Annotated in this window: 53 protein-coding genes and 1 riboswitch (2 of these 54 only partly in view); of the genes, 29 read left to right on the forward strand and 24 right to left on the reverse strand. The window is 69.7% G+C overall.

Annotation, left to right across the window (positions count from 1 at the left end):
* Both ACFV9C_RS28740 and ACFV9C_RS28745 read left to right on the forward strand, forming a co-directional pair.
* Positions 1–1,092: the 3' portion of a hypothetical protein gene (locus ACFV9C_RS28740; protein WP_380198533.1), read on the forward strand. Its footprint begins 372 nt before the window's first position; 1,092 of the gene's 1,464 nt are visible here — the last part of the coding sequence; the start codon falls outside the window, past its left edge; its stop codon occupies positions 1,090–1,092.
* Between the two features lie 21 nt (positions 1,093–1,113).
* On the forward strand, positions 1,114–2,097 hold the full coding sequence (locus ACFV9C_RS28745) for a hypothetical protein (protein WP_380198536.1): 984 nt from the start codon (positions 1,114–1,116) through the stop codon (positions 2,095–2,097).
* 36 nt (positions 2,098–2,133) lie between these two features.
* On the opposite strand, the gene ACFV9C_RS28750 is transcribed toward ACFV9C_RS28745, so the two are convergent.
* From ACFV9C_RS28750 to ACFV9C_RS28765, 4 genes are read right to left on the reverse strand one after another with little or no spacing between them, the layout of a single operon-like run.
* The gene (locus ACFV9C_RS28750) at positions 2,134–3,303 is read right to left on the reverse strand and encodes a glycosyltransferase family 4 protein (protein WP_380198538.1); all 1,170 of its coding nucleotides are present in this window, start codon (positions 3,301–3,303) and stop codon (positions 2,134–2,136) included.
* Between the two features lie 4 nt (positions 3,304–3,307).
* Positions 3,308–4,705: a hypothetical protein gene (locus tag ACFV9C_RS28755; protein ID WP_380198540.1), complete on the reverse strand. Its 1,398-nt coding sequence runs from the start codon at positions 4,703–4,705 to the stop codon at positions 3,308–3,310.
* 3 nt (positions 4,706–4,708) lie between these two features.
* On the reverse strand, positions 4,709–5,902 hold the full coding sequence (locus ACFV9C_RS28760) for an ATP-grasp domain-containing protein (RefSeq protein WP_380198542.1): 1,194 nt from the start codon (positions 5,900–5,902) through the stop codon (positions 4,709–4,711).
* Complete coding sequence (locus ACFV9C_RS28765) at positions 5,899–7,116, reverse strand: NAD(P)-binding domain-containing protein (RefSeq protein ID WP_380198544.1); 1,218 nt, start codon at positions 7,114–7,116, stop codon at positions 5,899–5,901. Before ACFV9C_RS28765 ends, ACFV9C_RS28760 begins: the two co-directional genes overlap by 4 nt.
* A 293-nt stretch (positions 7,117–7,409) precedes the next feature.
* Between ACFV9C_RS28765 and ACFV9C_RS28770 the strand changes: the two genes are divergently transcribed.
* On the forward strand, positions 7,410–8,039 hold the full coding sequence (locus ACFV9C_RS28770) for a phosphatase PAP2 family protein (protein WP_380198546.1): 630 nt from the start codon (positions 7,410–7,412) through the stop codon (positions 8,037–8,039).
* 97 nt (positions 8,040–8,136) lie between these two features.
* Complete coding sequence (locus ACFV9C_RS28775) at positions 8,137–9,678, forward strand: GMC oxidoreductase (protein ID WP_380198548.1); 1,542 nt, start codon at positions 8,137–8,139, stop codon at positions 9,676–9,678.
* Here the strand turns inward: ACFV9C_RS28775 and ACFV9C_RS28780 are convergent.
* The 14 genes from ACFV9C_RS28780 to ACFV9C_RS28845 all read right to left on the reverse strand — a co-directional run bounded on the left by ACFV9C_RS28780 (position 9,667) and on the right by ACFV9C_RS28845 (position 22,929).
* Complete coding sequence (locus ACFV9C_RS28780; RefSeq protein WP_380198550.1) at positions 9,667–10,926, reverse strand: hypothetical protein; 1,260 nt, start codon at positions 10,924–10,926, stop codon at positions 9,667–9,669. The two genes, ACFV9C_RS28775 and ACFV9C_RS28780, sit on opposite strands and share 12 nt — an antisense overlap.
* An 8-nt stretch (positions 10,927–10,934) precedes the next feature.
* The gene (locus ACFV9C_RS28785; RefSeq protein ID WP_380198552.1) at positions 10,935–12,248 is read right to left on the reverse strand and encodes a glutamate-1-semialdehyde 2,1-aminomutase; all 1,314 of its coding nucleotides are present in this window, start codon (positions 12,246–12,248) and stop codon (positions 10,935–10,937) included.
* The gene (locus ACFV9C_RS28790; protein ID WP_380198554.1) at positions 12,245–12,793 is read right to left on the reverse strand and encodes a dTDP-4-dehydrorhamnose 3,5-epimerase family protein; all 549 of its coding nucleotides are present in this window, start codon (positions 12,791–12,793) and stop codon (positions 12,245–12,247) included. The genes ACFV9C_RS28785 and ACFV9C_RS28790 overlap by 4 nt, the downstream gene beginning before the upstream one ends.
* Positions 12,794–12,795: 2 nt before the next feature.
* Positions 12,796–14,049 (reverse strand): polysaccharide pyruvyl transferase family protein, encoded by a 1,254-nt coding sequence (locus ACFV9C_RS28795; RefSeq protein ID WP_380198556.1) that lies wholly within the window; start codon positions 14,047–14,049, stop codon positions 12,796–12,798.
* Positions 14,050–14,051: 2 nt separating this feature from the next.
* Positions 14,052–14,993 carry a glycosyltransferase family 2 protein gene (locus tag ACFV9C_RS28800; RefSeq protein WP_380198558.1) on the reverse strand — a complete coding sequence of 314 codons (942 nt, stop codon included), beginning with the start codon at positions 14,991–14,993 and terminating at the stop codon, positions 14,052–14,054.
* Positions 14,990–16,270, reverse strand: a complete 1,281-nt coding sequence (locus ACFV9C_RS28805; RefSeq protein WP_380198560.1) for a hypothetical protein — start codon at positions 16,268–16,270, stop codon at positions 14,990–14,992. Before ACFV9C_RS28805 ends, ACFV9C_RS28800 begins: the two co-directional genes overlap by 4 nt.
* A 3-nt stretch (positions 16,271–16,273) precedes the next feature.
* A complete protein-coding gene (locus ACFV9C_RS28810; protein WP_380198562.1) occupies positions 16,274–16,927 on the reverse strand; it encodes a class I SAM-dependent methyltransferase in 654 nt (217 codons plus the stop codon).
* 53 nt (positions 16,928–16,980) lie between these two features.
* A complete protein-coding gene (locus ACFV9C_RS28815; protein WP_380198564.1) occupies positions 16,981–18,096 on the reverse strand; it encodes a class I SAM-dependent methyltransferase in 1,116 nt (371 codons plus the stop codon).
* Positions 18,093–18,779: a PIG-L deacetylase family protein gene (locus tag ACFV9C_RS28820; RefSeq protein WP_380198566.1), complete on the reverse strand. Its 687-nt coding sequence runs from the start codon at positions 18,777–18,779 to the stop codon at positions 18,093–18,095. Before ACFV9C_RS28820 ends, ACFV9C_RS28815 begins: the two co-directional genes overlap by 4 nt.
* Positions 18,743–19,543, reverse strand: coding sequence for a glucose-1-phosphate cytidylyltransferase (locus tag ACFV9C_RS28825; RefSeq protein ID WP_380198568.1), 801 nt, complete (start codon positions 19,541–19,543; stop codon positions 18,743–18,745). Before ACFV9C_RS28825 ends, ACFV9C_RS28820 begins: the two co-directional genes overlap by 37 nt.
* Before the next feature lie 16 nt (positions 19,544–19,559).
* Positions 19,560–20,780 carry a class I SAM-dependent methyltransferase gene (locus ACFV9C_RS28830; protein WP_380198570.1) on the reverse strand — a complete coding sequence of 407 codons (1,221 nt, stop codon included), beginning with the start codon at positions 20,778–20,780 and terminating at the stop codon, positions 19,560–19,562.
* Positions 20,777–21,841, reverse strand: a complete 1,065-nt coding sequence (locus ACFV9C_RS28835; protein WP_380198572.1) for an NAD-dependent epimerase/dehydratase family protein — start codon at positions 21,839–21,841, stop codon at positions 20,777–20,779. The genes ACFV9C_RS28830 and ACFV9C_RS28835 overlap by 4 nt, the downstream gene beginning before the upstream one ends.
* A 93-nt stretch (positions 21,842–21,934) precedes the next feature.
* Positions 21,935–22,594 carry a hypothetical protein gene (locus tag ACFV9C_RS28840; RefSeq protein ID WP_380198573.1) on the reverse strand — a complete coding sequence of 220 codons (660 nt, stop codon included), beginning with the start codon at positions 22,592–22,594 and terminating at the stop codon, positions 21,935–21,937.
* Complete coding sequence (locus ACFV9C_RS28845) at positions 22,591–22,929, reverse strand: hypothetical protein (RefSeq protein ID WP_380198574.1); 339 nt, start codon at positions 22,927–22,929, stop codon at positions 22,591–22,593. The genes ACFV9C_RS28840 and ACFV9C_RS28845 overlap by 4 nt, the downstream gene beginning before the upstream one ends.
* A gap of 165 nt (positions 22,930–23,094) precedes the next feature.
* Between ACFV9C_RS28845 and ACFV9C_RS28850 the strand changes: the two genes are divergently transcribed.
* From ACFV9C_RS28850 to ACFV9C_RS28900, 11 genes are all read left to right on the forward strand, one after another.
* The gene (locus ACFV9C_RS28850; RefSeq protein ID WP_380198576.1) at positions 23,095–24,417 is read left to right on the forward strand and encodes a UDP-glucose dehydrogenase family protein; all 1,323 of its coding nucleotides are present in this window, start codon (positions 23,095–23,097) and stop codon (positions 24,415–24,417) included.
* The gene (locus ACFV9C_RS28855) at positions 24,414–25,646 is read left to right on the forward strand and encodes a glycosyltransferase family 4 protein (RefSeq protein WP_380198578.1); all 1,233 of its coding nucleotides are present in this window, start codon (positions 24,414–24,416) and stop codon (positions 25,644–25,646) included. Before ACFV9C_RS28850 ends, ACFV9C_RS28855 begins: the two co-directional genes overlap by 4 nt.
* 1 nt (position 25,647) lies before the next feature.
* Positions 25,648–27,567, forward strand: coding sequence for an asparagine synthase (glutamine-hydrolyzing) (gene asnB / locus ACFV9C_RS28860; protein ID WP_380198580.1), 1,920 nt, complete (start codon positions 25,648–25,650; stop codon positions 27,565–27,567).
* A gap of 8 nt (positions 27,568–27,575) precedes the next feature.
* On the forward strand, positions 27,576–29,729 hold the full coding sequence (locus ACFV9C_RS28865; RefSeq protein ID WP_380198582.1) for a bi-domain-containing oxidoreductase: 2,154 nt from the start codon (positions 27,576–27,578) through the stop codon (positions 29,727–29,729).
* Positions 29,726–31,639, forward strand: a complete 1,914-nt coding sequence (locus ACFV9C_RS28870) for an alginate lyase family protein (RefSeq protein ID WP_380198585.1) — start codon at positions 29,726–29,728, stop codon at positions 31,637–31,639. The genes ACFV9C_RS28865 and ACFV9C_RS28870 overlap by 4 nt, the downstream gene beginning before the upstream one ends.
* Before the next feature lie 75 nt (positions 31,640–31,714).
* Entirely contained in the window at positions 31,715–32,938 is a 1,224-nt protein-coding gene (locus tag ACFV9C_RS28875) for a Wzz/FepE/Etk N-terminal domain-containing protein (RefSeq protein WP_380198587.1), read from the forward strand.
* Entirely contained in the window at positions 32,935–34,566 is a 1,632-nt protein-coding gene (locus ACFV9C_RS28880; RefSeq protein WP_380198589.1) for a hypothetical protein, read from the forward strand. Before ACFV9C_RS28875 ends, ACFV9C_RS28880 begins: the two co-directional genes overlap by 4 nt.
* Positions 34,563–35,798: an O-antigen ligase family protein gene (locus tag ACFV9C_RS28885; RefSeq protein WP_380198591.1), complete on the forward strand. Its 1,236-nt coding sequence runs from the start codon at positions 34,563–34,565 to the stop codon at positions 35,796–35,798. Before ACFV9C_RS28880 ends, ACFV9C_RS28885 begins: the two co-directional genes overlap by 4 nt.
* Positions 35,795–36,997 carry a glycosyltransferase gene (locus tag ACFV9C_RS28890; RefSeq protein WP_380198593.1) on the forward strand — a complete coding sequence of 401 codons (1,203 nt, stop codon included), beginning with the start codon at positions 35,795–35,797 and terminating at the stop codon, positions 36,995–36,997. Before ACFV9C_RS28885 ends, ACFV9C_RS28890 begins: the two co-directional genes overlap by 4 nt.
* 12 nt (positions 36,998–37,009) lie before the next feature.
* Complete coding sequence (locus ACFV9C_RS28895) at positions 37,010–38,632, forward strand: right-handed parallel beta-helix repeat-containing protein (RefSeq protein ID WP_380198595.1); 1,623 nt, start codon at positions 37,010–37,012, stop codon at positions 38,630–38,632.
* Positions 38,629–38,973 carry a hypothetical protein gene (locus ACFV9C_RS28900; RefSeq protein ID WP_380198597.1) on the forward strand — a complete coding sequence of 115 codons (345 nt, stop codon included), beginning with the start codon at positions 38,629–38,631 and terminating at the stop codon, positions 38,971–38,973. The genes ACFV9C_RS28895 and ACFV9C_RS28900 overlap by 4 nt, the downstream gene beginning before the upstream one ends.
* 31 nt (positions 38,974–39,004) lie before the next feature.
* Here the strand turns inward: ACFV9C_RS28900 and ACFV9C_RS28905 are convergent, their stop codons facing one another.
* From ACFV9C_RS28905 to ACFV9C_RS28920, 4 genes are all read right to left on the reverse strand, one after another.
* Positions 39,005–39,550, reverse strand: coding sequence for an RNA polymerase sigma factor (locus tag ACFV9C_RS28905; RefSeq protein WP_380198599.1), 546 nt, complete (start codon positions 39,548–39,550; stop codon positions 39,005–39,007).
* Positions 39,540–41,066, reverse strand: a complete 1,527-nt coding sequence (locus ACFV9C_RS28910; RefSeq protein ID WP_380198601.1) for a sugar transferase — start codon at positions 41,064–41,066, stop codon at positions 39,540–39,542. The genes ACFV9C_RS28905 and ACFV9C_RS28910 overlap by 11 nt, the downstream gene beginning before the upstream one ends.
* Positions 41,067–41,346: 280 nt before the next feature.
* Positions 41,347–41,622, reverse strand: coding sequence for a hypothetical protein (locus ACFV9C_RS28915; RefSeq protein ID WP_344201623.1), 276 nt, complete (start codon positions 41,620–41,622; stop codon positions 41,347–41,349).
* Entirely contained in the window at positions 41,619–42,422 is an 804-nt protein-coding gene (locus ACFV9C_RS28920) for a PspA/IM30 family protein (protein ID WP_380198603.1), read from the reverse strand. The genes ACFV9C_RS28915 and ACFV9C_RS28920 overlap by 4 nt, the downstream gene beginning before the upstream one ends.
* A gap of 166 nt (positions 42,423–42,588) precedes the next feature.
* Here ACFV9C_RS28920 and ACFV9C_RS28925 point away from each other — a divergent pair, with 166 nt between their 5' ends.
* The 14 genes from ACFV9C_RS28925 to ACFV9C_RS28990 all read left to right on the forward strand — a co-directional run bounded on the left by ACFV9C_RS28925 (position 42,589) and on the right by ACFV9C_RS28990 (position 55,584).
* Positions 42,589–43,176, forward strand: coding sequence for a DUF3043 domain-containing protein (locus tag ACFV9C_RS28925; RefSeq protein WP_380198605.1), 588 nt, complete (start codon positions 42,589–42,591; stop codon positions 43,174–43,176).
* A gap of 23 nt (positions 43,177–43,199) precedes the next feature.
* Positions 43,200–44,210 carry an aldo/keto reductase family protein gene (locus ACFV9C_RS28930; protein ID WP_380198607.1) on the forward strand — a complete coding sequence of 337 codons (1,011 nt, stop codon included), beginning with the start codon at positions 43,200–43,202 and terminating at the stop codon, positions 44,208–44,210.
* Complete coding sequence (locus tag ACFV9C_RS28935; protein WP_380198609.1) at positions 44,207–44,416, forward strand: hypothetical protein; 210 nt, start codon at positions 44,207–44,209, stop codon at positions 44,414–44,416. Before ACFV9C_RS28930 ends, ACFV9C_RS28935 begins: the two co-directional genes overlap by 4 nt.
* A 42-nt stretch (positions 44,417–44,458) precedes the next feature.
* A riboswitch (cobalamin riboswitch) is annotated at positions 44,459–44,527 on the forward strand.
* Between the two features lie 114 nt (positions 44,528–44,641).
* Positions 44,642–45,346 (forward strand): SCO2322 family protein, encoded by a 705-nt coding sequence (locus ACFV9C_RS28940; RefSeq protein ID WP_380198611.1) that lies wholly within the window; start codon positions 44,642–44,644, stop codon positions 45,344–45,346.
* Positions 45,347–46,432, forward strand: coding sequence for an energy-coupling factor transporter transmembrane component T (locus ACFV9C_RS28945; protein WP_380198612.1), 1,086 nt, complete (start codon positions 45,347–45,349; stop codon positions 46,430–46,432).
* A complete protein-coding gene (locus ACFV9C_RS28950) occupies positions 46,429–48,036 on the forward strand; it encodes an ABC transporter ATP-binding protein (protein WP_380198613.1) in 1,608 nt (535 codons plus the stop codon). The genes ACFV9C_RS28945 and ACFV9C_RS28950 overlap by 4 nt, the downstream gene beginning before the upstream one ends.
* Positions 48,033–48,842 (forward strand): ECF transporter S component, encoded by an 810-nt coding sequence (locus tag ACFV9C_RS28955; RefSeq protein ID WP_380198615.1) that lies wholly within the window; start codon positions 48,033–48,035, stop codon positions 48,840–48,842. Before ACFV9C_RS28950 ends, ACFV9C_RS28955 begins: the two co-directional genes overlap by 4 nt.
* Entirely contained in the window at positions 48,835–49,362 is a 528-nt protein-coding gene (locus ACFV9C_RS28960; RefSeq protein ID WP_380198617.1) for a bifunctional adenosylcobinamide kinase/adenosylcobinamide-phosphate guanylyltransferase, read from the forward strand. The genes ACFV9C_RS28955 and ACFV9C_RS28960 overlap by 8 nt, the downstream gene beginning before the upstream one ends.
* Entirely contained in the window at positions 49,359–50,144 is a 786-nt protein-coding gene (locus ACFV9C_RS28965) for an adenosylcobinamide-GDP ribazoletransferase (RefSeq protein ID WP_380198618.1), read from the forward strand. The genes ACFV9C_RS28960 and ACFV9C_RS28965 overlap by 4 nt, the downstream gene beginning before the upstream one ends.
* 150 nt (positions 50,145–50,294) lie before the next feature.
* Complete coding sequence (locus ACFV9C_RS28970; RefSeq protein ID WP_380198620.1) at positions 50,295–51,470, forward strand: ROK family protein; 1,176 nt, start codon at positions 50,295–50,297, stop codon at positions 51,468–51,470.
* 81 nt (positions 51,471–51,551) lie between these two features.
* Positions 51,552–52,622: a sugar ABC transporter substrate-binding protein gene (locus ACFV9C_RS28975; RefSeq protein ID WP_380198622.1), complete on the forward strand. Its 1,071-nt coding sequence runs from the start codon at positions 51,552–51,554 to the stop codon at positions 52,620–52,622.
* A gap of 137 nt (positions 52,623–52,759) precedes the next feature.
* Positions 52,760–53,575: an ATP-binding cassette domain-containing protein gene (locus ACFV9C_RS28980; RefSeq protein WP_380198624.1), complete on the forward strand. Its 816-nt coding sequence runs from the start codon at positions 52,760–52,762 to the stop codon at positions 53,573–53,575.
* Positions 53,572–54,900, forward strand: a complete 1,329-nt coding sequence (locus ACFV9C_RS28985; RefSeq protein WP_380198626.1) for a sugar ABC transporter permease — start codon at positions 53,572–53,574, stop codon at positions 54,898–54,900. Before ACFV9C_RS28980 ends, ACFV9C_RS28985 begins: the two co-directional genes overlap by 4 nt.
* 114 nt (positions 54,901–55,014) lie before the next feature.
* Positions 55,015–55,584, forward strand: a complete 570-nt coding sequence (locus ACFV9C_RS28990; protein ID WP_380198628.1) for a hypothetical protein — start codon at positions 55,015–55,017, stop codon at positions 55,582–55,584.
* A gap of 50 nt (positions 55,585–55,634) precedes the next feature.
* Here the strand turns inward: ACFV9C_RS28990 and ACFV9C_RS28995 are convergent, their stop codons facing one another.
* A complete protein-coding gene (locus tag ACFV9C_RS28995) occupies positions 55,635–56,699 on the reverse strand; it encodes an ABC transporter ATP-binding protein (protein ID WP_380198631.1) in 1,065 nt (354 codons plus the stop codon).
* 20 nt (positions 56,700–56,719) lie between these two features.
* Positions 56,720–56,927: the final stretch of an ABC transporter ATP-binding protein gene (locus ACFV9C_RS29000; protein WP_380198781.1), read on the reverse strand. Its footprint extends 929 nt past the window's final position; 208 of the gene's 1,137 nt are visible here — the last part of the coding sequence; its start codon lies off the right edge, out of view; the stop codon is at positions 56,720–56,722.

Below are 56,927 nucleotides of genomic sequence, written 5' to 3' on the forward strand. Positions count from 1 at the left end.
GTCGCGGCCTTCACCCGGGCGTACATCAACTACCGCAACCAGAACCGCAAGATCAAGCTCGCGGACGTGATCACGCAGCCGGTGCTGCCGGACCGGCCGACCCAGCCGAACCTGCCGCTCGTGATCGGCCTCGGTCTGGTGCTCGGCGCGATGATCGGAGCCGGTTTCGCGTTCGTGTGGGACAGGGCACGGGGACGGATGCGCGACCACGGCGACGTCACCCGGACCACCGGCCTGCCGGTACTGGCCGACGTACCGACGATCCTGCAGCGGCTGCCGCTGCGACCCGAGGCAGGTCCGCCTGGGCCGCTCGGCGAGGTGTTCGGGTACCTGGCGGCACAGCTCACCACGCTGCCCGCGCGCGGGCGCGGCGCCTGCTTCGTGGTCACCAGCCCGGCCCGCCGCGCGGGCACCACCACGGTCGCGTCCCAGCTGGCGATCGCGCTCGCGAACACCGGCAAGGAGGTCGTGCTGATCGGCGGCGACCTGCGCCGGCCGGCCCTGCACACAGTGTTCGGGGCGGACGAGTCGCCCGGCCTCACCGACGTGCTGGCCGACTCCAGGTCGCTGGACCGGGCCCTGGTGCCGACGGCGTTCGACGGCCTGCGGCTGCTGCCGGGCGGCCGTCCGCCGGCCGGTGCGGCGCCGTGGTTCAACGTCGAGGACCTCGAGTTGCTGATCGACAACCTGTCCACCCGGGCGCTGGTCGTGATCGATACGCCGGCGGTGACCACAGCGGCCGAGGCGGCGCTGCTCGCTGGGCGCTCGAACTTCGTGCTGGTCGTGCTCGACGCGCGGAAGGGCCGGCGCTCGCCGGCCGCGGCCGCCGTGACGGCCCTGAAGAGCGCGGGCGGCAATCCGATCGGATGCGTCATGAACGCGCCGCCGAGGAGATCGGTGCTTTTGCGTCCGCTGGTGCGGCTGCGCAGCGGGTCCGAGGTCAACGAGGCGCCGCGGATCGCGCCGATCGCGAACCCGGCGAAGCCGTCCAGGCCGTCCGAGCGCGCCGGAGACGCCGAGCGGACCGACCAGGAAGACGCTGAGCCGGGCGGCTCGGAACCTTTGGCGGGCACTGAACGCGCCAACACCTGAGCGGGGAATTGGGGGGATCTGATGAGACCGCAGCGCCGCAGGCTGGTCCGGCCGGCCATGGTAGGCGTGGCGGCCGCAGTGGTTGTGGTGGCCGTCGCCCTGCCCTTACCGGCGCCGGCCGACGGGCGCCCGCCGGAGTCCGGGTACTTCGAGACCCTGCCGGCCGGGTCCTGGCAATCGCTTCCGGACGACGCCACCTGTGCCGGCCGGGTGCGCCCCTCGACCTGGGAACCACGCCCGGAGAACACCGCAGCCAACCGGCGGATGCCCGACCGGGAGGCCGTCCGCCTCTCGCTGAGCAGCCGTCCACGCGCGAGCCAGCAGACGTACGACCAGCGTTGGGACACCTGGCTGCTCGCCCGGGTCTCCGGCCGGCACACAGGAACCACCGACGAGAACATCCAGTGGGCCGCCTGCAAGTGGGGCCTCTCGGACAATCTGTTGCGCGCCGTCGCCATCACCGAGTCCAGTTGGTACCAGTACCTGACCGACGCCGCGGGCAGATGCGTCGACAAGCGCGGTTGCGGCGACGAGTTCGACCGGGCGACCGAGGCGTCGGGGGTCTACTGCCGCGGAATCGGGCAGTTCGGGTACGACTATCAGCGCGACTACGGTCCGGGTAAGTGCCCGAAGACGTTCTCGATCATCGGCGTGATGTCCTGGCAGGACCCGGCCTGGACGGACATGTCCGGCAACCAGAACGGCACCTTCCCGTTCAACCGGGACTCGACGGCGTTCGCCCTGGACTACTACGGCGCCTTCATCCGCGGCTGCATGGAGGGCTGGATGTGGTGGCTCACCGGCTCGCCGCCGTCCACACAACCGCGGGACCTGTTGTGGGGCTGCGTCGGCACCTGGTACGCCGGCGCCTGGATGACCGCGGGTGCACAGGACTACGTCAAGCGGGTGCGCAAGACCTTGGACTCCCACTCCTGGCTGACACTGGCACCCGGTATGCACGTACCGCAGCGCGGCTCCAGGCCCAAGCCGACCGCATCCCGATAGCTGCTCGCGCACCGTCCCGGTCATCGGGCCGAGGTCTCAGCGGTCGGCGGGAAGGCGGGTGCCGGTCACGGCGCTCAGGTAGGCGGGGACCTGGCGTTCCCACGCGAGTTCCTCGGTGATCCGGCGTCGGCCGGCCTCACCGAGCTGCTTACTCATGGCCGGGTCGTCGAGCAACTCCACCACGGCGTCGGTCAGCTGGGCGACGTCGCCTGGCGCGGCGAACCGGCCCGCGCCCTCGATGATGGCCCGGCTCTCCTGCAGGTCGAAGCACACCACCGGTAGGCCGAGGGCCATGTACTCCATCGCCTTCACCGGCGACACTTCGACCTGCAAACTGGTGTCGATGCCGACGTCGGCGGTCGCCAGGTACCCGAAGACGGATGCCTCCGGCAACCACCCGGGGAAGCTCACCCAGCGCTCGAGGTCCAGCTCCCGGGTGAGCTCTCGCAGTTCCTCGAGACACTCGCCGTCACCGAGCACCACGAACCCGCAGTCGGTGCGGCCCAGCTCGCGGACCATCCGCTCGGCGGTGCGGACCACGAGATCGACCCGGTCCTGGCGACCCATCTTGCCGATCCAGCACACCAGGTGCCGGTGCTCGCCCCGCAACGCCGGGTCTGGCTCGGCCTGCCGCACGCGGGCCAGGACAGGGCCGTTGCGCACGACCGTGACCAGGTCCGGCTCGGCGCCGGCCTTGACCATCCGGTCCTTCAGGTAGCCGTTCACGGTGATCGCGTGCTGCGCGACCTTCTGGGACCGGCGTTCCAGCCAGCGCAGAATGCGGAGCAGCTGCCCCGGTGGGTCTCCGTCGTACCGGCCGCGCAGCAGCTCCGGCATCAGATCGCGCTGGTCGATCACGATCCGGGTGCCGGTCAGGCGCAGCATCCACGCCAGCGGAAAGTAGATGTCCGGAGGCTGGCACAAGTGCAGTACGTCGATCCGGCCGCGGAGCCGGGTCCGCAGGACGTGCCAGGCCGCCCAGCCGAAGGCCTGTGCGTACTCGATCGCGTACCCGACCGGCCCCGGGCGCTCGACCGGGGGCGGATACTCCAGCAGCCGCAGCCGGTCGCGGTACGGCGTGTTGTCGGGATGACGCATGCTGATCACCGTCAGCCGGCAGCCGGCGTCCAGCAGGTCCTCGACCTGCTTGCGCAGCCGGGTATCGACACCGAGTGGGACGTTCTCGACCACGATCACGACGTGCATGGCGTCACGCCCTCACCAGCAGGCCGTGCCGGACCCGGCCGCGGCCCGCGACCGGGCCGTCGAGTACCCAGCCGTCGGCGGTGTGCACCAGACGGCTGCCGGCCCGGTCCCGCCACCAGGTGGCAACCTCGCGCGGCAGCGCCTGCCAGACCGTCTCGTCGTGTGCGAACTCGTCGAGCAGCTTGCTCCACGCGGTCAGCAGCCGCTCGTCGCGCGCGTAGTCCGGATGCACGAGCACGAGTACCATGCCGCGCCGCTCGCGGATCGCGTGCGCCTTGGACACCCAGACCGAACCGTCGTGCTGCAGGATCTCGAACACGGTGTGGTCCTGTGGCAGCGTGATCGGCAGCTCCACCAACTCCTCGTTGAAGAACGGGAGGTAGGTGCAGCATCCGCCGGGCTGCGGCTCGTACGGGTCGGAGTCGGTGTACGACGAGTCGTAGTCGAAGCCCATCGTCGGCATCAGGTCCCACCGGCGTTGCGTCGCCGGCGACCGGAATCCGGCTGCGCCCCAGCGGTCCGCGGACGACCGCATCGCGGGCAGCCGCTGTTCCAGGAGCCGTCTCGACGCGATGTCGCGGCCGTCATGTCGCAACCCGTGGACTCCGACCTCGCAGCCGTCGGCCTTGAGCTCTGCGACCAGGTCGTCGGAGGTGACGTACCGCTCGGGCACGAAATTCCACGAGGACCGGTAGCCGCGCTCCCGCTCCGGACCGCGCAGCAGCTCGATGTCGTCGCGGCCTCCTGCCTGCTCGACGTCGTGCGTGAGCACCATCGTCCAGGTCTTGCCCTCGGGCCACAGGTCGATCCACGGCACCGGCTCCCCCGCCACCGTGCCGGCCAGCTCGAGCAGCCAGTCGTACAGGTCCTGCAGGCCGTGCTCGACCGGCCACGCCGGGAACTCCGGCGGCGCCTGGTGCTTGGCGAACGTCCGCCGCATCCGCAGCTGCAACGGCCTCGGCAGCAGCGGCCGAACCGCGTAGTACGTCTTGACCATTGCCTTGCGCAACTTCCGCGTCACGCGCGCGCTGCCCATCGTGGTGTACGACTCCGACCACAGGAAACCCATCACCTGCCCGGGGTCGAACGGCAGGAAGACGTTGCCGTCAGCATCTTCCTGGACAGCTGCGACGGGCCGCCCGTCGGCGCCGAGGACTTCCTCGGTACGCCGCCAGCTCGTCCCCGCGACGGGCACGGGACCGGTGTGGATCCGCCCGGCGACGTTGACCGCCCCGATCCGGAACCGCCCTGTCCGGGTGTTCTTGCCGCGGTACCAGAACAGCTTGCGGCCCGAGTTCTGTGCGGTCAGCGTGCCGATCTCACGGTCGGCGTCAGCGGGCACCACGTCGTACGGGACCCTGAAGTAGTCGAAGAACGCGAACGGATGGGTGGCCTCGAACATCGGTCACAGGCCTCGTTTCACGGCCAGGTACGGCAGCATCGCGATCTCGTACAACGCCGGCATCGGATCCCGCAGGCTGAACACGGCTTCGGCGTCGATGCCACGCAGGGTCTTCAGGTACTCGCCCAGCCGCAACCGTCGTGCGCGGAGATCCTTGGCCGCGTTCGGCAGGTCGGTGGCCAGCCGGATCCACCGCACCCCGGCCCGCGCCTGAACCGGCTCCACCGGCAACCCGAGCTGGTCACGGTAGACCAGGTACGGAAAGTCCACGCCGGCCGAGTACCCGAGGGTGTGGTAACCCCAGGTCCGGGCGTTCACGTCCAGCAGCTTGAACTGCCCGTCCGCCGGGTCCTGCTTGTACTCGAGCTCGACCAGGCCGTAGTAGTCCACGTCCTGCAAGAACTTCCACGAGTGCTTGGCAAGTTCCGGCTCGTCGATCGTCTCCACGTACGTCGAGGCGCGGCCGAAGTCCGACGGATGCTGACGCAACCGCCGGGCCGTCATCTCCGCGACCGCCACACCGTCCTTGAAGAACGCGCCGTACCCGAACTGCCGGTCGCCGCCGCCCTCGATCAGCTGCTGGACGATCATCTCGCCCTCGCCGACGATCGCGGTCGCCCGGTCGAACGCCTGCTCGAGCTCGGCGCGGGTGTCGGCCCGCCAGGCCTTGGCCCTGGTCTCGTAGAAGAAGTGCTCCTTGATCGCCGGCTTGAGGATCACCGGGCGGCTGACGTCGACCTCGGCCAGGTCCTGGCGCGTCGACGGGAACCAGCATCGCGGGATCGGGATGCCCAGCCGCTCGGCCCGCTGGTACGTCTCCCGCTTGTCCCAGGCCGGCCGGACCGCCTCCCAACCGGGCGTGACCAGCCGGAACGATCCGAGCAGGTCATCACGGTTCGCCGCGATCGCCGCGACCGTCTCCTCGCGGGTCGGGTACACCACCCAGCCGTCCAGGCCCAGCCGGCGTCCGGCGTCCAGGAGGGTGCGCACTGTGTACCCCGCGTCCCGCAGGTCGCCCACCCGCTCGTACTTCGAGACGTACCGGGACATCCTGCCGATCGAGTGCTCGTCGTCGAGAACCACGACCGGTACGCCGTACCGGCCGAGACTGCGGGCGATGCCGAGCCCCTGGTAGTCGCCTCCGATGACGACAGCCCCGACCGTAGCGCTCGGGCTCCGGCCGGACCGCCTTGTCATGCCCCATCGCCCATCGGTTCCAGCGTCGGCTTCCGTACGACGTCCGCACCGGAACGGCCCCGCACTGCCCGGGTGAGCGTCTCGGCTCCGAACCACCCGCCGGCCACGAACCGCATGATCGGACCGAAGCTGTACGCTCCGGGCGCTCCGAGGAAGTGCAGTCCGGGCACGGACGACTCCATCCCGGGCCGCAGCACCGGGTAGCCGTTCACAGTGCGCACCTGCCGCACCACGTCCTTGTCCAGGAACGGGTACCTGCTGATGTCGACCCGGTACCCGGTGCCGAACAGCAGATGATCCACGGTCCGGGTCCGGCCGTCGCTCAGCGTCACGTCGAGCCGGTCGCCCTTCGGCCGTGCCTCGAGCACCTGTACCCCGGTCCGGACCCGTACGCCGGCCAGCCTGTCGACCAGCCAGGTGGCACCGGCCGGGCGGATCGCGCGGTAGGCCATCTTGTCCTGTACGCCGCGCGGTAGCCGCCGGAACAGCCCGGGCTCGGCGACGATCCGGGAGATGCCCATCGGCCCCACGTCCGTCGGTGCGTACACCAGCGGTGCCAGCCGGCCCAGCATGCGGTGGTACTTGCCGCCGTGTAGCCAGTTGATGTGGTCCGCACGGGCCGCGACCTCGACCACGGCACCGGACTCCTTCATCAGTGCAGCCGACTCGAGAGCGCTCTGGCCACCTCCGACGACCAGGACCTCCTTGCCGGCGAAGCCGCCGAGGTCCTTGTGCTCACCGGTGTGTGAGGCGAGTTCGGACGGCAGCCCGGCCATCACCTCGGGACGGTTCACAAAGTCGTCGATGCCGGCCGCCACCACGACCCGCCGGGCCCGCAACTGCGACTCGTCGGCGAACGTCAGCACGAACGCATCGTCTTCTCGGGTCACGCTCGAGACGCACCGCCGGTCCACGTCCGGCGCGACCTTCGACTGCACCCACAGGCCGTAGCCGATGAACTCGTCCAGCGGCACCGGCCTGGTGAAGCTGCGACCGGTCTCAGCCTGGTACGAGTCCAGCGACAACGGGCCTTCGTACTCGGCGATGCAGGTGGCTGTCCAGTTCGAGCGCAGCAACATGCCGGTGGGCATGGTCTGCCAGAACGACATCGGATCACCGAAGACCCGCAATTCCTCCCCGGCCCGGCGAAGGTGTGCTGCGGCGGCCAAGCCGTGCGGGCCCGCGCCAATAACGGCAGTAGCTGTTTCTTCCATGTCTCGTGGTCCCCCCACCGAGAATGTGTGTCCCCCGACATGCCTCCCCAGGCAAAATCAGTATCTCCCAGCACCGCAGGGGTGTCCATCGCTCGCTGCGACGACCAACGTACGCACCTGACCAGCCGCGCCGAGCACCACGTTCTCGACCAGGAACCGCGGCCCGAGGTCGCTGTGACTGCGATGCCTAGGGCAATGAACGCGGCACCGGGCTCGGAGCCCGGCGTGTGCAACCGCAGCCCGAGCCCGAACGAATCAGGTGCGTTCTAGACTGACTACAGGGGGTGGGGATGGTGTCAACTCGGACACTGCCGGCGCTCGGACAGGGGCTGCGCCGGCCACTGGCGGTGCTGGCCGCGGTCGGTGCGGTGCTGCTCGCCGTACCGGCTGTTGCGTTCGCCGGTGATACCGGCCCGAGCCGGCTCGACGGCTCGGTCCAGCAGCTCGTCGACAAGTCACCGGCAGGTCTGTGGAACCTCGCCCACGCTCTCGACTGGCTGGGCGAACCGACCGGCCGGGCCGTGCTGACAATCGCCCTTGCCGCGGTCTGCCTCGTCGCCGGCCGCCGGATGCTGGCGATCGCCGCAGTGGCCGCGATGGTGGCCGCCACGCTGCTGAGCACGGTGCTGAAGTACGTCGTCGACCGCCGGATCCACGACGGCTCCCTCTCCTACCCCAGCGGCCACGTCGCCGCCGTCACGGTCGCTGCCACGATCATCGGCCTGCTCCTGGCCGACCTCCTGCGCACCACCAGCGTTCGCGGTACGGCGGTCGTGCCGGCGGTGAGCGTTCTCGGCGGCGGCCTGATGGCCTGGGGGCAGATCCTCCTCACTGCGCATTACCCCACCGACGCACTCGGCGGGTACGGATGCGGACTCCTCGTCACCGCGGGGGCGGTTCTGCTGATGCCCCGTCGCGGGTAGCGACGGAAGACCCTGTATCAACGCCCGATGGAAATGCTCTCTTCGGAGGGGGAAGAACTCGGGGTCAGCTGTGGTGCGACTGAGGAGGTATGTCGCGGTGCCGAATTCACACGCCGCGGAGATCGTCACCGATCTCTGCATCATCGGCGCCGGGCCCGCGGGCATCGGCGTCGCGCGGACGCTGGCCGGCACCGGGGCCCGGATCTGCATCCTGGAGAGCGGTGGCCCGAACGTCGAGCGCCGCGTGCAACGGCTGAGCAAGGGCGAGACCGACGGCTACCCGCTGCACCAGCTGCACCGATCGAGGGTTCGCGCCTTCGGCGGCACGCTGCGGCATCCGAGAGTTCTGCACGGCGGGTGGCTCGCCCGTCCGCTGGACCCGATCGACTTCGAGTCCCGCCCCGGGCGGCCCGACTTCGGCTGGCCGTTCGACCGCGACCACCTGATGCCGTACTACGTGCGGGCCCAGCGGGACTGCGGCCTCGCGCCGTACGACCTGGTCGACGGTGACCCGATGTCCGACGGCCGGCCCGCGCCGCCGGTGCAGGACGACGAGATCGTGCCCGCACTGTTCCAGGTCTGCTCCGCGGACTTCAGGGACGAGCTGCAGATGTTCGCGCGTTCCGCGAACGTGCGGGTCGAGCTGCACAGCCGGGTGGCCGACATCACGACCGATCCGTCCGGCCGGCGCGTCGTGTCGATCACCGCCGTACGCGACGACGGCAGCCGGTTCGTCGTACGGCCGAGGATCGTCGTACTCGCGACCGGCGGGATCGAGAACGCCCGGCTGCTGTTGACCGCCGACGGGGGCAAGGGCATCGGCAACGAGCACGACCTGGTCGGGCGGTACTTTGCCGAACGGCTGTCGATGCCGGTCGGCCACGTCGTGCTGTCCGGTGCGCACACGGTCGACGACGCGAGATTCTTCGCCGACCTGCACGGCGCGACGGGCGCGGTCCGGATCGCCGAGAACGTCCAGCGGGACAAGGATCTGCTGAACTGCACGTTCTCGCTGGTCCCGCGGCCGGCAGCGGTCGCGACGCCGGCGGTCCGGTCGCTGACCACCCTGCGCAAGGCCGCCGGCAGGCGGCCCCGGATCGACGGGTTCGGTACCCATGTACGCAACGTCGTCACGGGACTTCCCGATGTCGCCGACCTCGCACTGGGCAAGGTGATGTCGCGGCCGCGGACGCTGATGCTCCGCGCCATGGGTGAGCAGGCGCCGAACAGCCTGTCCCGGGTGTCGCTCGGCTCGCGCCGGGACGACCTCGGGATCCCCGTCGCACGGGTGACCTGGCGGCGGTCGGCCGAGGACCAGGAGTCCCTCCGGTCGTCGGTCGACATTCTGGCCGCAGCCTTCCGGGCCGGCGGGTTCGGGTACGTCGAGACGCTGTTCGACGACGTACCCGCGACACTTGTCGAAGGCAACCATCACCACATGGGCACCACGCGGATGAACGCCGATCCACACAAGGGCGTCGTGGACGGCGACGGGCGCGTGCACTCGGTGCAGAACCTCTACGTCGCCGGAGCGTCGGTCTTCCCGACGTACGGGGCGTCCAACCCGACGTTCACGATCATCGCGCTCGCGCTCCGCCTGGCCGACCACCTCCGCGGGGTCCTCGCTTCAGGCGGGTGATCCCTCGGGCACGTGCTGTCGGAGCGCACTCGTCAGCTGCTGCCACCAGATTCCGGTGCCGAGGATCGCGGCGAGTGCGGAGCCCCAGACGGCGCCCTGGGCTCCCCAAGCGAGTGCTCCGGCGGCGCAGAACACGACGGCCAGTGGAGCGTTGGCGAGTTGGCAGCGCATGGTCCGGTCGGCTCGGCCCAGTGCGCGCAGACCGGCCGACGGACCGACCTGCAGGCAACCGGCCAGGTTCCTGACCGTGATACCGAGCACGAGCACCTGAGCTTGCGGCCAAACGGTCCCGAGCAGCACCCTGCCGAGCCCGAACGGGAAGACGACAAGGACGACGAGACTCCAGGCGAACGACACGACGGCCAGTCCACCGCTCAGTCCGAGGCAGAACCGCCGCAGGTGCCGGTCGCTCCGTCGAACGGCGCGCGCCGCCTCCGGTACGGCGACCTGCGCCAGACCCATCAACAGCGCGCTCACCGGGCCGACCAGCATCTCACCGCCCCTGATCGCGCCGACCGCCGCCAGTCCGACGGTCGCCGCCACCACGACAGCGCGGACCTGCCCGACCGAGGCGAGTACGACGTTCTCGACCAGGAAACGCGGACCGAGATCGCGATGCCGGCGCAGCCAGCCGGTCGCGGCCCGCGGTCGCGGCACGATCCCGGCCTGGAACACGCCGAACAGCGCGGACAGCGTGGCCGACCCTCCGAACGCGAGCAGCGACCACGCGACCCCGTGAGCACCGGCATGCCCGCCGACGAGCAGAGCACCGAGCAGCAGCACGGTCCAGACCGAGTCGTTGACGAAGGCCTTCGCCCCTTCGCCCGCGGCGAAGAACGCCTGCCGCCAACTGTCCTGCAGGGTGAGCCCCGGCAGCCCGGCGGCCAGTGCGATGAAGGCGCCTCCGACCTCGGAGCCCGGCATCGCGCTCCGCAGGACCACCCCGATCGCGACGCAGCCGACTCCACCGGCGAGCCCGACGAGCAGCGCGACACCACTCGAGGCCGCGACCCCCTGGCGCCAGGTCCGTCGCGGAACGTCGCTGAACCGGACCATCAGCGCGTCGGTGGAGAGCGCACGCGACACGTTGAGGATGATCCCGTACGCCACGAACGCCACGCCGAGTGCGCCGAGGCTCGCGGCTCCGAGTGTCCTGGCGACGTACACACCGAGCAGGAAGTTCTCCAGGCTGGACACCGCCTGGTCGGCGACTCCCCAACTCAGCCGTCGCAGGATCTGACGACGCACAGGTTCCCTCAGGCGTACTTGCGGAAGACGGGCTGCACGGGCCGCCCTGGCAGGAAAGCCGTCACGTCCTGCGCGTCGAGCGCCTGGCGGTAGACCGTGCAGGCCTGTGCGACGACCTCGACGGTACGGTCGATGTCGGCATCGGTGAGCGCACTGCTGACCACGAACGACGGGCCGATCACGCCGCCGAGAATGAGCTGGCGGAGGAAGAGCGTCCGGTACGGCTGGGACGGCTGGCGTTGCTCGTCGAGAGTGGCGAACACGAGGTTGCTCGGCCGGCCGCGGACCACCACGTGGTCCTGAACACCAGCAGCCGCGGCAACCTCGCGGACGCCCGCGGCCAGCCGCTCGCCGCGCTCGTGCAGCCGGGCAGCAATGCCCTCCTCGGCGTACACGTCCATCACGGCGATGGCCGCGGCCAGGGCGTGCGTCTCGGCGCCGTGAGTCGTGGACAGCAGGAAGACCCGCTCCCGGCTGTCCCGCAGGCCGCCGCGTTCCATGTACTCGCGGCGGCCGGCCAGCGCCGACACCGCGAAGCCGTTGCCGAGCGCCTTGCCGAAGGTCGAGAGGTCGGGCGTCACGCCGTACAGGCCTTGGGCACCGGCCTCGGAGTAGCGGAAGCCGGTGATCATCTCGTCGAAGATCAGCAGCGCGCCGTACCGGTGGGCGAGGTCGCGCAGGCCTTCCAGGTAGCCCGCGGGCGGGTCGTGCTGGGTCGCGGCCTCCAGGATCAGGCAGGCGATCCGGCCGTCGTGCTGCCGGAACAGTTCCTCGGTCGCGGCCAGGTCGCCGTACGGGAAGCCGACCGTCAGGTCGCCGTACTCCGCGGGGATGCCGGCCGACATCGGGGTCCGGGCGATGAACCAGTCGTCGATCGAGAAGAACGCGTGGTCCGAACACAGCGCGACCAGCGGACGGCCGGTGACCGCGCGGGCCAGTTTGACCGCGGCCGTGGTGGCGTCCGAGCCGTTCTTGGCGAACTTCACCATCTCGGCCGTCGGCACCGAGGTCAGGAACCGTTCGGCCGCCTCGAGTTCGACGATGCTCGGCCGGACGAAGTTGCTGCCGCGATCGAGCTCCCGCCGGACCGCCTCGAGCACCTTCGGGTGCCGGTGGCCGAGGCTGACGGCGCGCAGGCCGGAGCCGTACTCGACGTACTCGTTGCCGTCGACGTCCCAGACGTGGGCGCCCAGACCGTGGTCGATGACGGGTGCCATCTCCAACGGGTACTGGTCCTCGCCCTTCGCGTAGGTGTGCGCCCCGCCGGGGATCAGGTCGTGCAGTCGCTTGTTCGCGGCAACGGACTTCTCGAAGGACTTCATGTCAGCCTCGCAGTGGCCAGGGCGAGTGAGTGGGCGGCCTTGTCGCGCTCGGACATCAGCGTGATCGGAAGCGGCCACGGGATGTCCAGCTCCGGGTCGTCGAACCGGATCGCCACGTCCTCGGACGGGTCGTGCGCGCGGTCGATGCGGTACGACACGTCCGCCGGTTCAGTGAGCGCCTGGAAGCCGTGCGCGCACCCGGCGGGCACGTACACGGTCACCTGGTTCTCGCCGGTCAGCTCGAACGTCTCCCGGTTCCGGTACGTCGGTGAGCCCGGCCGCAGGTCCACGACCACGTCGAAGACCGCGCCGTACGAGCAGCGCACCAGCTTCGCCTCGCCGCGGCCGGAGCGGACGTGCATGCCGCGGACGACGCCCCGCCGCGAGCGCGAGATGCTGTCCTGCACGAAGGCGTCCGGGTCCAAACCGGCCGTCTTCACCACGTCCCGGTCGAAGGTGCGCGAGAAGAACCCCCGCTCGTCGCGGTGCGGTGCCGGGCGGAACACCAGCGCTCGGGCGATCGCCGGTACCTCGATGACTTCCATCGCTACTCCCCCTGTTCCAGTACGACGTGTTCCGCCGCGGCCCGGGTCCCGCCGAACAGCACCGCGGACAGGACGTCGTACTGCCGCTCGAGCTCCCGCACGTACTCGGCGTTCCGCTCCCGCATGGCCGGCACGACCGACGGCGCCCGCGCCTCGAGCGCCCGGAACTGGTCGATCAGCCGGGCGACGTCGAGTCCGCGGAGCGGCTGCCGGAACTCGGCGAGCCGCATCTGCTCCACCAGCACGTCGCTCTTCGTTCCGTAGCTGATCGAGATCGTCGGCTTCGACAGCTTCAGCGCCGACAGCACGTTGTGGTACCGCGACGCGACGACCAGGTCGGCCTCGGCCACCTGGGTCATCAGCTCCCCGAGAGTCTCGGCCGGCTCACTGACCACGCGCTTCTCGCCGAGATCCGGCCGGGTCCGGCGCAGGTCCGCGACGATCGCGTCGACCACGACGAGATCGGCCGGGTCGCCGATGATCAGGCGGATCCGGTAGCCCTGGTCCACGAGCCAGCGGGCGAACTCGGTGATCTTCGCGGTGTACTCGGCGAGGATCTCCTCCGCCTGGTGCCGATCCGCGTTGGTCCCGCGGTACGCCATCACGCCGAGACCGACGATCCGCTCCCGCCGTTCGGGCACGGCCGGCGCCGGCAGCCCGAAGGCGAGGTCCGGGTACACCTCGTCGGCGCTGGTGTCGAGGCCCATCTGCCGCATCGCGTCGCGGGAGTAGGCATCCCGGAACGAGCGGTACGACGCGAGCCGGGCCGTGCCGACGTACAGCCGCCGCAGCGTGCGTTCGCGGGCGAAGTTCGCGCCGACGCTGACGAAGGCGGTCCGCACACCGGCGAGCCGCGCCGACAACGCCATCAGGAACAGCGCGTACGGCCAGCCCCACGGGCGGACCTCCAGCGTCGTCTCGAGCACGCCCATCCCCGGCACGATCACCACGTCGTAGTTGCGGACCAGGCGGGGCATCCGGACCAGGTCGGCGACCTTGCCGAACGTCTTCCGGACGGCCGTGCCGAGCCGGGAACGCCCCGGGCCGTGCTGCTGGTACCAGGTGATCGCGACCGCCGGGATGCCGTACTGGCGCTCGAACTCCACCGGATCGGCGCAGACACAACTGAGCTCGGCCTCCGGATGGCGCGTCCGGACGAAGTCCAGCATCGCGTCCAGCGAACCGTGGTTGCCGAGGTTGCCCGACCCCAGCAGCCCGAAGAACGCCACCCTTGGTGGCCGCGGTGTCTCGCTCATGGTCAGGACGCCTCGCCGCGAACCACTGCCGAGCTCTCCGGGATCCGGGCCGGCGGTGTCGCCGGCTTGCTGTCCTCGATCCGTCCCGTCGACCGGCCGGCCGCGCGGCTCGCCATCCAGCCCAGCAGGTGCCGGTAGCACTCCCGCCGGTCGGCGGCCGACAGCGGCGCCCGGCGGATGCCTCCGACGAACCCGTTCACGTACTCCGCCAGCAACCGGACGGTGGGGTTGCGCAACCGGCTCGCCCGCCGCGGCTCCATGTTCGCCGACCGCGAGCGGATCGTCGGCTTGGCGCGCTCGGCGCGATCCGGGTGGTCGCGCCGGAAGAACAGCAACTCGGGCACCTGGCTGAACCGGCCGTACAGCGCCAGTTCGGCCATGATCGTCCGGTCGGAGTGGTGGTAGCTGCCGTTCAGCGGCGTCCGGCGGAGGATGTCGGAGCGCATCACGCCGTAGAAGTCGTCGCCGCCGACGTCGAACAGCAGGCTGCGGAACCGGTCCGGCGCGTGCGGATTCGCCGTGTCGAGCGGGTAGTCGACCTCGAGCACGATGTCGCCGGCGCCGTCGATGATCGCCTGGTAGGCGTGCGCCAGCACGAGGTACGGGTCGTCGTCCAGCGCCTCGACGCAACGCCTCAGCAGGTCCCGCCCGTACAGGTCGTCGTACGACGCCCACTTGAACAGCTCGGTGTCCGACTGCTCGAAGCACCAGTTGTGGTTCGGGGTGGCGCCGATGTTCACGGGCTGGCGGAAGTACGTGATCCGCCCGTCCTTGGCCTGGTACTCCCGGCAGATCTCCTCGGTGGCGTCGGTCGACGCGTTGTCGGAGATGATCATCCGGTAGTCGCCGTAGCTCTGCCCCAGCAGGGCGTCCAGGGACTCGGCCAGGTACTTCTCACCGTTGTAGACCGGCAGACCGACGGTCAGCCGCGGTACCGCGTTCATGCGCTTCTCGCTTCCTCTACTTGGGCTTGCTGCGGCGCGGGGATCGGCTCGGAGCCCAGTTGCCGGCGCTCACGGATTCCCACGCGCAGCGTGAACCACCAGACGAACGCGCTGGACGTCGTCGCGCCCGCCGCTCCCCAGGCCGAGCCCAGCGCGCCGCCGACCGCGCCGCCGGTGACGCCGCCGACCAGGTAGAACGCCGACGCGCAGAGCTGTGCCTTGAGACTGCGCCGCGCGATGCCCAGAGCTCGTAGCCCGGCAGCCGCACCGGTGTTGAATCCGGCCGCCGCCACCGCCAACGTTGCCGGCAGCACCAATGCCGAGGCCGTCAGCCAGACTTCGCCCAGCAGTGCGTGCCCCCACTTGTCCGGAAGCGCGAAGAGGAGCAGCAGACCCCAGGCGAGCGCGGCGGTCGCCTGCGCCCCGCCCAGCAGGAGACAGAACAGCTGCAGCCTGCGGGCAGATCGGCGAAGGACCCGCGCAGCCTCCGGCACCGCCACCAGCCCGACACCGGACAGCACGATGAAGAACGGCCCCAGCAGCATCTCCGCACCGCGGACAGTGCCGACCGCGGCGACTCCCGCGAACGCGCCGAGTCCGTACATCCGCAGCTGATAGGCACCGCTCTGGGTCAGGTTCTCGGTCAGGTACCGCAGGCCGAGATCGCGATGCTCCGTCAACCAGTGCCGCGCCCGCGTCACCCTCGGCACGACACCGGCCTGTACGCCGCTCACCAGCGCGGCCAGGATCCCCGCGCAACCCCACGCCACCACGAACCGGGTGACGCTCGGACTCCGCGACGCCAGGTACAACGCCGGAACCAGACCGAGCGCCCAGGTGATGTCACTGACGAACGCCTTGCTGCCCTGACCGGCGGCGAAGAACGCGAACCGCCAGCTGTCCTGCAGCATCAGCCCGGGAAGCACGATGCCCAGGGCAACGAACGCGGCTCCGGTGCGGCCGCCGAGGGCCGCGCCGATACCCGCGCAGATCGCACCCATCACGACGCCGACCACGATCGCGGTACCGGAGGAACCGGCCACCGCGGCGCGCCAGACCGGACGCTGAACGCCGCTGAAGCGCACCGCCAGCGGGTCCGTCGCGAGACCACGGGAGATGTTCACGACCACGCCGTACGTCACCCAGGCCAGGCTGAACGCGCCGAACTCCAGCGCGCCCAGCGACCGGGCGACGACGATGCCCACGATGAAGCTGACCAGGCTGGTCACGGCCTGGTCGGCCAGTCCCCAGGTGAGCCGGCGGAACACCCCGCGCATGGGTCAGCGCCCCGTCTCGTGCGGGACGGGCAGCGCGAGTTCCTGCAGCGGCCAGACGCCGATCCGGCTCGGGTCGACGTCACCGCCGTCCGGGAAGGACTCGACCGGTTCGGGGAACTCGAACGGCGGCCGGCCGAGGTTCAGCCGCCGCCAGTTCCGGCCGGTGAACTGGTTCCGGTTGTGCTCGACCTCCGGATAGGTGTTGGTCAGCAGCCAGGTCGCGCCGGTGCTGCGGAAGTTGTCCAGGATCCGCGCCGCGTCCTGGAACGAGACGTGCACGAGGCAGTCCCGGCACAGGATCGCGTCCGCCCGCGGCAGCTCGTCCCGGGTCAGGTCCGCGACCACGAACTGCCGCTGCTCGTCGCCGAACTGCCGCTGGTTCGCCGCGATCACGCTCGGCACGATGTCGACCCCGTAGTACTCCCGCACCGGAAGGTCGATCTGACGCATCCAGTTCAGGTCACCGCAGGGCGCGTCCAGCAGCGACTGCGCCTCGAGCCGGTGCAGGACCTCCGGCAGGTTCCGGCGGATGTCGACGGTCGCCCGCAGCTCGGACCCGGTGCCCGATCCGGACTCCCCGCTGGCCCACCCAGCGGTCTCGTAGACGTGGGAGAACAGCTTCTCCCGGGACGTGACGCGCCACCGCAGACGGTGCATCGCCGGCAACTGCGGGAGGGTGTCTCGTAGTCGCCGGAGTATTCGGCGCATCGTCAGCGCCCCCTCTCATATGGCTCCGGAAGTGGGATCAGGTACGTCGCTCCCCAGCCGCCGCCGTCCTCGAGCTGGGTGATGATCTCGTCGGCGATGTCCCAGGTGAGGACCAGTACGACGTCCGGCCGGGCCGCCGTGAGTTCGGCGATCGGGCGGATCGGGACCAGGCCGCTGCCGGGGATCCGGCGGCCGTGCTTGCCCGGTGCGAGGTCGACGGTGAACGGCAGCAGGTCTGTCGTCACCTTGCTCAGGTCGAGCAGCAGCGGAGCCTTCGACGGCGCGCCGTACCCGAGGACCGTGCGACCCGCGGCCCGGTGCCGGGCCAGCTCGACGTGCAGGGCGCCGGCGGCATGCCACGCGGCCTCCTGCAACGTGCCGAGCTGTACCTCGTCCGCGATGCCGGCCGCGTCCTCGTCCTCCAGTACGACGTCGACCGACGCGTCCGGGTGGGCGTCCGCGCCGTGCCGGAGCATCACCAGCAGGCTGCCGCCGTACATGTCGACCTGCCGCACCGACTCGACCGCGAGACCGTGCAGCGCGGCGAGGTTCCGCAGCGCGCGCAGCGACATGTACACCCAGTGGCCGTGCCGGACCGTGTCGAACTGGTTCCCGACGAACAACGGCAGCAGGTGGTGGAACTCCATCACCAGCAGCCCGCCCGGCGCGAGCCGGTCCGCCCGCAGCTTCAGCATCTCGCCGTACCGCGGCTCGTGCACGATCCCGTGCACGTCGACGACCAGGTCGGCCTTCTCACCGTCCTCTGCGAGCCTTGTGCCCGCCGCTGTCAGATGCTCGAGCCACGAACCCCCGTGCGGGCTGCCGAACTCGAACACCACGTTCAGGTCCGGATACTCGCCGAGGATCTCCTTGGCCGAAGCCTCCGCATGCGCGCGGCTGGTCGCCGACTCGACAGCCAACGGTTCCTCCGGCAGCTGCGGCTCAACCGGCCCGAGCTGCACCAGCGTGCACCCCCGGCACAACCAGAGCGCGAGCGGCCACCGCGGATCCGGCCCAGGGGTCTCGGCGGCCGGGAAGTAGTCGGCACACGGCTGCGCACCGAGATCGACCACGGGTACGACGTTCTCCCCCGCGCATCCACGACACCGGAAGCTCACCATGTCAAGGTCGCCTTCGCCGTCGTGAAGGCCTCGGCGTACGGCGCCCGGCACTCCATCCCGCGCAGCCGCGCCAGCCCGGCGAACACCTCTTCGTCGAACCAGTCGTGCGGGACCTGCGACGGGTACGCCTTGTGCAGCAGGGCGATCTTGTCGCGGAGCTGCTCCTCGGTGAGCTCGACGTACAGCCATGGCCGGCTGAAGTCGCCGTCCCACTTGGGGATCTCGTAGTGCAGCACCAGGTGGTTGCGCCAGACGGTCGGCGCCAGCTCGGCGATGAGCCGGTGGTCCTGGTGCGCGTCGGTCCGGCTCGGAGCCAGCACCAGGTCAGCACGCCGGCTGCCGCGGGCCGTTGCCTCCAGCAACTCCTTGGTCTGGTTCCAGTACGCCGGGAGCCGGCCGTCGGGAAGCTCCGCCGACGTGACGGTGACCTCGCACTCGGGCAGGAACAGCTCCGCCGCCCGGCGCGCCTCCTCCAGGCGGACCGGCGTACCGGTCGCGATCACGAACTCGGCGGACAGCTCCGGCACCGACTCGGCGAGCTTGAGCAGCGTGCCGCCGCAGCCGATCTCGATGTCGTCCGGGTGGGCGCCGAGGGCAACCAGATGGACCGGGCCCTCGATCAGGCCGAGCTGGAAGGGGAGCATCAGACCGCCGCCATCGCCGACGTCTGATGGCTCCACAAAGCCCACGGCTTCTTGCCGGAGCGGTACAGGTCCTCGAGCTGGCTGCGTTCCTTGAGCGTGTCCATCGGCGCCCAGAACCCGTGGTGCGGGATCGCCTCCAGCCTGCTCATCGCGGCCAGCCGCGGGAACGCGTCCCCGACCAGGTCCTCGCCCTCGTGCAGGACGTCGAAGATCTCCTTCTTCAGCACGAAGTACCCGCCGTTGATCCAGACGTTCAGGTCGGCGGCCGACCGCAGCCCGGTGATCCGCGAGTCGGTGCCGAACTCGACGACGTGGAACGACGCCTGCGGCGGCACCGCGAGCAGGCTCGCGGTGATGTCGCTGGTCATCACGTGGTCGACGATCTTGTCCATCGGCGCGTCGGTCAGCACGTCGCCGTAGTTCGCCAGGAACGCGTCGTCGTCCTCCAGGTACGGCCGGACCCGGCGCAGCCGCTCACCGATGCTGGTGTCGATCCCGGTGTCGACGAAGGTGATCTTCCACTCGCTGATGTCGGACTCGAGCAGCTCGATCTGCTCCCCGCCCTTGGTCATCACGAAGTCGTTGGAGACCGTCTCCTCGTAGCGCAGGAAGTACTCCTTGACCGATTTCCCGCCGAACCCCAGCGGCAGGATGAACTCGGTGTGCCCGAAGTGCGCGTAGTACCGCATCACATGCCACAGGACCGGCCGATCGCCGATCGTCATCATCGGCTTCGGTGCGGAGTCGACGCCGCTGCGCATCCGCAGTCCGTGCCCCCCGCAGAAGATCACGACCTTCATGCTGCTGCCCCTCGTGTCAGATAACTTCGAGCCGCGGGATGGGTACGACGAACCTCGCGCCCCACTCCCGTGCGTAGCCCAGCTGGTGGACGATCTCCGTGCGCAGGTTCCACGGCAGGATCACGATGTAGTCGGGACGCGTCTCGGCCAGGCGTTCCGGGGCGAAGATCGGGATGTGCGTGCCCGGCAGGTACATGCCGTGCTTGTGCGGGCTGCGGTCCACCGTGTACGGCAGCAGGTCCTCGCGGATCCCGCAGTGGTTGAGCAGCGTGTTGCCCTTGCCAGGAGCGCCGTACCCGGCGACGGTCTTGCCGTCGCGGCGGGCCTGGATCAGGAACTCCAGCAGGTCGGACTTGATCGTGAACACCTCGTCGGCGAAGCCCAGGTGGCCCTCGACGGTGTGCAGGCCGGCGTCCTGCTCGTCCTGCAGCACCTTGCCGACCAGCTCGGTCGGCTCGCCGCTCGGTGACGAGAACAACCGGAGAGAGCCGCCGTGGCTCTGCAGTTCCTGTACGTCGACCACGGTCAGCCCGGCCTTCCCGAGTGCTTCGGCCGCCGTCTTCAGGGTCAGGTACTGGTAGTGCTCGTGGTAGATCGTGTCGTACTGCCGGTTCTCGATCAGCCGGAGCAGGTGCGGGAACTCCAGCGACACCAGGCCGTCGTCCTTCACCAGCGCGCGCAGGCCCTTGGCGAAGTCGACGATGTCGGGCACGTGCGCGAACACGTTGTTGCCGACGACAAGGTCCGCCTTCCCGTGCCGCGCCGCCGCGTCCTTGCCGGTCGCCTCACCGAGGAAATAGCTCTCGGTGCGGATGCCCTTCTCGTTCGCGATCTTCGCGATGTTGGCGGCCGGCTCGATGCCGAGTACCGGGATGTTTTGTGCGACCGCGTGCTGCAGCAGGTAGCCGTCGTTGCTCGCGGCCTCGACGATCAGGCTGTTCTCGTCCAGGTCCAGCCGCTCCTGCATGTCGACGACGAACCGGCGCGCGTGCTCGACCCAGCTGGTCGAGTACGACGAGAAGTACAGGTAGTCGCTGAACACGTCGTCGGCCGCGACGTAGGCCGGCAGCTGGACGAGCAGGCAGTTGCCGCAGATCCGGACGTGCAGCGGGTAGAACGTCTCGCCGCTGTCGAGCTGGTCCGCGCGCAGGTAGCTCTCGCACGGCGGCGACATGCCGAGGTCGACGAACGTCCGGGTCAGCGGTTCGCCACAGAGCCGGCAGGCGGGATCGGTCATGGCTGCAGCTCCTTCGGCCCGGGGAACTGCGCGTCGGTGCTGCGGCGCAGCCGATTGTCGACCAGCCCCGCGTCGAGCAGCTGCTGGATGCGGCGCAGCCGGACGAACTGCGCGGAGTTGAAGTCGCCGAGCGTGAGGCCGTGCCGCCGGTAGGCGTCGTACAGCTCGTCGACGCCCTTGCGGACCGACCACTGCAGCCGCAGCTCCGGGAACGTGTCGTTGAGCTTGCCGAAGTCGACCTTGTAGTTGCGCAGGTCCGGCCCGGCGCCGTCGGCGATCGACAGCGTCGACCCCGGGACCGCCTCGCGGACCATCTCGGCGATGTCGCGGACCTGGACGACGTCCTCGGACCGGCCGACGTTGAACGCCTCGTCGTGGATCGTCTCCCGCGGCGCTTCGAGGACCGCCTCGAACGCGCGGCTGATGTCCTCGATGTGTACGAGCGGCCGCCACGGCGTGCCGTCGCTCTCCAGCCGGACCTGGCCGGACGTCATCGCGATCGCTGTCAGATTGTTGACCACGATATCGAGCCGCAGCCGTGTCGAAGCGCCGTACGCGGTCGCGTTCCGCAGGTACGTCGGGCTGAAGTTGTCGTCGGCCAGCTTCGACAGCTCCTGCTCCGCCAGCGCCTTCGTCTCACCGTACGCCGTTACCGGGAACAGCTCAGCCTCCTCGGTCACCGCCTCCGACCCCGCCGCGCCGTACAGGCTGCACGACGACGCGAACAGGAACCGCGCGACGCCGGCGTCCTTCGCGGCCCGGGCGAGATTCAGCGTCCCGTCGAGGTTGACCGAGTACGTCGCGGCCTTGTCGAGGTTCCCGAGCGGATCGTTCGACAACGCGGCCAGGCACACGACAGCGTCGTACCCCCGCACCTCCGCCGCCGTCACGTCCCGCAGATCCCGCGGCCCCCGCTCCCCGATCGCCTCCGGCCCACCCAACAGGTCGCACCCCTCGTACAACCCGGAGTCCAGCCCCCCGACCTGATGCCCCCGCCCCCGCAGAAACGGCACCATCACCGCCCCGATATAACCCCGATCCCCCGCAACCAGAACCCTCATCCCGCCATCCCCTCACCCCACAAGTTCCCGTCGCCCAATACAGATCAACGGAATCCCGCCCTGATACAGCCAATTTGGGGCGTGAGACAGAGGTCAACGTTCCTTCGACTGCGAGCTGCCCGGCCCAGCCGGACGATTGACGTTCGCCTGCGGCGCCGCGGCCGGCTTCGGCGCCGTACCCGCCGGCGGACTGTCCCGCAGAATCTGTTGCAGCACGTCCTGCGGCATCGGGAGCCGGTGCGGCGTGGTCTGTACGCCAGCTCGCTGCGGACCGACTTCCGGACGGCCTCCGCCGATCAGGCCGTGCAGGTTCCGGTCAGGCTGGCCGCGTACCCTACCCAGCCGGTCACCCGCGATCGCGGCCGGATCATCCCGACGGTGGTTGAAAGCGACGATCTGCCGGACCGGTTGCGCGTTCGGGTCCTTGACCACCCGACCGTCCTCGACCTTCGGCAGCGGTTCGAACTCCCGGTAGACCATCCGGTGCGATGGCCGCGGGCGCTCGCGGGTGCCTCCTTCGGGGAACACGTCCACCTTGATCTCCGCGGCGTCCCGGAGGTCGTGGGACGACGGGCCGTAGCTCAGCTGTTTGCCGATGTACTCGCCTTCCCGGCCATCACGCAATGCCTCCATCGCGTCGCGGAACGCCTCGAACTCTCGGCCGGCATCGCTGCTCGGGTCCTGCTTCCACGCCTCATACAGCCTGTTGGCCTCCCGGCGAAGTTCCGGATGCACCACCAGCCGGTAGTTCACCGCTTGTCACCGCCACCGTCCTTCTCGTCCAATCCCCACTCGCGGAGCATGTCGTCGTACGGCACGTAGTCCTCCGGGCGGGCGTTGGCCAGGCGTTCGCGGGTGAGGTCCTGCATTCGACGGTCGGTCTCGGCGTCCTCTTTGAGGGTTTCGTACTCGGCCCACTGTTCGAAGGAGATGACCACGCCTTCCGGGCGCGGGCTGTCGCCGAAGAAGACCGGTTCCGCATGGCCGGAGCGGAACAGTTCCAGGACCCGGCCGAGGCTCTGGCCGACCGTGGTGGTGTCGATGACGCGCACTCGGTCGCCGTTCGGGAGGTCGTACAGGGCTTCCATGATCACTCCGATGTCGGGAGGGCCGGGCAACTTCGGTCTTCCAGGATAGTTTCCCGAGGGAAGTTCTCGCGGGAAGTTTCCACAGGGGTGTATCAGCGTGGTGGGGTGGGTGCTCTCATGGGCGCTGGGGCGTGGGGACGTCGGATCTTGCCTGTGGGGGGCGTTATGAGAGTTGCCGTGTTCGGCTTGGGGTATGTGGGGTCGGTGACGGCGGCTTGTCTGGCTGCTGCCGGGCATGAGGTGTGGGGGGTGGATGTCGACACCGCCAAGGTGGAGCCGATCGCGCGCGGGCACAGTCCTGTGGTTGAGCCGGGGCTGGATGAGCTTGTCGCGGAGGGCGTTGCGGCGGGGCGGTTGCGGGCTACTACCGATCCGCGGGTGGCATTGGACGGTGCCGATGTCTCGTTGATCTGTGTGGGTACGCCGTCGACCTCGGCAGGGAGTACCGATCTGACCTACATCAAGCGCGCCGTGCGGGACATTGCCGAGGCGGCGCGGGACGTCGTACGGCCCGAGTCCGGGTTTCACAGCATCGTGGTGCGCAGCACGGTCCCGCCGGGGACGGTGGACGAGGTCGTCGCGCAGGTGCTGGCCGAGGTGCCGACGCCGGAGGGGCTGACGTTCGGTACGGCGATGTGCCCCGAGTTCCTGCGCGAAGGGTCAGGGCTCGCGGACTTCTACGCGCCGCCGTTCGTCGTAGTCGGCACCCGCAACCCGAAAGTCGGTACCGCTCTGACCGACCTTTTCGCGTTCCTCGGCCAAGAGGTACAGATCGTCGACGTCCGGACGGCCGAGGCGCTGAAGTACGCGTGCAACGCGTTCCACGCCACGAAGGTCTCGTTCGCGAACGAGATGGGCCGGATCTTCCGGCACTTCGCCGTCGACTCGCGCGAGGTGATGAAGATCTTCGTGCAGGACACCAGCCTGAACATCTCGCCGTACTACCTGAAGCCCGGCTTCGCGTTCGGCGGCTCGTGTCTGCCGAAGGACCTGCGCAGCGTCCTGCACCTCGCCCGGACCAACGACACCGAGCTCCCGCTGCTGTCCGGCGCGCTCGCCACCAACGAGCGCAGCGTCCGCGACATCGTCGACCGCGTGATCGCCGGCCCCGGCCGCGAGATCGCGCTGCTCGGGCTGAGCTTCAAGCACGCCACCGACGACCTCCGCGAGAGCCCGAACGTCGAACTCGCCGAACGCCTGATCGGCAAGGGCTACAACCTGCGCATCTACGACGCGATCGTGAACCCCACCCGTCTGGTCGGCGCGAACCTGCGGCACGTCCAGTCGAAGCTGCCACACCTGCAACGCGTCCTCACCGACGACCCGGACGCCGCGCTGGCCGGCGCCGACCTGGCGATCGTCTCCGCGACCGACACCGCCGCCGTCGGTGCGCTGCTCGACAACCCACCGGCCCGGACCATCGACCTGAGCGGCCGGCTCGGCGCCGACGTCGAGGCGCTGCCCGGATACGAAGGAGTGGGCTGGTGAGCGGTCCGCGGGTACTGATCATCATCCAGAACCTGTGGGTGCCGTTCGACCGCCGGGTCTGGCTGGAGTGCCAGGCGCTGGTCGCGGCCGGGTACGACGTGACCGTGGTCTGCCCGAAAGGCCCGGGCGATCCGTCGTACGACGTGATCGACGGCGTGGTCGTGCACAAGTACAAGGCGTACGCGCCGGGTGGCAGCAAGGTCAGCTTCGTCTGGGAGTACGTGTACTCGTTCCTGACGACGCTCCGCCTGGTGTTCCGGGCCCGCAATGCCGGCCGGTTCAAGGTGCTGCAGGCCTGCAACCCACCGGACATCTTCTGGCCGATCGCGATGCTGCTGCGCCGCCTCGACGGCACGCGCTTCGTCTTCGACCACCACGACCTGTGCCCCGAACTGTTCCAGTCGAGGTTCGGCGGTACGGCGAGCCTGCCGTACAAGGGCTTGCGCTTCCTCGAACGGACCACGCACCGCCAGGCCGACCACGTGATGTCGACCAACGACTCGTACCGCCGGATCGCGATCACCCGCAGCGGCAAGGCGAACCACGACGTGACCGTGATCCGCACCGGGCCCGATCCGGACAAGCTCCGCCGCGGTACGCCCGACGAGTCGCTGCGCCGCGGTCACCGGCACCTGGTCACCTACATCGGCGTCATGGGCCCGCAGGACGGTGTCGACATCGTCGTCCGGGCCGCCGACCACATTGTCAACAATCTGCAACGCACCGACATCGCGTTCACGCTGATGGGCGGCGGCGACTCGTTCGACGAGGTGGTCGCGCTGCGGGACGAGCTCGGGCTCGGCGAGTACATCGAATTCACCGGGCGGGTGCCGGACGAGACCGTGCGCGCGGTGATGTCGACCGCGGACCTCGGCCTCTCCCCCGACCCGAAGAATCCGCTCAACGACGTGTCGACGATGAACAAGACCATGGAATACATGGCGTTCGAGCTCCCGGTCGTCGCCTTCGACCTGGTCGAGACCAGGGTGTCCGCCGCCGACGCCGCGGTCTACGTGGAGCCGAACGACGTGGCGAAGTACGGCGAGGCGATCCTCGACCTGCTCGACGACGAGGTCCGCCGGCGCCGGATGGCGAAGCTCGGCCGCGACCGCGTCGAACGGGTACTGGCGTGGAAGCACCAGCAGAAGGCCTACCTCGAGGTGTACGACCAACTGACCGGGCACGTCAGCCGGCTCGGCCCGGTCGCCGGCGTCAAGACGGGGTCTTGACGTGTGCGGCATCGCGGGCTGCTACCAGCAGCGGGACGGCTTCGCGCTCGCGGAGACGATGAGCGACCGGATCGCGCACCGCGGTCCGGAGGCGGACCAGGTGTACGCGTTCGACGAAGGCGACCTCCGGGCGTTCCTCGCGCACCGCAGATTGTCGATCATCGACCTGTCGGCGGCCGCGGACCAGCCGTTCAGCAAGCGCGGGCTGACGATCTGCTACAACGGCGAGCTCTACAACTACAAGGAACTCAGGGCCGAGCTGTCCAAGTCGGGCGTGCACTTCCGCACCCAGAGCGACACCGAGGTCGTGCTGGAGGCCTGGCGCCGCTGGGGTCCGGACGCGCTCCGGCGGTTCCGCGGCATGTTCGCGTTCGCGATGCTGGACGAGGACAGCGGCAGCCTGTACCTGGCCCGCGACCCGCTCGGCATCAAGCCGCTGTACTTCCTCCGCCGGCAGGGCGGGGTGATCTTCGCGTCCGAACTGAAGGCACTCGTCGCCGCGATCGGGTCCGAGCTGCGCACCGAACCCGGCGCGCTGATCGCGTCGATGCTCTACTACTGGCTGCCCGAACAGCGCTGCGCGATCGACGGCGTCGACAAGCTGCCACCGGGATCCTGGGCGGAGTTCCGCCCGGACGGCAGCAGCCGGCACGAGACGTACTGGCGGGTCGCCGATGTCGCGGCCGAGGCCGCCGCCGGCCCGCCCGCCGACCTGCGCCAGGTGATCGAGGAGTCGGTCGCCGCGCACCTTGTCGCCGACGTAGGGGTGTCGACGTTCCTCAGCGGCGGCCTCGACTCGAGCCTCGTGACCGTACTGGCGAAGCAGCTGGACCCGGGGATCGACTCGTACACGATCACGTTCCGTGCGCAGGACCAGAAGCTCGAAGCGATGCCGGACGACGCGATCTACGCGCGCAAGCTGGCCAAGCAGTTCGGCATCGACCTGCACGAGATCGAGATCGCTCCGGACGTCGTCGAGCTGCTTCCGCGGATTGTCGACAATCTGGACGAGCCGATCGGCGATCCGGCCGCGATCAACACGCTGCTGATGTGCGAGACCGCGCGCGACGCGGGCGTGAAGGTCCTGCTGTCCGGGATGGGCGCCGACGAGCTGTTCGGTGGCTACCGCAAGCACCTCGCCTGCGTGATGGGAGCGCAGTACCAACGACTCCCCGGCGTACTGCGGAACGGCGTGGTCGGGCCGGCCGTACGGCGGCTCCCGGTCACCGTCAACGGGCGCGGGCTGCGGTACGCGCGCTGGGCGAAGCGGTTCGAGACGTTCGCGAACCTGCCCGAGGAGGAGGCGTTCCGGCGCAGCTACACGATGTACGACGCGGACCAGCTCGCCGGGCTGATCAGCCCGGACCTCGAGCCGTACGTCGGGAAGCTGCTCGCCGAGCACAGCGACATCTACCACGACAACGCGCTCGACGACCACGTGAACCGGATGTGCCTGGCGGACTCGCGGCTGTTCCTGCCCGGGCTGAACCTGACGTACACGGACCGCGCGAGCATGGCGGCGTCGACCGAGGTACGGACGCCGTTCGTGGACCCGATCGTGGCGCATGCCGCCTTCTCGATCCCGGGCAGCGAGAAGATCCACCGCCGGGTCAGCAAGCTGGCGTTGAAGAAGGCGGCCGAGGCGTGGTTGCCGAAGGAGATCATCTACCGGCCGAAGGCGTCGTTCAGTGCGCCACTGCGCGCGTGGGTGCGGAACGACCTGCGCGAGCTGGTCGACGACACGCTGCTGCGCGGTGAGCTGGTCGGGAGCGGGTTCCTGCAGCGGGCCGCCGTACAGAAGCTCGTCGACGACGAGCGGGCCGGGCGCGAGGACTACTCGAAGCAGATCTGGCAGTTGCTGACCCTGGAGACCTGGACCCGCCACATGCGGTCGCTGGGCGTGACCATTACCTCTTTGTAAGGACGGACATGAAGCAGGTTGCACAGAACTACAAGTCCGGTGAGCTGGTTGTCCTGGACGTGCCTCCGCCCACCTGTGCACCCGGTGGCGTGCTGATCCGTTCGCTGTACTCGCTGATCTCGACCGGTACCGAGCTGATGAAGGTCGGCGAGGCGAAGCTGTCGCTGGTCGGCAAGGCGAAGGCGCGGCCGGATCAGGTGCGCAAGGTCCTGGACACGGTGGCGCAGCAGGGTTTGACGAGCACGTACAAGAAGGTGATGAACAAGCTCGACTCGTACACGCCGCTCGGGTACTCGCTGTGCGGTGTCGTCGTCGAGGTCGGTGCGGGGGCGGAGGAGTTCAGCGTCGGGCAGCTGGTCGCCGCGGCGGGGAACGAGTTCGCGTTGCATGCGGAGTACAACTGGGTGCCGGTGAATCTGTGCGTGCCGGTGCCGGACGGGGTGCCGGCTGAGCAGGCGGCGTTCTCCACTGTCGGTGCGATCGCCATGCAGGGGGTGCGGCAGGCCGAGGTACAGCTGGGCGACACGGCGGTGGTGATCGGGCTCGGCTTGGTCGGGCAGCTGGTGGTGCGGTTGCTGGTTGCCGCCGGCGTGCGGGTGTTCGGGATCGACACGGTCGCGGACCGGTGCCGAATGGCGGAGAAGGCGGGCGCGCTGTACTGCGCGGGTCCGGACGAGGCCGGGGTCGCCGCGCTCGAACGGTCGTTGCTCCAGGCATCCAACGGGCTCGGGGCGGACCGTATCCTGCTGGCCGCGGGCGGGCACTCGAACGGGCCGGTGGAGACCGCGGCCCGGTTGGCGCGGGACCGCGCGCGGGTGGTGGACATCGGCAAGACGAAGCTGGACCTGCCGTGGAACGCGTACTACGACAAGGAGCTGGACGTCCGGTTCTCCCGGTCGTACGGACCGGGCCGGTACGACGACCGGTACGAGCTGGAGGGCATCGACTACCCCGCCGGCTACGTCCGCTGGACCGAACGCCGCAACCTCGAATGCTTCGTCGACCTGATCGCCCGCGAACAGCTCGACGTCGGCGCCCTGATCGCCAACACGTTCCCCATCACCGACGCCACCGACGTCTACCAAAAACTCAGCACCGGCACCTACCCAGGCGTCGGCTTCCTCTTCGAATACCCAAAGGAAGCAGCGTCTGAGGTCCCAGCCTTCGAAACCGTACGGCGTGAGTCGGCCGGGCGACCGGTTTCCGGCGGCGTGGTGCGGGTGGGGTTTGTGGGGGCGGGGAATTATGCGTCGAGCATGTTGTTGCCGCATCTGCAGAAGGATGAGCGGGCCGTGCTCGGGCGGGTGGCTACCAACAAGTCCTTGTCGGCGGCGAATGCTCAGCGGCGGTTCGGGTTCGAGCAGGTGTCGACCGACGCCGACGAGGTGCTGGGCGACGAGAGTTTGGATGCGGTGTTCGTGGTGACGCGGCACAGTTCGCATGCCGACCTCGCCTGCCGGGCGTTGGAGACCGGGAAGGCCGTCTTCGTCGAGAAGCCGCTGGCGTTGAACGACGACGAGCTGGACCGGATCGTCGCGACCGTGGATGCCACCGGCAACGACCGGCTGATGGTCGGGTTCAACCGCCGGTTCGCGCCGCTGCTGACCGACCTGAAGAACCGCTTCGGCGCACCAGGCAACACGTCCGTCCGCTACCTCGTGAACGCCGGCAAGCTCGACTCCACCAGCTGGTACCTCGACGCCGGCAAGGAGGGTACGAGGTTCGCCGGCGAGGGCGGGCACTTCATCGACACGCTGACCTGGTGGCTCGACAGCCTCCCGACCGAGGTGTACGCCGTACCAGGCCCGGAGGCCGGCGACGTCCTCGTCACGCTCCGGTTCGCGAACGGCTCCGTCGGCACGATCACGTACGTCGGCGGCGGCAACGCGCGCTTCCCGAAGGAGACGATCGACATCACCGGCGGCGGCCGCAACGCGCGCTTCGACAACTTCCAGCGCGCCTCGGTCTGGGCGGGCCGCAAGCCCACGACCCGCAAGACCCGCGCCACCGACAAGGGCCAGCGCAACGAGCTCGACCGCTTCATCGCCGCCGTACGCACAGGCGCGCCGATGCCGATCCCCTTCGACCAACTGATCGCCACCACCCGCGCCACCATCGCAGTGGACCGCAGCCTGACTTCCGGCAAACCGGAGACCGTGTGAGCCGCCAGCCCTTGGGCTGGTACGTCCGCCGCCTGCGCAGGATGTCCCCCACCGAACTCATCCAGCGCACCAGCGATGCCGGACGCCGTACTGCCTGGGCCTACCAACAGGTCCGGCCCGGGCAGCACGGAAACCTGCACGTGCCCCTCCGACGCGAAAGAACCTTCAGTACGACGCTCCCGCCGCACACCGCGTGCGCCGTACCGGAAGACGCCCGCAAGGCAGTGATCCAGCAGGCCGACGCGATCCTGGCGGGCAACCTGGAGGTACTAGGTGTCGACCGTACCGACCTCAAGGCACCTGACTGGTTCCGCGACCCGGTAACAGGCCGCCGTTCGGACCCGACGCAGTACGTGTTCAAACTGAACCACCGCAACGAGCAGGTCGTCGGCAACATCAAGCAGGTGTGGGAGCTGTCCCGCCACCATCACCTCACCCAGTTGGCCGCCGCGTGGTACCTGACCCACGACGACCGGTACGCCGACCGCGTAGCCGACCACCTGAACGACTGGTGGCGCACGAACCCGTTCCTGTCCGGAGTGCACTGGGCGAGCGGTATCGAGATCGGCCTGCGCCTCGTCAGCTGGACGTGGATCAGACGCTTGCTCAACGACTGGCCGGACGTCACAGACCTGTTCGAGCACAACGAACTCGCGCTACAGCAGCTGTACTGGCACCAGCGCTACCTGGCCGCGTTCCAGAGCCACGGCTCCTCGGCCAACAACCATGTGATCGCTGAAGCAGCAGGACAACTAGTAGGCGCCTGTGCGTTCCCGTGGTTCACCAAGAGCGACCGCTGGCGCGCAAACGCCGCAGCCCTGCTGGAAAAGCAGCTCGACGCCAACACGTTCCCATCCGGCCTCAACCGCGAGCTGGCCACCGACTACCACCGCTTCGTCTCAGAACTCGGCCTGTACGCCGCCCTGGAAGCAGACACCGCCGGCCACCCGCTGAGCCAAGAAACCTGGGCCCTACTGACCCGAACCCTCGACGCAGCCGCAGCAATCGTCGACAACCGCCTACGCCCACCACGGCAAGGCGACGACGACGAGGGCATGGTCTTGACCCTGGACCCACCAGACGCGAGCACGTGGTCGGCGTACCTCTCCCTAGGCGCAGCCGTGGTCGGCCGAACGCCCTGGTGGCCAGAAACCCCCAGTACTGCGACCTCAGTCCTCGTCGGCGCCCTGGTGAACGGCCAGCAACCGGACCGCCCCGCCGAACGCCCGGGCCACTTCAGCGACGCCGGCCTGACTATCCTGCGCAGCAACAACATCTGGTGCCGCGCAGACGCCGGCCCGCACGGCTATCTCTCCATCGCCGCGCACGCGCACTCCGACGCGCTCTCACTAGAGGTACGTGCCGACGGCGTAGACGTCCTGGCCGACCCCGGGACGTACTGCTACCACGGCGAAGAAGACTGGCGGAACTACTTCCGCTCCACCATCGCCCACAACACCCTCGAAGTAGCCGGCGCGGAGCAGTCCGTCTGGGGCGGCCCGTTCCTGTGGTTGCGTGGGGCAACCGGCAGGGTCCTGCACCGCTCCCCCACCACCTGGGACGCCGAACACGACGGCTACGCCCCCGTGACCCATCGGCGTACGACGACCCTGGACAACGGCGTGCTCCGCGTCGAGGACCACCTGGACGCGACCGCCGACATACGGATCGCCTGGCACCTGGGCCCCGAGGTGGACGTCGACCTGGAAACCGGCCACCTGCGATGGCCGACCGGTACAGCGACCGTCGAGCTGCCCGAAGCCCTCGAGTGGACGGCCTATCGCGGCAGCGACGATCCGTTGCTGGGTTGGTACTCACCGCGGTTCGGCCTGAAGGTTCCTTCCACAACGTTGATCGGCGAAGGCACCCTCACCGCCGGCTCACCCGCGATCACCACCGTGCGGTTCTGACCGCGTGCTGTATCAGCGTCGCGCTGTTGGCCCTCTATTACCGGACACAGTTCGGCGTTTCGGCTGGAGGGGACCGTGAGCGCACAGCAGCTCGACGTGAGGAAGTCGTGGCGGGCAATCCGCAGGCACCGCCTGATCGTGGCGGCCGCCGCAGTCGTCGGCCTGCTCGGCGGGATCGCCTACGGGTTCGCCGTACCGGCCCTGAACACCGCCACGTCCCTGGTCGTGCTGCCGCCGCCCGCGGCGAACGATCCGGCCGCGACCGCCACCCAGCCCGGCACGCAGAGCATCGAGACCCAGGTCTACATCGCGGGCAGCGAACCGGTGCTGAAGAGCGCCGGTCAGAACCTGACGCCCCCGCTGCCGACCGAAACCGTCCGAGACCGGGTCAAGGTCACTGCCGTCACCACCGACGTCGTCCAGATCGACGCCCAAGGAACGACGCCACAGCAGGCGATGCGGCTGGCGAACGCGGTCGCCGAGGTCTACCTGGTGTTCATCACGACCAACCAGCAACTGCCGGGCGACCTGGGGAAGAAGACCGGCGCCCGGGTGCTGGAGCAGGCCACGACCGCACACGGCGGCAACGTTTTCGTGCACCTGGGCGTCCTCGGCCTGCTGGGCGCACTGGGCGGTGCCGTGATCGGTGCGATCGGTGTCCTGGCCATGGTCCGCGGCGACCGGCGGCTCCGGCTGCGCGACGAGATCGCGGACGCGGTCGGCCTGCCGGTGCTCGCCTCGGTCTCGTCGTACCGTGCGACCGACCGGTCGGACTGGGCCTACCTGCTCGAGCATTACCAGCCGACCGCGGTGGAGGCCTGGAGTCTGCGCAAGACCCTGCACCATCTCGCCCTGGACGTACGGGACGGTACGCCGGGAACGCTGACCGTGCTGTCCTTCGCGGGCGACGACAAGGCGCTCCCGCTCGGCCCGCAGCTCGCGGCGCTGGCGAACTCGATCGGTATCCCCGCCGCGATCGTGATCGACGGCCACCAGGAACCGGAGGCCGACCAGGCACTCACCATCCACCTCGTGGTGGTCGAACGGGAGACACCGCACCTGGCCGAGGCCGAGCACACCGCGAGCACGATCGTCGCGCTGTCGGCCGGCTTCGTGACCGCCGAACAGCTCGCCCGGCTCGCCGTCGCCGCCGCGGCCCAGGACCGCACCATCGACGGCATCGTCGTCACCGATCCCGATCCGACCGACCGCACCATCGGCCGGGTCTCGGCCGCGGCCCGGCGGGCGGGCTCGCGACTGCCCACCCTGCTCAGCGGGACGGCACGGAGGACCCGATGAGCAACCAGCCGTACAACGAGCCCACCGTCCGCGAACCGCTGTGGGCGGACGACGACGACCTGTTCGACAACGAGCGGTCCGCGTCGTTCCCACCGGACGCGCTCGTCACCTTCCGGTTCATCCGTGACGCACTCCGCCGGCACCTGCGGATCTGGTTGGTGCTCGGACTCGTCGGCCTGGCCGGCGGGCTCGCCTCGCTGGCCGTGCTGCCGGCGCCGATCACCTCGCAGAGCCGGCTGCTGCTGACCCACCGCGACGGCGAGGACGGCACCAAGGCGATGGCCACCGACGTCAGTCTCGCCACCACGAACACGGTTGCCCAACGGGTCATCGACCTGCTCAAACTGCCGACGACACCGGACAAGCTGCTCAAGGACTACACGGTCCTCCCGACCACCGACCGGATCATGCAGATCACCGCGGCCGGCAAGACCCAGGCCGACTCGACCAAGCTGGCGACCGCGGTCGCCCAGGTGTTCCTGATCTACCGCAAGCAGCAGATCGCCCTGCAGGACGCGCCGCTGACGCGCGACCTGACGGCGGCCCAGAACGAGCTCGCGCTCGCCCAGCAGGCCGTTCAGGCCGCCGGCGACGACCCGAACGAGCTGAAGCATCCGAACAGTCCGGAGGGTGTCCGGCTCGGCGCCGCACGGGACCAGGTGCAGTACGTCCGGCAGCAGCTGCTCGACCAGCAGACGCAGGCGGCCAAGATGAACAGCAGCCGGGTTCTCGACGCGGCCGCGCCGGTCAAGGCCTCGTTCAAGAAGACGCTCGTGATCAACGCCGGCACCGGAATGCTCGCCGGGCTGTTCCTCGGCATCGGCTTCGTCATCGTCCGCGCGCTGATCTCGGACCGGCTGTGGAAGCGGCAGGACATCTCGCACGCGCTCGGGACTCGGGTCCGGCTGAGCACACCGCGGCCGCCCCGCTGGCGGCTGCTGCCGAGGCCCGCGCTGCTGCGGGACAACCAGCGACGCGCCCCGGAGAACCAGCTGATCGTCCAGCACCTCGACAAGCGGCTCTTCTGGGGTGAACGTCCGACCCCGGCACTCGCGGTCGTCGCCGTCGACGACGACTACACCTGTGCCCTCGCGGTGGCCTCGCTCGCGGTGTCGCTGGCCGGGGAAGGCAAGCAGGTCCTGGTCGCCGATCTGACCCGCGCGGGCAGGCTCGGTCGGATGCTCGGCGTCCGGACGCCGGGGACGCACGAGTCCCGGTTCAGCGAGCCCGGCCGGCGGATCGACGTACACTTGGCAGACCCGGTCGCCGGGCCGACCGAGGGTGCATACCTGCGGCTGAGCGAGACGACCCGTCCGGGTGGCTCCGAGAACGTCGCGCTCGACGCGTCCTGGGAGGTCGCGGACGTCGTACTGACGCTGGCCCAGCTCACGCCCGAGCTCGGCGCGGACCACCTCGGTACCTGGGCCGCACACGCCGCCGTCGTGGTGACGGCCGGGCGCTCGACCGCGACCGCGGTCCAGGCGACCGGCGAGATGCTGCGGCTGGCGGGCCTCGACGTGGACACCGCGATCGTGCTCCGCCCGGACCGTACCGACGAGAGCGTCGGCGTCGCCGAGGCAGAGGGCGGCCGGAACCGTGCGGTCGACCTCGAGATGTTCGGCCGATGACGATCCCGGACACCCGGGCCCGCAACGCACCCCCGGTCCGGCCGACGCGGCGGGTCGTCGCCCCCGAGGTACGGCGGCGCCGCCGGGTCCAGCTGACCTGGGCGCTGATGGTGCTGAACGTGATGACGTTCTTCCCGGGCGCACCGCACCTGCTGCCGATCCCGGGGTCCCTCGGCAAGCTGATCGCGCAGGGGGCCCTCGTCGGCGCGCTGGTGATGGTGCTGACCGTGAACCGGCCGGTGCGGGTCCGTCCGAGCGTCTACGTCGTACTGCTCATGACCCTGGCCGCGGAAGCGTTGCTGTCCAGCGTCCATGCCGAGTTCCTGTTCGGCGCACTGTTCCGCGCCGGGCGGCTGTTCACGTTCGCCTTCGTGCTGTGGCTGCTGACACCGTGGTGGACGCGGCGCGACCTGTTGCTGGTCCGCACGCATCTGATGGTGTTGTGGGCAATCGTCGGCTCGGTCGTCCTCGGTCTGCTGGCGGCGCCCGGCCTGGCGCTGACCGAGGGCCGTCTCGGCGGCACGCTCTGGCCGATCCCGCCGACCCAGGTCGGGCACTACTCCGCGGTCGCGATCGGCCTCACGATCGTGCTGTGGATGTCCGGCCTGCTCCGCCGCGGGGTGGCCCTCACGAGCGTGCTGATCTGCGTCCCGGTCCTGCTGCTGACCCATACCCGGACAGCCTTGGTCGCCATGCTCGCCGGCGTTCTGATCGCCGGACTCAGCCTGTTCACCGCGCGCTCCCGGGTCCGTAGGTCGTTCGCGATCGGTCTGGTCGTGTTCACGCTCGGTGCCCTCACCGTCGGCTCGGTCGTGACCACCTGGCTGGCCCGCGGCCAGGACACCGCGGAACTGGGAGCGCTGACCGGACGGAAGGCCGTCTGGGAGGCGATCCTGGCTCAGCCACGCTCGACGTTGGAGATCCTGTTCGGCTTCGGCCTGTCCAACAAGTCCTTCAACGGCCTGCCGATCGACAGCAACTGGCTCGGGACGTACTACGACGTCGGCCTGCTCGGCTGTGCCCTCACCGTCATGCTGGTGCTGTTCGTACTGACCGCGGCCCTGTTCCGGCCGCAGGGTCCGCAGCGCGCGCTCGCCCTGTTCCTGGTCGCCTACTGCGTCGTCGCCTCGTTCACCGAGAGCGGGCTCAGCGAAGCCTCGCCGTACCTGCTGGACCTGACGCTCGCCGCGTCCTTGGTGTACTCCACCTCCACCCGCGAAGGACCGCGATGAAGATCCTGATCGTGCACAACAGGTACCGGTCGACCGCACCGAGCGGCGAGAACCAGGTCGTCGACCAGGAGAGCGCGGCACTCACCGCGGCCGGGCACCGGGTCCGGCACTTCGAGCGGCAGAGCGACGACATCGAGGACTGGTCGGCGCTGAAGAAGGCGGCACTGCCGGCCCGGGTCGTCTGGAGTCGCGCCAGTCGGCACGATCTGGCCCGCGAGCTGATCCGGCATCCGCCGGACGTGGTGCACATCCACAACACGTTCCCGTTGCTCAGCCCGTCGGTGCTGTACGCCTGCCGGCAGGCCGGCGTACCCGTGGTGATCACGCTGCACAACTACAAGCTGCTCTGTGCCAGCGGTGACTTCGTCCGCGATGGCAAGGTCTGCCACGACTGTGCCGGCGGCAACCCGATGAGCGGCGTACTGCACCGCTGCTACCGCGGGTCGGCGCTGGCGACCGCGACCACCGTGCTGAACACCCGCGGCCATCGCAGCGGCTGGCAGCGCCTGGTGTCCGCCTACATCTTCATCTCCGAGTCGCAGCGCCGGTTGATGGCCGGGATGGACTTCGATCCGCAGCGGACGTTCGTCAAACACAACCTCGTGCCGTACGACGGCCCGCTCGCGCGCCGGGCCGAGCGCCAGGTGGCGTACGTCGGCCGGTTGGACGCGGCCAAGGGCGCGCCGCTGCTGATGAAGGGCTGGGACGCGTACCGCGCGACCGCGGGCGACAACGCGCTCCGCCTGGTGATCGCGGGCGGCGGGCCGATGCTCGACGAGGTCACCGCCTGGGCGGCCGATCGCCCGTCGGTCGAGCTGCGTGGCCTGATGAGCAAGCCCGACGTGTTCAAGCTGATCAGCGAGTGCCGCGCCGTCGTCCTGCCGTCGGAGTGGGAGGAGACGTTCGGGCTGGTGGTGGTCGAGGCGATGGCCGTCGGCGTACCGCCGCTGGCCACCGCGCACGGGTCGTTCCCCGACCTGATCACCGACGGCGTCGACGGTGCGCTCTTCGCTCCCGGCCGCCCGGACGCGCTCGCCGCCCTGCTGCGCGACGTCGACGCCGACCCCGAGCGGTACGCCGGTCTCGGCCGGCGGGCGCGGACGACGTACGAGACCGATCACCGGCTCGACCGGAACCTCCAGCAACTGCTCGACATCTACCGCTTCGCGGTGGACCACCCGGCCACCGCACACCGCTGAGCCGAGGACCCCATGCCCCCCGAAGCGAACGCCTCGTCCCCCGGACGCACCGCCTGGTACCGCCGCCCCCAGGTACTCGCCGGATTCGCCGCCCTGACCGTCGCCGCCCTGGTCACCGCGGACCTCGCCGGGTACCGGCCGCACGCCGGCCGTCAGGCCACGCCCGTCGTCTCGCCGACCCGTGCCGTCATGACGCCTGCCCCGGCCGCGCCGGCAACACCGCCGGCCAGGATCTGCGCGAACCAGAAGGCCCTCGCCGGACCCGCCATCGCCCCCGCGGGCGCGGTCGTGGTCAGCACCACCGACAACCTCAACCAACTGACCACCAGCCACCCGGCCGGGACCACCTTCTGGCTCACGCCCGGCATCCACAAGCTCGGCAACAGCCCCTACTCCCAGGTGATCCCGAAGGACAAGAACACGTACGTCGGTGCGCCTGGCGCCATCCTGGACGGCGGCAGGCTGAACCGCTACGCGTTCACCGGCTTCGCCACCGGTGTCACGGTGAAGAACCTGACCATCCAGAACTTCGGCCCGGCCAGGACCAACAACGACGAGGGCGTGGTCAACCACGACTCCGGCGGGCGCTGGAACGTGCTCGCGAACACGATTCAGGACAACGCCGGCGCCGGGGTGATGATCGGCGACCACAATGTTGTCCGCGGCAACTGCCTGCAGGACAACGGGCAGTACGGCTTCAACGCCTACAGCGCGGACAAGGTCGCCGGCATCACCGTCCAGGGCAACGAGATCACCGGCAACAACACCGACGATTGGGAGAAGCTGAAGGGCGGCTGCGGGTGCAGCGGCGGCGGGAAGTTCTGGGAGGTGACCGGAGCCGTGGTGCGTGCCAACTGGGTGCACGACAACCACAGCGTCGGTCTGTGGGCGGACACCAACAACACAGGATTCGTGATCGAGGGCAACTACCTGTCCGGCAACCTGGCCGAGGGCATCGTCTACGAGACCAGCTACAACGCCGGGATCCGCGGGAACACGTTCGTCCGCAACGGGCTCGGCAAAGGCCCACAGAACCACGGATTCCCGACCCCGGCGCTGTACATCTCCGAGTCCGGCAGCGACGCGCGCGTCACCGGCGTCTTCAACCAGACGTTCGAGATCAGCGGGAACGTGTTCACCGACAACTGGGCCGGGGTGATCCTCTGGGAGAACGCCGACCGGTTCGCCGGCTCGGCCGCCAACACCAGCACCGGCGTGGGCACCCTGGTGAACCCGTCCGTCGTGACCGCGAAGACCTGCACCGCCGCCACCATCCGCAACCAGCCGTACCTGGGCGACTGCCGCTGGAAGACCCAGAACGTGCGAGTGCACGACAACGTGTTCACCCTGACCCCCGACAAGGTCTCGCCCACCTGCGGCTTCAGCAGCGGCTGCGGCTTCAACGGCCTGTTCTCCAACTGGGGCACGTATCCCACCTGGTCGCCGTACCAGAAGTCCACCGTGCAGGACGCGATCACCTACCACCAGGGCAACCGGTTCTTCAACAACACCTACGCCGGCCCGTGGAACTTCATCGTCCACGAGCAGGGCAACCGGGTGAACTGGGCCGCTTGGCAGGGAGCGCCGTACGGGCAGGACCAGGACAGCGTGGTCAAGGTCCTCGGGGAGCGATGACCATGACGGAGCGGGCCGCCGGCGAGCAGATCGCACTGCTCCGCTGCATCGGGTACGCCGCCTTCAGCCGCCGCGACCGTGACGTCGACGTCCTCGACCTGGTCTTCGACAGCCTCATCGACGCGCCCGGAAGCGAGGGCGTACGGCGGCTGCGGTTCGCCGGGTACGGCGTCACGCTCGACGTCGAACGGACCGAGCTGGGCGTGGAGCTGCGGGTATTACCCGCCGGGCCGATCGTGGTGGAAGCCTGCGGCGACGAGGCCACCCGGCTGGTCAGTTTCCTGCTGCGGTGGCCCGCCGGTACCCAAAGGCCGGTCCGGACCGCCTGGGTCATGCTCTGACCGTGTAGCGGTCCGGACCGGGTCTGCTGCCTCAGGAGGCAAGCAGCAGCCGGAGCTTGTCCAGGCACCGGCCGCGGATCGGGCCGATGCTGCCGATCGGGATCCCGATCGTCGCGGAGATCTCGGCGTACGGCGCCGGCGGGTCGGCCATCAGCATGCCGAGCAACTGCTGCCACCGGTCCGGCAGGCTTTCCAGTGCCCGCCGTACGTCGTCGGCGCGCTCGCCCGCGAGCAGGCCGGCGTCCGGTTCGGGCTGGTCGCCGGCCACCCCCTCGAACGCCGTCGACTCGTAGGTCAGCAGCACGCGCTTGCGGAACGCCAGTACCCGCAGGCATTCCCGGCGCGTGGTGACGACCAGCCAGGCGCCGACCCGGGCCGGGTCGACGCGATCGATGTGTTCGAGCAACCGCAGCCAGACCATCTGCGACACGTCGGCGGCGTCGCTGTCGGTCAGCCGGAAGCTGCGGGTCACGGCCCAGACGAGCCGCGCGTAGTGGTCGACCAGCCGGCTCCAGGCACCCTGGTCCCCGGCCGCGGCCTCGACCACCGTGGCCTGATCGAAGTCCCTAGTAAGCACCGTCACTCCCCAGAACGGCGCGGGCGGTCTTCCACAGGATCAGCAGATCCAGCGCGATCGACCAGTTGTCGGCGTACCGCAGGTCGAGCCGCATGGACTCTTCCCAGGTCAGGTCGCTGCGGCCGCTGACCTGCCAGAGGCCGGTCAGGCCCGGCTTCACAAGCATCCGGCGCGCGTCGTCGAGCTGGTACTGCGCCACCTCGGCGGGCAGCGGCGGACGCGGGCCGACCAGCGACATGTCGCCGCGGAGCACGTTCACCAGCTGCGGCAGCTCGTCGACCGAGAACCTCCGCAGATAGCGCCCGATCCTCGTCACCCGAGGATCGTCGCGGAGCTTGAACAGGATCCCGTTGCCCTCGTTCAGCACCTGCAGCTCGGCCTTGCGTTCCTCGGCGTCGGCCACCATCGTGCGGAACTTCAGCATCCGGAACTGCTCGCCGCCGCGGCCGACCCGGGTCTGCCGGAACAGCACCGGACCGCGGCTGGTGACCTTCACCAGGACCGCCGTCACCAGCAGGAGCGGCAGCAGGGCCAGCATCAGCAGGCAGCCGACCACCCGGTCGAAGATGTTCTTCAGCACGTGCGGCCCGCCGCTCACCGACGGCCGCTCGAGGTGCAGCAGCGACAGCCCGGCGACCGGCCGGATCGAGATCCGCGGACCGGCCACCTCGACGATGCCCGGCGACACGATCAGCTCGACGCCGCGCCGTTCCAGTGCCCAGGACAACTTCCGCAGCGAGTGCCCGGTGAGCTCCGGGTCGGCGGCCACCGCGACCACCTCGACGTCCCACTCGTCGACGGCCTTCAGGATGTCCATCTCGGCATGGCCCAGGCGTTCCGGACCGGGCTCGTCCGGCAGGTCGCCGCGCGGCAGGCAGCTCGCCACCACGACGTACCCGTCGGTCTTCCGCTCCTCCAGGTGCCGGTGCAGCGTGGTCACCTGGTCGTTGCGCCCGACAACGAGTACCCGGCGCATGCAGCGGCCGGCGATCCGGCGCTTCGAGATCTGCCGGTGCAGCACCCAGCGGGCGAACATCGCCGCCAGACACGTCATCGGCACGGCCAGTACGACGAACCCGCGAGCCACCTGGCTCTTGGTCGCGTACGACGTCACGGCGACCACCGCGGTCAGCGCGACGGCGGCCCGGATGATCGACCGGAACTCCTCCGGTCCGGTGCCGAAGTAGCGGGTCTCATAACCCCGCTCCAGCGCGACGCAGACCAGCCACGCGACCGGCAACGCGGCTCCGAGCACGATGTAGCCGAAGTCGATCTGGGCCCCGAACCGGACGACAAGCGCCAGCGAGACACCGAACAGCGCGGCTACCAGGTCGCCGGCGAGCGCTGCCCACCGGTACTTCGCGACCCAGCGCGCCTCGGTGAACCGTGCCGCGCGCGGCACCACCGCCGGTCCTTCGTCCGGAACCACCCAGACCGGCCGACGTCGTTCCCCCGACGGCGCCGGCCGTAAGTCAGCCGGATCGGCCAACCCCTCGGACATGACAAATTCAGTCACGCACAGTCACCCCCCACAGGTGAAAAACCGAACCCCGTGACCAACCCACACCCCGTCACGGACTTCGTCCAACGCCGCCCCCACAACGGCGTGAACCAGAGAGTACTACGAGGTCGCGGCGGAAAACAGCATCGGACGCGAGTGTTTACCGGCGAGCAATCCGACTCCCAGGTTCCGTAAAGCAAAGACCTCCGGGAACCCTGTTTCGGGTTCCCGGAGGTCTCAAACGACTACTTCAAGTGACCAGTTCGCCGGGTCGGGGCGCCGGCCTCGAAGGGTCTCAGCCGGCGATCAGGCCGTCGCCGCTGATCAGCTCGCGCATCTCGGCGAGCGAACTGTCCGACGGCGGCAGGATCGCGTCGGAGTCGTGCAGCTCGTCGTCCGGCACCTTCTCACCGGAGCGGACGAAGTCCAGCAGGGCCGCGAAAGCGGTCTGGTACGCCGCCTCGTCCCCGGACGACACGGCCTTCTCCAGGTCGCCGTCGACCGCGTTGAGCGCGTCCAGCTTCTCGTCGGCCAGTCGCCACTGACCTTCACCCATGATGCGAACGATCACCGAACATCTCCGTCCTGAGGTCGCGCCGGCTCGGCGGCCGGCTGCTGCACTGGCTGGGCGGCCTGCTGACCCTCACCGGAGATCTCCTTCGGCGCGCCGCCGCCGGAGAGCTGGGCCTTCATCGCGGCCAGCTCGTTCTCCACGTCGGAGCCGGACGACATCCGGTCCAGCTCCAGGCTGATGCTGTCCTTGCTGCTGCCGCTGGCGTCGTCCAGCGCGCCGGAGGCGAGCAGTTCGTCGATCGCACCGGCGCGGGCCTGCATCTGCTGGGTCTTGTCCTCGGCCCGCTGCACCGCCAGGCCGACGTCGCTCATCTCCTCGGAGATGCCGGAGAACGCCTCGTTGATCCGGGTCTGCGCCTCGGCCGCGGTGTAGGTGGCCTTGATGGTCTCCTTGCGGGTCCGGAACGACTCGACCTTGGCCTGCAGCCGCTGGGAGGCGAGCGTGAGCTTCTCCTCCTCACCCTGCAACTGCGCGTGCTGGGTCTGCAGGTCGTCGATCTGACCCTGCAGCCCGGACTTGCGGGTCAGGGCCTCCCGGGCCAGGTCCTCGCGGCCCATCGAGAGCGCCTTCTGTGCCTGCTCCTGGAGCTTCGACGACTGCGACTGCAACTGGGAGGCCTGCAACTCCACCCGCTTGCGGCTGGTGGCCACGTCGGCCACGCCGCGGCGTACCTTCTGCAGCAGCTCCAGCTGCTTCTGATACGAGTAGTCAAGGGTTTCGCGAGGATCCTCGGCCTTGTCCAGGGCGGAGTTCGCCTTGGCCTTGAAGATCGTCGACATCCGCCTGAAGATGCTCATCGATATCCGTACCCCTTCTGTGCCGGCCTGACGACCCGGCGTGCGTATCGTCCACCCTATGTCCCTATGGGTCACCAGACCATCAGGACCGGCCCGGATAAAGTAGTCGTGAGGTCCGGGGACCACCCCGAGTCGCGACCTGCCCTGCGAATGAGGTTCTGACCCCGTGTTCCGTCGTACCAAGTCTGAGACAGCTACCACCGTACCCGCCGCGCCCCAGGGCAAGCCGGGCGGCAAGGGGCGGCCGACGCCGAGCCGCAAGGACGCGGAGGCGGCCCGGAAGGCGTCGTTCAAGAAGCCGCGCAACCGCAAGGAGGCCTCCTCCATCCGGCGGGAGAAGATGCGCACCGAGCGGGCCAAGATGCAGCAGGCCATGCAGACCGGCGACGACCGGTACCTGCCGGCCGCCGACAAGGGCCCGGTCCGGCGGTTCGCCCGGGACTACGTCGACGCCCGGTACTCGGTGATGGAGTTCGCGCTGCCGATCCTGCTGGTGGTGTCGCTGGTCGGCGTGGTGTTCTCGCCGCAGTTCCCGTGGCTGGCCGGGCTGGTGAACCTGCTGTTCCTGTTCATGATCCTGCTGATCGCCGCCGACTGGTTCCTGCTGACGGCGGGGCTGAAGAAGCAGATCAGGATCAAGTTCCCGAAGGAGCCCCTCAAGGGGATCGGCTTCTACGCCGTGCGGCGGACCATGCAGATGCGCCGCTGGCGGCTGCCCAAGCCGATGGTGAAGCGCGGCGAGAAGCCGTCCTGAGCCGCGGCAAGTAGGGTCTGGGTATGGACTTCCGCTATCTGGGCAACAGTGGTCTCAAGGTCAGCGAGATCTCGTACGGCAACTGGCTGACGCACGGCTCACAGGTGGAGAACGAGCAGGCCAAGGCCTGCGTCCGGGCCGCCCTGGAGGCCGGCATCACGACGTTCGACACCGCCGACACCTACGCCAACACCAAGGCCGAGTCGGTGCTCGGCGAGGCGCTGGCCGGCGAGCGCCGCGAGTCGCTGGAGATCTTCACCAAGGTGTACTGGCCGACCGGTCCGATGGGCCCGAACGACACCGGCCTGTCCCGCAAGCACATCCACGAGTCGATCAACGGCTCGCTGAAACGGCTCGGCACCGACTATGTCGACCTCTACCAGGCGCACCGGTACGACACCGAGACGCCGCTCGAGGAGACGATGGAGGCGTTCGCCGACGTCGTCCGGCAGGGCAAGGCGCTGTACATCGGGGTCTCGGAGTGGACCGCGGAGCAGCTCCAGGAGGGCCACCGGCTGGCCCGCGAGCTGCGCCTCCCGTTCGTCTCGAACCAGCCGCAGTACAGCATGCTGTGGCGAGTCATCGAGGGCGAGGTAGTGCCGGCGTCCGAGGAGCTCGGTATCAGCCAGGTGGTCTTCTCGCCGATCGCGCAGGGCGTGCTGACCGGCAAGTACCTGCCCGGCCAGCAGCCGCCGGAGGGCTCCCGGGCCACCGACGCGAACGGGTCGAACTTCATCAAGCGGTTCCTCACCGACGACGTACTGACCAGGGTTCAGGAGCTGAAGCCGCTGGCGGCCGAGGTCGACCTGTCGCTGTCCCAGCTGGCGATCGCCTGGGTGCTGCAGAACCCGAACGTCGCCTCCGCGATCATCGGCGCCTCCCGGCCCGAGCAGGTCACCGAGAACGTCAAGGCCTCCGGCGTGACGCTCGACGATGGCCTGCTGAAGCGGATCGACGAGGTGCTCGGCCACATCGTCGAGAAGGATCCGGCGAAGACCGCGCAGAACGCCCCGCAGAAGCGGCCGAACTCATGAGCTGGAGCTGGCGGTTCGAGACCGCGACCGGCGCGCTGGTCGACCCGGGTGAGGTCGGCGGCGCGGAGTTCTCGGCCCAGGGCGACGCCGAGAGCTGGCTGGGCGAGACCTGGCGGGACCTGGCCGACCGCGGCGTCGGGCAGGTGTTCCTGCTGGAGGACGGCCGCGAGGTGTACGGCCCGATGAGCCTCTCGTCCGCCGAATAGCAGCAGAGTAGGATTCGCACGAACCACACGCCTGCGTCACAGGGAAGCCGGTCCAAGTCCGGCGCTGACCCGCAACCGTAGGCCACCGGACCTGGTGGCAAGCCGGAACACTGTGACGCAGGCGGTCAGGCTCGACTACCCGCCGTGGTCCGCGGGTGGAGCCCCTACCCTGCCGGTGCAGGCGGGACCTCCTCCACCGGGCTGCGGCCCGACCGAGGAATCACCATGACTGCACATCGCCGGACCCTCCGACTGGTCCTCAGCCTGCTGGCGGGTCTCCTGCTGGCTGGGACCGTTGCCACCAGCGCCCGAGCCGAGGACGGCTACCGGTTCTGGGGCTATTACCAGTGGACAGCAGGCCAGTGGGCCTTCTCACAGAAGGGCGCCGACGCCACCGTTCCCGCCGACGGGGCGGTCGAGGGCTGGCGGTTCGCCGTCGGCGGCGCCAAGCCCCGCGTGCCGCGAGCCGCAGGCGACTTCGCCGCGATCTGCGGCAAGACCCCGACCGAAAGCGGCAAGAAGCGCGTGGCCCTGGTCGTCGACCCGGGTACGCCCGAGGACGCAGTCTCCGGTGAGACCCCCGGCCAGGCCACCGGGACGTGCGTGGTGACCGCCACGGCCTCGACCGGTGCGCAGATCCTGGCCGCGACCGGGCCCGAACGGATCGAGAAGGGCCTGACCTGCGGGATCAACGGGTACCCGGCGAAGGGCTGCGGCGACCAGGTGAAGAACATCAAGGTCCCGGCCACCGACACCCCGGTGACGCTGGAGCTCAAGTCCGCCGTCGGCTCGACCGCCGCCCCGGCCTCGCCGGCCTCGGACAGCAGCAGCGGTACGCCGTGGACGGGCATCATCATCGCGATCGTCGTGGTCGTGCTCCTGGCCGGTGGCGGGTTGCTCATCAACCGTCGGCGTACCGCAGCGAAGTAGATGCGCGCCGTCCACCACCTCACACTCCCCCGGGCACTCCACCCGGGGGCCTGGTGGTTGTGGGCGCTCTGCATGGCGGTAGCTGCCAGCAGGACGCGTAACCCGGTCCTGCTGGTTCTTATCCTCGCGGTCACCGGTTTTGTCGTGGCTGCGCGTCGCAGCGATGCGCCGTGGGCACACAGCTTCACGGCGTTCCTCAAGCTGGGGCTGTTGGTGATTGCGATCCGCGTGGTCCTGCAGGCGTTGCTGTCGACCCGCTCCCAGGGCAACACGGTGCTGTTCACACTCCCGCAGGTCCCGTTGCCGGAGTGGGCTGCCGGGGTCAAGCTCGGCGGTCAGGTGACGGCCGAGGCACTCATCACCGCGCTGTACGACGGTGGGCAACTGGCCGTGATGCTGTGCTGCGTGGGCGCGGCCAACGCACTGGCCAGCCCACGGCGGTTGCTGAAGTCGTTGCCAGGAGCCCTGTACGAGATGGGCGTCGCCTGTGTCGTGGCGCTGACTTTCGCACCACAGTTGGTGACGGACGGCCGCCGTATCCGCGGTGCCCGCCGGCTGCGCGGCCGTACGCGTGCTTCCTTCCGTACGACGGCCATGCCGGTCCTGGAGGGCGCACTGGACCGTTCTGTGGAGCTGGCGGCGGCGATGGACTCCCGCGGGTACGGCCGTACGGCGCAGGCTTCTCGTGGTCAGCGTCGCCTCACAGCGTTGTGTGTGCTGTTGGGTCTGCTTGGGATCCTGCTTGGTGTCTACGCGTTGCTGACCGACTCCATGGCGTTTCCACTCGCAGCAGGCGCGCTGGTGGTCGGCGTACTCCTGGCGGTCGCAGCCATGGCCGTAGGACGCCAGCGGGTCAGTAGGACGCGGTACCGGCCGGATCCGTGGGCATTGCCCGAGTGGCTGGTGGTGGCGGCCGGTGCCGTCGCCGCCGGTGCCATGGTGACCGCAGCGGTACGTGGTGTGGACGGCCTGCTGCTGGCAGGGCCGTTGGTGGTCCCACCGGTACCCGTGCTGCCGGTTGTCGGCGTACTGATCGGGCTGGTGCCCGCACTCGCAGCGCCACCGTTGAAGAAGGGCGCCGCATGATCGAGTTCGACCGGGTGAGCGTGACGTACGACGGTGCGCGTGAGCCGGCCTTGCGGGACGTGAGCTTCACGGTGCCGGAGGGCGAGCTGGCGTTGGTGATCGGGCGGACCGGCTCCGGCAAGTCCACGTTGCTGCGGGCAATCAACGGGCTGGTGCCGCACTTCACCGGCGGCACGCTCGCCGGGCGCGTGCTGGTGTCCGGGCGGGACACTCGCGAGTACCGGCCGCGGGACCTCGCGGACGTGGTCGGGATGGTCGGGCAGGACCCGATGGCCGGGTTCGTCACCGACACGGTCGAGGACGAGCTCGTGTACAGCATGGAGTCGCTGGGCGTTCCGCCGGACGTGATGCGCCGCCGGGTCGAGGAGACGCTCGACCTGCTGGGGCTGGCCGACGTACGGGACCGGGCGCTCACGTCGTTGTCGGGCGGCCAGCGGCAACGGACCGCTATCGGTGCGGCCCTGACGTCGCATCCCGCCGTACTGGTGCTGGACGAGCCCACGTCGGCACTGGACCCGCAGGCTGCCGAGGAGGTGCTGGCTGCGCTCCAACGGCTCGTCCACGACCTGGGCGTCACCGTGGTGATGGCCGAGCACCGGCTGGAGCGCGTGATCCAGTACGCCGACCGTGTGATCGAAGTACCGGGTGGGGCTGCTGCAGTGTCTACCGGACTGCCCGCGGAGCGCATGGTGACCGCACCCGTTGCACCACCCGTGGTGGAGCTAGGCCGGCTGGCTGGTTGGTCACCGCTCCCCCTGTCCGTACGAGACGCACGCCGCGCCGCAGCCACCCTGCGGTCCCACCTCGTCTCTCCCCCGTCGCGTACTGCGGGACCGTTGGGGGCGGAGCTTGCCCACTGCAAGGACCTCGTGGTGGGCTACGGCGCCGTCACCGCACTGCGTGGCGTCTCCGTCAGCGTCAGGGCCGGCGAGGTTGTCGCGTTGATGGGCCGCAACGGCGCAGGCAAATCCACACTGCTCAACGCGCTCGTAGGCATCGTCCCAGCCCGCTCCGGTACGGCGGTTGCCGCCGGGACGGACCCACGACGTACCAAGCCGAAGCAACTGGTCAAGGCGGTCGGCCTGGTCCCGCAGGAGCCGGCTGACCTGCTGTACGCCGCCACGGTCGCGGACGAGTGCGCCAGCGCGGACTCGGACTTCAAGGTGCGTGCAGGTAGCTGCCGGGCGTTGCTGGAGCGGCTGGCGCCGGATGTGGCGTTGGACGTGCACCCACGTGACCTGTCCGAGGGACAACGGCTGTGCTTGGCGCTGGCCGTCGTACTGTGCGGTGCTCCGCCGCTGCTGTTGCTGGACGAGCCGACGCGTGGACTCGATTACGGGGCCAAGCGGCGGCTGGTGGCAATCCTGCGCGAGCTGGCGGCGGCTGGGCATGCGGTCGTGCTGTCGACGCACGACGTGGAGATGGTGGCCGAGGTCGCGACCCGGGTGATGGTGCTGGCCGAGGGTGAGCTGGTCAGCGACGGCCCGACGGCCGAGGTGATCGCGGGGTCGCCGGCGTTCGCGCCGCAGGTCGCGAAGATCCTTGCACCGTTGCCGTTCCTGACCGTCGGCGAGGTCGCTGACGCGCTGGATCGAGCCTCATGAACCTGATCCGGCTGAAGCCGCGCAGTACGGTCGCGTTGCTGGTCGCCTCACTTGTCGGCGTACTGGCGTTCGCCTGGCCGCTGTTCTTCCGGACCGCGCAGGCGGGTGCGTCGGCGATCGGTCACACCACGGACGCCCCGTGGCTGTTCGTGTTGCTGCTGCCGTTGCTGGTGGCCGTCGTCCTCGCGGAGCTGTCCGAGTCGGGGATCGACGCCAAGGTGATCTCGCTGGTCGGCATGCTCGCGGCGGTCGGCGCGGCGCTGCGGGCGCTCGGCCCTGGTACGGCGGGGCTCGAGCCCGGGTTCTTCCTGCTGGTGCTGGCCGGGCGGGCGTTCGGCGCCGGGTTCGGGTTCGTGCTGGGCGCGGTGTCGTTGCTGGGCGGGGCGCTGATCAGCGGCGGGGTCGGGCCGTGGATGCCGTTCCAGATGTTCGCGTGCGCGTGGGTCGGGTGCCTGGCCGGGTTGCTGCCGCGGCTCGGCGGGCGGCTCGAACTGCTGCTGCTCGCGGCGTACTCGCTGGTGTCCGGGGTGCTGTACGGGATCATCATGAACCTGTGGTTCTGGCCGTACGCGACGTTCGGGAGCGACTTCTCGTTCGTCCCGGGTGACGCGCTGGCCGAGAACCTGCACCGCTACTTCCTGTTCGTGGTGGCGACGTCGCTCGGGTGGGACATTCCGCGCGGGATCCTGTGCGCGGTGCTGGTGCTCGTCCTCGGGCGGCCGATCCTGAACGCGTTCCGGCGGACGGCCCGCAAGGCGGCGTTCGAGACGCCGGTGGTTTTCGAACCGGGGAGGACGGATGGCTGATCGGACGTTGGTACTCGGAGGGGCGCGGTCGGGCAAGTCGGTCGCGGCCGAGCGGCTGCTGGCCGACGTACCGGACGTCGTGTACGTCGCCACCGGCGGCAACGACGCCGGGAGCGCCGAGTGGGCCGAACGGGTGGCGAAGCACCGGTCACGGCGGCCCGCGTCGTGGGGGCTCGCGGAGACGATCGACCTCGTGCCGCTGCTCGAAACCCCGGGCCCACCGTTGCTGATCGACTGCCTGACGCTGTGGCTCTCCCGCACGATGGACGCGCTGCAGGTCTGGGACAGCCTCGGCCGTGCGGACCTCGTCGAACAACAGATGGCCCGCCTCGCCGGCGCCTGGTCGTCGACCCCGCGCCGCGTAGTTGCTGTCAGCAACGACGTGGGCTCCGGCATAGTCCCCGCCGACCCCGCCACCCGCCTCTTCCGCGACCTGATGGGCCGCCTCAACACCACCATCTCCCTAGCCTCCGACCAAGTCCTCTGGACCATCGCCGGCCGCACAATGCCGCTCACATGAGTACTTTGAGCGATGGGCTGCGGCTTTCGTTCGGGACCTTGACCGTTCTTCCCGCCGGGGTTCCGGGGCGGGTGGATCGGGTGGTGGGTGGGTGGGCGATGGGGTTGGCGCCTGGGGTTGGTGTGGTGGTGGGTGGGGTTGCGGCTGGGGTGGTTGCGTTGGTGCAGCTCGTGCCGCCGGGGGCGGGGATGTTGGCGGCGGTGGTCGGGGTGCTGGTGGTGGCCGGGTTGTCCGGTGGGTTGCATCTGGATGGGCTGGCGGACTTCGCGGACGCGCTCGGGTCGCGGCGGGATCGCGAGACGATGTTGCGGATCATGAAGCAGAGCGACATCGGCCCGTTCGGCGTGGTCGCGATCGTCGGCGTACTGCTGCTCGACGTCGCCGCGCTGACGGCGTGCGTCCAGGCGGGCTTCGGCTGGCAGGCGGTCCTGATCGCCACCGTCGCGAGCCGCCTGACCCTCCCCTGGTCCTGCCGTACGTCGATCCCGGCCGCCCGCCCCGACGGCCTCGGCACCGTCGTCGCGGCCACCGTCCGCCCCACCACCGCGACCCTCGTAACAGCTCTCACCCTCGCAGCAACCATCGCCCTCACCTGGCTCCACACCACGAGCATCGGGCAGTTGACCGGCGCCGCAGCCGCCGTACTCCTCGCCGTCGCCACCAGCTTTCTCACTGGCCGCCAGGCGACCAAGAAGCTCGGCGGGACCACCGGCGACGTACTCGGCGCAACCGTCGAACTGGCCCTCCCCGTAGCCCTCGTAACGCTTGCCCTGACCGTGTGAGCGCTCACCTCCACCACGCTGTCCCCGCGGTGGTCTACTGTCGCCGATGGAACGATCAAGTGGGGTAGTGACGGCGAGGTTGCGACTGATGTTCATGGTTCACGACCGGTGGGCGGCCGGGTACGCCCCGCGATCCGTTATCTTTATGTAATGAACGCAACCCGCCCAGCTCCGGGGTCGCAGGCTTCGCTGCGCGAAGCCAACCGTGCGCGCGTTCTCGGTGTCGTCCGGCAGCACGGCCCGCTCACCCAGGTCGAGATCGCGGCCGCCTCCGGTCTCTCCGCGGCCACCGTGTCGAACATGGTGAAGGAGCTCGACCAGGCCGGCATGGTCGGACTGTCCCGCAGCATCCGCAACGGCCGCCGCGCCGTCCTGGTGTCGCTCGCGTCCGGCGGCGGCCTGCTGGCCGGCGTCGCGTTCGGCGAGCGCGACGTCCGGGTCGCGGTCGCCAACGGTTCCCGCGAGATCCTCGCCCAGCAGCTGATGCCGCTGCAGGCCGACCACGTCGCCGACGAGGGCATGGAGCGCGCCGCCCGGCTGCTCGCCGACCTGGCCGAGACGGTCAGCTCCGGCGTCGAGGACATCTCCGCGATCGGGTTCGGGCTGCCGATGCCGGTGGACGCGGTCAGCGGCGAGGCCGGGTCGGACGCCGTCCTCCCCGGCTGGCGCGGCGTGAACGTCACCGACGCGATGTCGGCGTACCTGCGGGCCCCGGTCGCGCTCGACAACACCGCCAACCTGGCGGCCCTCGGCGAACTCCGAGCCGGCGGGCTGCGCGGCGTCCGGAACGGCTGCTACCTGAAGTTCTCGTACGGCGTGGGCGCGGGGCTGGTGATCGACGGCGAGGTGTACCGCGGCTCGGCCGGTACGGCGGGCGAGATCGGCCACGTCACGATCGACGAGAACGGCCCGATCTGCCGGTGCGGGAACCGCGGCTGCCTGGACACGTTCGTCGGATCTCGCGCACTGATCAGCAGCCTCGCCGCCTCCCACGGACCGCTGCGGCTGAAGGACATCGTGCACCGCGCGGCGGCCGGCGACGCGGGCTGCCGCCGGGTGATCGAGGACGCCGGCCGCCGGGTCGGTGTCGCGGTGGCCGGCGTGGTGAACCTGCTGAACCCGGAGGCGATCGTGGTCGGCGGCCTGCTCGCCGAGGCCGGCGACCTGATCCTCGGCCCGCTCCGCGAGGCACTCGACCGGTGCGCGATCCCGAGCGCCGCGGCGACCGTCGAACTGCGGCCCGCCGAGCTCGGCGACGAGGCCGACATCGTGGGCGCGATCCACCGGGCGTCGATGCTGAGTCACACCAATATCTCCATTTCTTGAATTCAAGTCTTGACGTCAAGGGCTGACCCGGCTTGACTGCGGGGCAGGCCAAATCGGCCTGTCCCGTCAAGGAGCCGCCACATGTCCCTCTCCGCAATCCGTCTCGTCGGCCTCGGCATCGCCGTGTCGGCCCTGGCCACCTCACTGGTCGCCTGCGGCTCCAACGACTCCGGCAGCAAGGGCGACGCCAAGAAGATCGCGCTGCTGCTGCCCGAGTCGAAGACCACCCGGTACGAGGCCCTCGACCGCCCGCTGTTCACCGAGGCACTGAAGGCGGCCTGCGCGAAGTGCGAGCTGATCTACAGCAACGCCGACCAGGACGCGTCCAAGCAACAGCAGCAGGCGGAGGCAGCGCTCACCCAGGGCGCGAACGTGCTGGTCCTGGACCCGGTCGACGGCAAGGCCGCCGCCGCGGTCGCCGCCTCCGCGAAGGCGCAGAACGTCCCGGTGGTCGCGTACGACCGGTTCATCGACAAGGCCGACTACTACGTGTCGTTCGAGAACGAGGCCGTCGGCAAGCTGCAGGCGCAGACCCTGGTCGACACCCTCAAGGCGGCCGGCAAGACCTCCGGCAACATCGCGATGATCAACGGCTCCCCGACCGACCCGAACGCGGCCGAGTTCAAGAAGGGCGCGCACAGCGTGCTGGACTCGAGCGGTTTCAAGATCGCCGCCGAGTTCGACACACCGGACTGGAGCCCGGACAAGGCGCAGTCCTGGATGGAAGGCCAGCTGAGCGCGATCAAGAACGGCCTCGTCGGTGTGTACGCCGCCAACGACGGCACCGCGGGCGGCGCGATCGCGGCGCTCAAGGGTGGCGGCGTGAAGCCGCTGCCGCCGGTCACCGGGCAGGACTCGGAGCTGGCCGCGATCCAGCGGATCGTCGCCGGCGACCAGGCGATGACCATCTACAAGGCGGTCAAGCCGGAGGCCGAGGCCGCCGCCAAGGGCGCGGTGGCGCTGGCCAACGGCGGCAAGGCGGAGTCCACCACCGACAAGAACGGCGTACCGGCAACGATTCTCGACCCGGTCGCGGTGACCAAGGCCAACATCAAGGACACCGTGGTGAAGGACAACCTGTACAAGATCACCGACATCTGTACGGCGTCGTTCGCCGCGGCCTGCACCGCCGCCGGACTCTCCACCAACTGACCGCCCCGCGGCGTTGCCCCCGTAGTGAGGTGCGGGGGCAACGCCGGTCTTTCAGGTTCCGTAACCGGCAGAGCCTGTTCCGCCCCGCCGTACCGCCGGATCATGGCCTGGAATCCAAGCCCCAGGAGGCTGATCGCGTGACTGTTACCCCGGCTCCCCTCGACGTCGGCGCCGGTACGGTGCTGCGGCTGGAGGGGATCTCCAAGCGCTTCGGCGCCGTCCAGGCACTGAAGAACATCGAGCTGGACGTCCGGGCCGGCGAGGTACTCGCGCTGGTCGGCGACAACGGCGCCGGCAAGTCCACGCTGGTCAAGACCATCGCCGGCGTCTACACCGCGGACGACGGGACGATGGTCTTCGACGGCCGCCAGGTCCGGGTCGGCAGCCCGGCCGAGGCGCAGCAGCTCGGGATCGCCACCGTGTTCCAGGACCTGGCGCTCTGCGACAACCTCGACGTGGTCGCGAACCTGTACCTCGGCCGCGAGCTGCAGTCCGCCGGCGCCCTCGACGAAGTCGAGATGGAACGCCAGTCCTGGGAGCTGCTCCGGCAGCTGTCCGCGAAGATCCCGTCGGTCCGGATCCCGGTCGCCAGCCTGTCCGGCGGCCAGCGGCAGACCGTCGCGATCGCCCGCAGCCTGCTCGGCCGGCCCAAGGTCGTGATGCTGGACGAACCGACCGCGGCCCTCGGCGTAGCTCAGACCGCCGAGGTCCTCAACCTGGTCGAACGGCTCCGCGAACGCGGACTCGCGGTGATCCTGATCAGCCACAACATGGCCGACGTGATGGCGGTCGCCGACCGGGTCGCGGTCCTGCGGCTCGGCCGGAACAACGGCGTCTTCGTGGTCAGCGAGACCCGGACGCAGGACATCATCGCCGCGATCACCGGCGCCGAAGACAACGCGGTCTCCGCGCGCGCGATGCGCCGGAACCCGGAGGAGGGTCCCACCAGATGAGCATCCAGGGATCGGGCACCCGCCCCCAGGACAGCACCGGTACGGCGAACACGCCGGAGCCGGACGGCGCGGCCCCAGCGGCCGACCGGTCGGCCGCGGACCTGCCCGCCGACCTGCAGGACGAGCGGCTGATCGCGAGCCACGGGATCAGCGGCGCGGTCAGCGCCTTCACCGCGCGGCTCCGCTCCGGCGACCTCGGGTCGGTCCCGGTGGTGATCGGGCTGATCATCATCTGGGCGGTCTTCCAGATCGCGAACAGCTCGTTCCTGTCCAGCCGCAACCTCGTCAACCTGACGTTGCAGACCACCTCGGTCGGCGTGATCGCGCTCGGCATCGTGCTGGTCCTGCTGCTCGGCGAGATCGACCTGTCCGTCGGTTCGGTGAGCGGGTTCGCGGCGGCCGTCGTCGGCGTGACGTTCGTCAACAAGGGCTGGCCGCTCGTGATCTCGTTGCTGATCGGCATCGTGCTCGGCGTGCTGGTCGGGCTGTTCTACGGCCTGCTGTACACGCGGTTCGGCGTACCGAGCTTCGTCATCACGCTCGCCGGGCTGCTCGGGTTCCTCGGGTTGCAGCTGCTGGTGCTGGGCAAGGACGGCACGATCAACCTGCCGTACGACTCCGCGCTGGTCGGCTTCGCCACCCGCAGCTTCCTCTCCCCCGCCGTCGCGTACGGGCTGGTCGTCGTGGTCGTAGCGGTCTGCACGCTCACCCGGCTGCGGAGCCGGAAGGCCCGCCTCGCGGCCGGGCTGTCCGCGGCGCCGACGTCGTTCATCGCCGTCCAGGCAGCCGGCCTCGCCGTCGTCCTGCTCGTCCCGGTCGCGATCCTGAACGGCGACCGCGGCGTCTCCTCGATGTTCCTGCTGTTCCTCGCGCTCGTGGTGGTCGCCGACTTCGCGGTACGCCGGACCCGCTGGGGCCGCTCGGTCTTCGCCGTCGGCGGCAACGTCGAGGCCGCCCGCCGGGCCGGCATCAACGTCCGGGCGATCTACCTGTCGGTGTTCGCCGCCTGCTCGACGTTCGCGGCCCTCGGCGGCATCCTGGCCGCGGCCCGCCTGGTCGCGGTCGGTCAGGCCAGCGGCGGTACGGACACCAACCTGAACGCGATCGCCGCCGCCGTCATCGGCGGCACCAGCCTGTTCGGCGGCCGCGGCTCGGCGTACTCCGCACTCCTCGGCGCGCTGGTGATCATGTCGATCTCCAACGGCCTGGCCTTGCTCAGCCTCGACTCGAACGTCCGCTACATCGTCACCGCCGGCGTCCTCCTGATCGCCGTCACCATCGACTCGCTGAGCCGCCGGAGCCGCCAGGCCCACGGCCGCGCGTAAGCAGGAGAACCTTCTCAGGTTCTGGGCGGCCCGACCCCCTTGCGGGGTTAACGTCCTGGACGGGCTAGTTGCCTGAAGCATCTAATTCGACCAGGATCGAAAGGTTTGACAACGATGAAGTGGAAGATTCCGGGGACGCGTCGCGCCCGGGTGCTCGGTGCGGGCGCCGTCGTGACGACCGCGGCGCTGGTCGCCGGTGGTGTCGCGGTCGCGAACAGTGCGGGTGCGGCGACGACCTCCGTCACGGCCACGTCGTACCGGACGCAGCTGATCGAGATGCGCACCGCCGGTGCGAAGGGGTACTTCTACACCTCGAACCAGGTGGAGTTCCTGAGTGCGCAGAAGCGGGGCTGGACGTTCACCGGCCAGGTTCCCGGCTACGTCGCGAACACCGCGGTCCGCGGCACCGTCCCGGTGTACCGGCTCCGGGTGAAGTCCGGGTCGTCGTACCTCTTGTCGATCTCCACTGCCGAGCGCAACAAGCTGGCCGCCTCGGGTCAGTGGGTGTACGAGGGTGTCATCGGGCGGATCCCTCTCGCCGCCGCCTCGGACCGCGCACGGATCTACCGGGTGTCGAAGAACGGGCTCGGCTGGCGGGTCATGCGCACCGCCCAGGCCGCGGCGTACGTGAAGGCCGGCTGGCACCTGGACGGCTTCATGGGCTACGTCTGGACCCATAAGTAAGTAGACAGGAGTGGGCCCCCGTCGCCATTGACGGGGGCCTACTCAGCACATCACGCGGTGGCGGCGGTCAGGTCGACCTTCGGCTCCGCGAAGTGGCAGGCGGCCGTGTGGCCCTCGGAGGACTGCGGCTTGATCTCCAGCAGCGGCTCCTGGGTGGCGCAGATGTCCTCCGCCTTCCAGCACCGGGTGCGGAACCGGCAGCCGCTCGGCGGGTCGATCGGCGAGGGTACGTCGCCGACCAGCCGGATCCGCTCCTTCGGCGGGACGCCGCGGATCGTGCCGAGGTCCGGGGCCGCGGACAGCAGCGCCTGGGTGTACGGGTGCTGCGGCGCGTTGTAGATCTGGTCCCGGCTGCCCCGCTCGACGATCTTGCCGAGGTACATCACCGCGACCTCGTCACAGAAGTGCCGGACCACGCCGAGGTCGTGCGCGATGAACACGAACGCGATCCCGAGGTCGCGGCGCAGGTCCTCGAGCAGGTTCATCACCTGGGCCTGGATCGACACGTCCAGCGCGGACACCGGCTCGTCGGCGATGATCACCTCGGGCTCGACGGCGAGCGCCCGGGCGATCCCGATCCGCTGCCGCTGGCCGCCGGAGAACTCGTTCGGGTACCGGTTGTGGTGCTCGGGGTTCAGGCCGACCCGCTCCAGCAGCTCCTGGACCCGTTCGAGCTCCTTGTTCCGCGGCACCAGCTTGTGCACCCGCAGCGGCGTACTGATGATGTTGCTGACAGTCTGCCGCGGGTTCAGCGAGCTGTACGGGTCCTGGAAGACGATCTGCAGCTGCCGGCGGAACGGGCGCAGGTCCCGCTCCTTCAGCTTCGCGATGTCGGTGCCCTTGAAGACGATCTCGCCGGACGTCGGGGTCAGCAGCCGGGTGATCATCCGGCCGGTGGTCGACTTGCCGCAGCCGGACTCGCCGACCAGGCCCAGGCTGGCGCCGGCCTTCAGCTCGAAGCTGACGCCGTCGACGGCCTGGACGACCTTCTTGGTCCGGGCCAGGCCGGCGGCCTCCTTGATCGGGAAGTGCATCTTCAGGTCGCGGACCTGCAGCAGGGTCTCGCCCTCGGCGGCCGGCTTCCCGACCACGTCGGAAAGGGTTGCGTCGCTCATCTCTCTCCTCAGTCCCCTCGTCAGCCCAGTCTCGGCGCGACCTCGGTCTCGTACACCGAGACCTTGTCGTGCAGGTGACAACGGGACGTGTGCGCACCGGCGCCGTCGACCGGCAGCAGTTCCGGCAGTTCCGTCGTACAGAGCTCGCCCTTGACGCGGTCCTTGTACGGGCAGCGCGGGTTGAACGAGCAGCCGTCCGGCAGGTTCAGCAGGCTCGGCGGCAGGCCC

This window comes from Kribbella sp. NPDC059898 (assembly GCF_042730855.1).
Lineage (GTDB): Bacteria > Actinomycetota > Actinomycetes > Propionibacteriales > Kribbellaceae > Kribbella.

Excerpts from the sequence above, each read along its gene's own strand:
- ACFV9C_RS28745 (WP_380198536.1), top strand. The coding sequence starts at position 1,114 with ATGAGACCGCAGCGCCGCAGGCTGGTCCGGCCGGCCATGGTAGGCGTG.
- ACFV9C_RS28750 (WP_380198538.1), bottom strand. The coding sequence starts at position 3,303 with ATGCACGTCGTGATCGTGGTCGAGAACGTCCCACTCGGTGTCGATACC.
- ACFV9C_RS28755 (WP_380198540.1), bottom strand. The coding sequence starts at position 4,705 with ATGTTCGAGGCCACCCATCCGTTCGCGTTCTTCGACTACTTCAGGGTC.
- ACFV9C_RS28760 (WP_380198542.1), bottom strand. The coding sequence starts at position 5,902 with ATGACAAGGCGGTCCGGCCGGAGCCCGAGCGCTACGGTCGGGGCTGTC.
- ACFV9C_RS28765 (WP_380198544.1), bottom strand. The coding sequence starts at position 7,116 with ATGGAAGAAACAGCTACTGCCGTTATTGGCGCGGGCCCGCACGGCTTG.
- ACFV9C_RS28785 (WP_380198552.1), bottom strand. The coding sequence starts at position 12,248 with ATGAAGTCCTTCGAGAAGTCCGTTGCCGCGAACAAGCGACTGCACGAC.
- ACFV9C_RS28790 (WP_380198554.1), bottom strand. The coding sequence starts at position 12,793 with ATGGAAGTCATCGAGGTACCGGCGATCGCCCGAGCGCTGGTGTTCCGC.
- ACFV9C_RS28795 (WP_380198556.1), bottom strand. The coding sequence starts at position 14,049 with ATGAGCGAGACACCGCGGCCACCAAGGGTGGCGTTCTTCGGGCTGCTG.
- ACFV9C_RS28800 (WP_380198558.1), bottom strand. The coding sequence starts at position 14,993 with ATGAACGCGGTACCGCGGCTGACCGTCGGTCTGCCGGTCTACAACGGT.
- ACFV9C_RS28805 (WP_380198560.1), bottom strand. The coding sequence starts at position 16,270 with ATGCGCGGGGTGTTCCGCCGGCTCACCTGGGGACTGGCCGACCAGGCC.
- ACFV9C_RS28810 (WP_380198562.1), bottom strand. The coding sequence starts at position 16,927 with ATGCACCGTCTGCGGTGGCGCGTCACGTCCCGGGAGAAGCTGTTCTCC.
- ACFV9C_RS28825 (WP_380198568.1), bottom strand. The coding sequence starts at position 19,543 with ATGAAGGTCGTGATCTTCTGCGGGGGGCACGGACTGCGGATGCGCAGC.
- ACFV9C_RS28830 (WP_380198570.1), bottom strand. The coding sequence starts at position 20,780 with ATGACCGATCCCGCCTGCCGGCTCTGTGGCGAACCGCTGACCCGGACG.
- ACFV9C_RS28835 (WP_380198572.1), bottom strand. The coding sequence starts at position 21,841 with ATGAGGGTTCTGGTTGCGGGGGATCGGGGTTATATCGGGGCGGTGATG.
- ACFV9C_RS28845 (WP_380198574.1), bottom strand. The coding sequence starts at position 22,929 with ATGGAAGCCCTGTACGACCTCCCGAACGGCGACCGAGTGCGCGTCATC.
- ACFV9C_RS28850 (WP_380198576.1), top strand. The coding sequence starts at position 23,095 with ATGAGAGTTGCCGTGTTCGGCTTGGGGTATGTGGGGTCGGTGACGGCG.
- ACFV9C_RS28865 (WP_380198582.1), top strand. The coding sequence starts at position 27,576 with ATGAAGCAGGTTGCACAGAACTACAAGTCCGGTGAGCTGGTTGTCCTG.
- ACFV9C_RS28880 (WP_380198589.1), top strand. The coding sequence starts at position 32,935 with ATGAGCAACCAGCCGTACAACGAGCCCACCGTCCGCGAACCGCTGTGG.
- ACFV9C_RS28885 (WP_380198591.1), top strand. The coding sequence starts at position 34,563 with ATGACGATCCCGGACACCCGGGCCCGCAACGCACCCCCGGTCCGGCCG.
- ACFV9C_RS28890 (WP_380198593.1), top strand. The coding sequence starts at position 35,795 with ATGAAGATCCTGATCGTGCACAACAGGTACCGGTCGACCGCACCGAGC.
- ACFV9C_RS28895 (WP_380198595.1), top strand. The coding sequence starts at position 37,010 with ATGCCCCCCGAAGCGAACGCCTCGTCCCCCGGACGCACCGCCTGGTAC.
- ACFV9C_RS28900 (WP_380198597.1), top strand. The coding sequence starts at position 38,629 with ATGACCATGACGGAGCGGGCCGCCGGCGAGCAGATCGCACTGCTCCGC.
- ACFV9C_RS28920 (WP_380198603.1), bottom strand. The coding sequence starts at position 42,422 with ATGAGCATCTTCAGGCGGATGTCGACGATCTTCAAGGCCAAGGCGAAC.
- ACFV9C_RS28930 (WP_380198607.1), top strand. The coding sequence starts at position 43,200 with ATGGACTTCCGCTATCTGGGCAACAGTGGTCTCAAGGTCAGCGAGATC.
- ACFV9C_RS28935 (WP_380198609.1), top strand. The coding sequence starts at position 44,207 with ATGAGCTGGAGCTGGCGGTTCGAGACCGCGACCGGCGCGCTGGTCGAC.
- ACFV9C_RS28940 (WP_380198611.1), top strand. The coding sequence starts at position 44,642 with ATGACTGCACATCGCCGGACCCTCCGACTGGTCCTCAGCCTGCTGGCG.
- ACFV9C_RS28945 (WP_380198612.1), top strand. The coding sequence starts at position 45,347 with ATGCGCGCCGTCCACCACCTCACACTCCCCCGGGCACTCCACCCGGGG.
- ACFV9C_RS28950 (WP_380198613.1), top strand. The coding sequence starts at position 46,429 with ATGATCGAGTTCGACCGGGTGAGCGTGACGTACGACGGTGCGCGTGAG.
- ACFV9C_RS28955 (WP_380198615.1), top strand. The coding sequence starts at position 48,033 with ATGAACCTGATCCGGCTGAAGCCGCGCAGTACGGTCGCGTTGCTGGTC.
- ACFV9C_RS28960 (WP_380198617.1), top strand. The coding sequence starts at position 48,835 with ATGGCTGATCGGACGTTGGTACTCGGAGGGGCGCGGTCGGGCAAGTCG.
- ACFV9C_RS28965 (WP_380198618.1), top strand. The coding sequence starts at position 49,359 with ATGAGTACTTTGAGCGATGGGCTGCGGCTTTCGTTCGGGACCTTGACC.
- ACFV9C_RS28970 (WP_380198620.1), top strand. The coding sequence starts at position 50,295 with ATGAACGCAACCCGCCCAGCTCCGGGGTCGCAGGCTTCGCTGCGCGAA.
- ACFV9C_RS28975 (WP_380198622.1), top strand. The coding sequence starts at position 51,552 with ATGTCCCTCTCCGCAATCCGTCTCGTCGGCCTCGGCATCGCCGTGTCG.
- ACFV9C_RS28985 (WP_380198626.1), top strand. The coding sequence starts at position 53,572 with ATGAGCATCCAGGGATCGGGCACCCGCCCCCAGGACAGCACCGGTACG.
- ACFV9C_RS28990 (WP_380198628.1), top strand. The coding sequence starts at position 55,015 with ATGAAGTGGAAGATTCCGGGGACGCGTCGCGCCCGGGTGCTCGGTGCG.
- ACFV9C_RS28995 (WP_380198631.1), bottom strand. The coding sequence starts at position 56,699 with ATGAGCGACGCAACCCTTTCCGACGTGGTCGGGAAGCCGGCCGCCGAG.